This window comes from Paenibacillus albiflavus, assembly GCF_004344915.1.
GTDB lineage: Bacteria > Bacillota > Bacilli > Paenibacillales > NBRC-103111 > Paenibacillus_AM > Paenibacillus_AM albiflavus.
The window spans coordinates 1-56,817 of sequence record NZ_SKFG01000002.1; the positions used below are offsets into that span (position 1 = coordinate 1).

Consider the following 56,817-nt stretch of genomic DNA (forward strand, 5'->3'; position numbering starts at 1 on the left):
ATGAAACAGATTATTGCATTAGGCGGCGGAGGCTTCTCCATGGAGCCTGAGATTCCATTGCTAGACCAATATATTCTTAAGCAATCGAACTTGGTTAATCCCAAAGTATGCTTCATTCCCACAGCGAGCGGAGATGCGGAAGGATATATTCAGAGATTTTATCAAGCATTTGAAAAATTAGACTGTGTACCCTCTCATTTATCTCTTTCTAGACCGCAAACATTAGATTTAGAAGATTACATCATGGATAAAGATATTCTGTATGTAGGTGGAGGGAATACACAGCATTTGCTGACACTATGGAAAGATTGGAAGCTGGATCAATACATTCGTACAGCTTGGGATCGTGGAATTGTCCTGGCAGGAATAAGTGCGGGATCGATTTGCTGGTTTGAAGAGGGTGTCACAGACTCACTAGGGACGGAATTAACCAGTTTGCGAGCATTAGGTTTCTTACAAGGGAGTAATTGTCCGCATTATGATGGAGAGAGTGATAGAAGACCAAGTTATCACCAATTGATTGAATCGAATCAGATAGGTAACGGTTACGCTACAGATGATGGGGTTGCTCTGCATTATCGAGGCGATGAGTTGTTCCAAGTAGTCAGCTCTAGACCTGGTGCAATGGCGTATCGTGTTGAGCTTGTCAATCATCAAGCCGTTGAAACTCCAATCAAACCGATTTATTTAGGGAAAGTAGAGTAGTAGGATATTACTATATTAGATACATAGTAAATTGATTGGAGACAACGCCTTAATGAACAATAACAACCACCAGGTTTATGGGGAATCTTGCCCTTTATGTGGAGCTACTAATGAATGCAGAGTTCATAGTGGAGATTGCTGGTGCTTTCATACGAAGGTTCCGCAAGAGCTAAGAGATCAAATTCCAGTAGAGTTGAAGGGCAAAGTATGTATTTGCCTCAATTGTGTGGAGAAATACAACAGCGAACAACGTAAATACCCTTAAAGCCGAGGAGGTACATATGAAGAAGAACATGATCTGGTACGGATTAGCCGCATTTATCGTTCTTATTCTTGGATTCATTCTTTATATGATATATCCCACAACAGTTAATTTTGCAGTAGAAGGCGTTAAGTATCGATTAGGTGCTGAGAATCAAAATATACTTAAACCCGTGACCATCCAAGTCAAAGGCACTATGCAGAAAAGCTTGACGGGAGCAAAAACATTCAAGGGAACACTCTACATTGAAGGTGAAGAGATTCCTACAGCTGCCGAGCAAAAAGAACTAATCATCGAATTTGACCCAAAGGGTCAAGGTTACTTGGCATTTCCAAATCCACCAACTTATAAACCGCCTAATTTATCCTATGGAATGAGCTACATTAATAGTGATTTCACTCAAATTTCGATAACTGTCCATGAGAAGGATTTGCTGAATCCAGGTGCTGGTCATTGGAATAGTGGAGATGGATTGATGATAGCTGCACCTGCACAGAATAGAGCTGATGCCTTACATATATCCAACGAACTTATGAAGCCATTCTTACCCTCTCCATTAGAATAGATTATCTCACCGTGTTATAATTTACGGAAGGTAAAGTATGCTTATGACTTATTTACATAAATGGAGTGGACGAGATGAGAAGAGCAATTGCATTAGGTGGCGGAGGTTCACGGGGGTCGTATGAATTAGGCGTATGGACTGCTTTGCGGGAACTAGGTATCGAATACCATATCGTAACGGGCACCTCGATTGGTGCCTTGAATGGCGCCCTTATGGTTCAGCAGGATTATGAGCTGACTTACAAAATTTGGGATACAATTACAGTAGATGATGTCATGAAAGACGGGATTAATTTTGATTTCTCGCTCGATTCCTTATTTAGTCATAAAGATAAGATTAAGACTTTTTTGAAAAAGTATCTTCATTCCCAAGGTGCAGATATAACGCCACTGATTCAGCTCATCGATCGCGTGATTGATGAACAACGAATTCGTGAGTCTGCTATTGATTATGGAGTCGTAACCGTAGAACACCCTTCGCTTAAACCGCTAGAAATAACGAAGCAAGAGATGGAGCCTGAGCTACTAAAGCAATATCTCATTGCATCAGCCTCCTGTTATCCAGCGTTTCCAGTATGCAAAATTGGTAAACAAGGTTATATCGATGGTGGATATTTTGATAATCTACCTATTAATCTTGCACTCAAAATGAATGCCGATGAAGTCATAGCAGTCGATTTGAGCTATGAATTCGAGACGAAGTATCGCAACAAGCCATTCGTCACTTACATATCACCTTCTTGGCCGCTCGGATCAATTCTTTCTTTTAACAAACCGATATTAGATCGAAATCGACAGCTTGGGTATAATGATGCGATGAAAGTGCTAGGTAGATATACAGGCTTCCGTTATACCTTTACAACACAGAATGGCGAAGCATTATATGATGCGATAAGCCGCAGCTATGTCGCTTTGATCGCACGGTTTGAAGCGCAGATTCCATTGGCCGTGAATGAACGAGTTTATCACAATCAGGTGGATGCCAATATCGTAACATCTTGTATTATGCAGCATACGGGGAGTCGGCAGCTTTCGTACTTGGATTATCTTATCCGCGGCAGTGAGGTTTGTGCTGAGATTTTGCAGATTGATCCGATTGAGGTCTATGATTTTACAGCATTTAATGAAATGTTATTCAACCACTTTAGTGACCGAGAGAAATTCAAGCATGAGCAGATGCTCGCCAGATTCAGTCAAATTCAGAACCTCCCTATTTTGAAAAAAGTAATTAGTGAGATGGACAAACAATATTTAATTGGTTGTTTGTTCACCCGCTTGTTGGACAATCCTGATCTGCAGGATTGCCTCAAATGGCTAGTCCCGCTCATTCCTGATGAGCTGACAGCTGCTTTGTACTTAGTGGCAATTGAGCGTAATCAGATGAACGAATCTAATCTTCATGAGTGATTACTGAAAAATCAGCTGTAAGGGTCGTATGATCTAGGCTTAGTGCCTAGATCGATAACGATTCAGAGGTGGAGGCATATTCATGGATCGTTTTCTTATTGGACAATACGGGGGATTCGACTATCAGAAGTTTCATCGTGATTATCGCGACTCATTTTTTGGCATCGAAACTTGTTTGTTTGACAGTGAGGTAGATGTAGAGAATTTGATTCATGAGTCTCGTAAGCATAACTTTCAAGTGGGCATTCATTTTCCGTTTCGAGCAGGAAACTCGAATATAAGAGATGCACTAGTGTTGGCACAGGACGATAAGGTAAGGGAAGAAGCGTTTGCATGGATTCAGCAGGAGCTTGATTATTTAACTAGAATCAAACCTAATTATGTGTTATTCCATTATCCAAAGCCCGTTATTCTGGATGATCGAGTGGATTGGAACCACTGGAGATTTGCAGATGCGAGTGAGTATGTTTATGAAAGCAGTTATTCGTTCGAAGAGTTTGCGTTTAGAAGTGAGCAGTTATTCGAGTGGTTATCGATTCAAGCAGTGAAGTATGATTTTACACCAGTGCTTGAGTTTGATGCGCTTAATCGATATATTTATGACACGAATCTGGTAGAACAATTGCTAGATAAATATAGCAAAATTAAACTCTGTCTTGATACAGGCAGATTATTTTTACAGGAGAAGCTTGATCCCTTCTTTGATGCCAAGCAGATCATTCGAAAATATGCGCATTATGCCGAGGTTATTCACCTGTTTAACATGCAATTTACCGATCGATTGATCAATCATCGCCAGCCCGTGCTGCCTGAGCTTGATCCTGTTGACGGTTGGGCGCCGATAGAAGAATATTTAAAGATTATTCGCGAACAGAATCCGAATGTCAAAATTCAGTTTGAGCATCGATCAGATCTCGTTAGTGACGAGGATCTGCAAAGATGTTACGAATGGGTAGATCAGGTGATGAATAAAGTAAAAATTCGATGAATTAATGAACAGCCAAGGGAGAGATCGCATGAATTCCACTCTGCAAAGTTATCATAATTGGATCGATTATTTAGATCAACTTCGTGAAGTAGATCAAGCAATTTGGCTTAAACCGATTGCGGAAGGCAAATGGTCAGTAGCCGCAATCGTTGCGCATATCATGTGGTGGGATCGCTATTTTCTGGAAATTAGACTTGAAGGCATGATAAAAGGGGAGCAATTGCCCCGCAGCCAAGTTGATGCACAAGCGATGAATCAAGCAGCAGAGCAGTACGCACATTCAGGAATAGCCAAAGATACGCTGATCGATGAAGCAAAGCAGCAGCGCCTGGGTCTTATTCAGTATTTAACAGATGTTCAATTAAACACACAATTTCATATCGGGGAACGAACAATGACCATATGCGACTATATTATAGGTCAATGTGAGCACGATACACATCATATGGATCAGATTCAGCAATTTCTTGTACAAACGACGAATTCTCATTAATTGAGTTGGAGGCATAATGGTGCGTTATCATTTTATTGGAATCAAAGGTAGCGGTATGAGTGCTTTGGCTGGGATCCTAAGTGATTGTGGACATGAGGTGCAGGGAGAAGATATCGAGGAGTTTATTTTTACGCAGAAGTCCCTGGAACATCGGAATATCCCTCTGTATCTATTTGGCAGTGCACCGCTTGATCAGGGGATGATGGTCATTATATCGAATGCGTATCGGGATGATCATCCATCACTCGTTCGATGCCTAGAGCTGAACGTTCCGTATGTACGTTATCATCAATTTCTAGGTGAACTAATCAAGCAATATACGAGCATTGCCATTACGGGTGCTCATGGTAAAACGACGACAACAGGCATGTTGTCACATGCGCTTCGTGCTGTAAATCCAATCTGCAGTCTTGTCGGAGACGGGACAGGCATGGGAGATCAGAATGCGAATCTATTCGTATTTGAAAGCTGTGAATATAAAAGGCATTTCCTTGCCTATCAGCCGGATATCGCTGTCATTACGAACATAGATTATGATCACCCTGATTATTTTTCAAGTGTGGATGATGTTAGGCAAGCATTTGAACAAATGGCGGATCAAACACAAAAGCAGATTATCGCATGTGGCGATGATCAGCAGGTAAGACTGCTTAGGACAAGCACGAATATTCTCTATTACGGATTTGGAGAAGACAATGATCTTCGAGCTGTTAATCTTAATGTACATGAGCAAGGTGTAGATTTTGACGTGTATGATAAGAATCACTTCATTGATCGATTTTCAATATCCGCATTTGGCAATCATAATGTCTTGAATGCTTTGTCTATTATCGGTGTATCGATTCTACTTGACCTTAATTTACAAGTCATCAAATCGCAATTAGGCACTTTTAATGGTGTACAGCGGAGATTTACAGAGAAGAATTGGCATTCCAATGTCGTGATAGACGATTATGCACATCATCCTACTGAGGTGAAAGTGACAATAGAAGCTGCTAGAAGTAAATATCCGAATCGAAAGATCGTAGCGATATTTCAACCTCACACTTATAGCAGGCTGGAGAAACTGCTCGAAGAATTTGCTACTTCATTAGCAGATGCAGATGAAGTTTATTTGTGCCCGATATTCGGGTCGGCAAGAGAGAGTCAAGGCAGCGTCTCAATCGATCATCTTCAAGCCTTGATACCAAATGCACAGTTATTTCCAGAAACATTGGGTAAACTGGCATCTTATACGGATTCCGTTCTTGTATTCATGGGTGCTGGAGATATAGAGAAGTATCAGCAAATGTTGTTCCAGAATGATTCAATCCATCAAACATAAGGGGTACTAACATGAGAACACCAACTGAAATAATTCAATTAGCAGAGCTTTTTGTAAAAGAAGAATTAGGTAAAGATAGCAGCGGTCATGATTTCTGGCATATTCAGCGTGTTAGACAGATGGCCGTTCGTATTGCTGCTGAAGAGGGCGCTGATCTGTTTGTTTGCGAACTCGCAGCGCTCCTGCATGATATACCAGATGAGAAGCTGAATGATTCCAAAGAAGCAGGTTTAAACAAACTGAACTCCTGGTTAGATGAATATGTTGCAGATCATGGTGTGAAAGAGCAGATTCTATCGATCATTACGAACATGTCCTATAGCGGTGGACATAAACCTGCTATGGATTCCCTTGAAGGGCGTGTTGTGCAAGATGCAGATCGACTCGATGCGATTGGGGCAATTGGGATCGCACGTACCTTTGCTTATGGTGGTGCTAAAGGGCGTTTAATGTATGATCCTGAGCATCCGCCAGAGGAGTTCATGACAGAAGAACAATATCGCAAGAGTAACGGCAGCTCGATCAATCATTTTTATGAAAAACTGCTTAAGCTGAAGGATCTCATGAATACAAAATATGCCAAACAGATTGCCACTAGCAGGCACGAATATATGGAGGGCTTTCTAACGCAGTTCTATCAAGAATGGAACTCAGAGGATGGCAAATAAGAGGTAGACGATGAAGAACATTTACCTAATTAGACATTGCAAAGCGGAAGGACAAGAGCCTGAGGCGAGCTTGACTTGTGAGGGTGAACATCAAGCTAAAGAACTAGCAAAACTGCTAAGTTCTTATTCTATTTCGCTTGTTATCACCAGCCCTTATAAGCGCGCGGTTGACACGATCAGGTCATATTGTGATTTGAGTCATATCCCTTGTATTACAGATGCTAGATTACAAGAGAGAGTGTTAAGCAGCGTTCCGATGACAGATTGGATGGATAAACTTCGTGAGACTTATTTAGATCTTGATCTTGCCTATGAGGGTGGAGAATCCTCGAACGAAGCAATGAGACGTGGTATGCAGGTGATAGAAGAATTGCAGCATAGACCAGAGTGCAACGCAGCTCTTATCACACATGGCGCGTTAATGTCTTTAATACTTAAAGCTTACGATCCGGCTTTTGGATTTGAAGAGTGGTTGAATTTATCAAATCCTGATGTTTATCAGATTGCAATTGAAGAACACAAGACGACTGTTTCGCGAATTATCGCACATAAAAAGAATCAACTCGGACAAGGAGAATCTTAGATGGAAATTAGAGTAGCTGGCGTGGAAGATGCAGAACAAATTGCTTATGTACATGTAAATAGTTGGAGAACCTCCTACCGTAATTTGGTATCAGAAGAATATTTGGCAGGTTTGAAAGTGGATGATAGAACGAAGATGTGGCAAACTATTCTATCTACCTATCAGAACTCAAACATCACATATGTTGCAGTAGAGAAGGGCCAAATTGTCGGATTCATTAACGGAGGACAAGCCCGCAATAAGGAAATGCCATATGAAGCCGAAGTGTATGCGTTCTATTTGTTAGAGGAATATCAGAGACAAGGAATCGGATCTTTACTTTTCAATAAGATAACCAAAATATTCCATAATATGGGTTATAAATCCATGATGCTCTGGGTTCTGAAAGATAATCCTTCCTATGCCTTCTATCAGAAGCAAGGCGGAATAAGCTTTGATGAGGAACTCATTACAATAGGGAATGAGCAATTATGGGAAGTTGCAGTAGGTTGGGATGATTTCACACATTTATCATTATGATATACGGATTGGGATTTATTGACGAAGGGATGTCGACCACATGATCATTCGGACAGAGACAATCGATGACTATAAGCAGGTGTATCAGCTGAATTATTTGGCTTTTGGCAACCGTGATGACGAAGCGCAATTAGTGGAGAAGATTAGGCATACAGATGGATTTATCCCTGAACTATCGATTGTGGCTGAACAAGAAAATCAAATATTGGGTCATATCTTATTAAGTAAAGCAAGTGTTGTAGACGGTGATAAGGAGTGCGAAGTGATCGTTTTAGCACCAATTGCGGTTCATCCAGATGATCAGAAGCGGGGAATTGGAGGTAAGCTGATCCAGGAAGGCGTTAAACGTTGTAAGGCTGCAGGTTATCCCCTCATTCTGCTCATCGGACACCCTACATACTATCCAAAGTATGGCTTCAAGCCAGCAAGATCGTATGGTTTGAATTTACAACAGTTCGAAGTGCCTGATAATGTCTTCATGGTAAAAGAAGTGATAGAGGGTTCTCTAGGTACGATTAAGGGGGAACTGAAATATCCGGCCGTTTTTTTCTAAAAAAAATCGAGTGAAGCTAATTTTAAATGTATTTCCTACATTCAAAAGTCAGGATTGGGGCTAAGTTTAGTGTTTGCCTGCATTCTGTACAGGCTAATGCGTCCGAAATGATCAAATCGATAGATTGGGCAATTTTTGACTGTATAAAATGCAGGCAAACTCGTTGAAACGGGACTACCATTAAGAGGTAGCCCGTTTTCTTATTTTAAAAAGGTGTAATACATCTCGGTTTAGTATCAGCATGGAACAGCTTGTTTAATTGGCTTAGATAAGATTCGTCCGATAGCTTGACTAGCTTGTAGTTATATAAGCTAAGGAAGGAAACAGTTCCCATCATTAATGCGGTGAACTCAGATATATCGATTTGAAGTTCGACTTCATAATCAGATGAAGAGGAGATCGTTGGGTAGCCATCTGCAAAATGCACCACTATACTACATTCATTTTCGGTCAATAGGCTGTCATGGATCATCAGCTTCAGCTTGCACGTCTGTTGTCCGAATGAATGTGACGACAATTGAGAGAACAATCGATGCACATCGATGATTCGATACATCAGCCCAACGCCAGACACATTGCTGATATGCGCGACATGGGGTAATAAATCTGTGCTGTCATTGCCTGTTTCACTTAACAAATAGTGAAAATCCTCATCCTGCGTATTAATGACGATCTGACGAATTTGGTCGGCTTGACTATGCAAAAAGGCAAGGAGCTGTGATAAGGCATCAGGTGTCTCAAAAATCAATTCTTTCACGATGAGATCGTTAAGAAGGAAGTTGCTTTCACTCGCCCTTTTGAAATTAAAAATAAGGTAGCCGAGTATTTGGTTATCTTGTTTGTAGCCGACATATACATTGGATGGATCGTCGAACCATCTGCGACACTCGAACTCATGCTTTTCAATCATCCCATGCACGGATGCAGCGTAACGATTATAGCAATCGACCATTGCCTGCTTATCGTCTTTATTCAAATAGATTAGCTTGTCCTTCGGTCCTTTGGGCAGGTTGGCTGGACTTACGCGATACTGATGCATTTTCGGTCCGATTGCAAAGCCCATTTGTTTATAGAAGCTTACGCGAAAAGGATGTAGCAATGCCATACTTGCGCCAGCTTGTCGGTAATGACGAAGGAAGTAAGTTAGCATTTCTTTGGCAATGCGCTCTTTCTTATGCAGTAGATCCACGCATACAGAGCCGATCCCACCTGCAAATACTTTTGCTTCATACACATTGAGGTGAAAATCAAAGAACTTCATGCCACCAAGCATCTCTTCATCGCGAAAATAACCGTAGAAGCCGGTCTCCTGATCCTCATGGTATTGAATGGATGTTCGTGTAATCACATTATTGCGCGCCTGTTCGTTATGTAAGCCATTTGCAGGGTATGCTGCTCCCATTAGGGATACGAATGATGGAATTTCCTGCTCTGTTATTCTGCGAATCTCTCCCATAGCTGTCACTCCTTTTGATCAAAATTTGGACGTCATGTATATACCTTGCAATATAACATAGATCAGCCTTTTTCTAAACTTGCACTTCTCATCTGCATCGTTTATCGTAGAATTATTAACTACATAAGGAGGAATTTCATGCTTAATCCATCACTTGTTCATAATATTTTGACGGCTGCTCTGGAAACAGGGGGAGACTTTGCTGAAGTATTCGTAGAAGATAAAACAGTTGGCAACCTCGGGATGATAGGTGGCGTAGTTGAAACGGCTCTATCTGGTCGAGATTTTGGCGTAGGCGTTCGAATTTTAAATGGTAGTTTTGCCGTCTATGCTTATACGAATGATTTTAGCGAAGCGAATCTGATCAAGGTAGCCAAATCTGCTGCACAGGCTATTCGTGGCAATACCCGCAATCATACGATTGATCTTCGTAAATCAACGCTAGAGAATCAGCATTTAATTCGCATTATGCATAATGATGTTGCCAAAGCTCGCAAAGTTGATTGGCTCCGCCGTGCACATGATGTATCCAAAGGTTACAGTCCGTTAATTTCACAGACTTCCTCAACACTTATCGAGTGGAATCAGAATATTCTGATCGCCAATTCAGAAGGACTATTTGTAGAGGATAGTCGAACTTATACGCGTCTTGTTTTGCAAGCAATCGCAGAATCAGGTGCTGATAAGCAAACAGGAGCACATGGTCCTGGTGCCTATGCAGGGCTCGAATTCATGGAGAACATAGATCTCGACTGGTATGCCAAAGATGCAGCAAGGATAGCATCCACAATGGTAACTGCAAAGCATGCACCAAGCGGTAAACTGCCTGTCGTGATTGACAATGGCTTCGGTGGTGTTATATTCCACGAAGCATGTGGTCACGGACTTGAAGCTACTGCTGTAGCGAACAAGGCATCCGTATTCTCGGATAAGCTAGGTGAGCAAGTAGCGTCACCAATTGTTACAGCTATTGATGATGGAACACTTAAGAATGAATGGGGATCCTTGAACATCGATGATGAAGGAATGCCAACTCAGCGTAATGTTCTGATCGAGAATGGCATACTCAAGAGCTACTTGATCGACAACTTAGGTGGGCGCAAGATGGGAATGGCATCAACAGGCTCTGGACGTCGCCAATCTTATCAATTCGCTCCTACTTCTCGTATGAACAATACGTACATTGAGAATGGAGATTCCACACCTGAAGAGATTATTGCAGCTACTGAGCATGGTCTTTATGCCAAATATATGGGTGGTGGTTCCGTGAACCCGGCAACAGGCGAATTTAACTTTGCCGTTCTCGAAGGTTACATGGTTCGTAATGGAAAGATCGAAGAGCCAGTGAAGGGCGCAACATTGATTGGCAAAGGGATTGATACCTTGAATAAAATTGATATGGTCGGCAATAACCTAGCGCATGGTCAAGGCATGTGCGGTTCTTTAAGCGGAAGTATCCCTGTTAACGTAGGTCAGCCAATGATACGTGTTTCCAATATGACTGTTGGCGGCAGAAAGGGGGAATAGGCGTGGATATTCGTTCATTTCAAGAGAAGCTATTTGCTAGAGGTCAAGAGCTTGGCGTTCATAAATTAGAAATTTATTATCAGCAAGGCCGTTCCACTAGTGTTCGTGTAGTTAAGGGTGAGATCGACGCTTATACGATCAAGGAAAGTGGAGGCTTATCACTTCGTTTAGAACATAATGGCCAAATGGGATATGCCTATACGGAAAAGCTTGATGAGGATTCAATCGATTTCTTGATCGAAGAAGCTCGTCAGAATGCAGGTATCGTTGAAAGCAAAGAGCTCGAAGAGCTATTTGCTGGTTCAGAATCTTATGTAAGCCTTAGTACGTATTCAGAAGCATTAAGCAACGTGGCTCCTGAGAAATTGATAGAGGCTGCTTTAGCGATGGAAAAAGAAGCATTGCAGGCTGATCCTCGCATTACGATGGTCCATACGAGTAGTGTGAGCAATTCGGAGAGCGAAGTGTTTATTGCGAATAATTTAGGACTGGATTGCGCAGCTAAATATAATCAAGCTGTAGCGGGTATTTACGTCATCGCAGAAGAAGGCGGAGAGAAGACTACAGGCGGTTGGTATGAGTATACATTAGAGGATTTTGACCAAGTCGATTACTTAAAAGCAGCTCGTGAAGCGGTTAAGGAAGCAGTTTCCAAACTAGGCGCTGATACGATTGAATCGAGTAATTATCCGGTTATTTTCCGTCAAGATGCAGCAAGTACGATGCTTGAAATCTTCACAAATATTTTCTCTGCTGAAGCAGTTGATAAGGATTTTTCTCGTCTAAAAGGTAAAATCGGTGAACAAGTTGCAGCTAGCATCGTAACGATCGTCGATGATCCTCATATGGCTAATGTACCTGCAAGATGCACGTTCGATGCAGAAGGCAGCGCAACGAAACGTGTTGAAATCATTAAAGAAGGTCAACTCCTAACTTTCTTGCATAACCGCAAGACAGCACAGAAGTTCGGTGTGGAATCAACAGGTCATGCTACTAAAGGAAGCTATCGCGCCAAAATCGGCATTTCTCCGCAGAATTTATTCATTACTGCAGGCGCAACTTCGCTGGAAGATATGATTGGCAGTATGGATAAAGGTCTTATGATTACCGATCTTCAAGGTACACACGCAGGTGCTAATGCAGTTTCTGGCGAGTTCTCATTATCCTGTAATGGATTCTTGATTGAGAATGGAGCGATCGTACGTCCTGTGAATCAGATTACGGTTTCAGGCAACTTCTTTAATTTACTTCAAGACGTAGAAGTTGTAGGGAATGACTTGCGATTCTTGGATAGTTGTACTTCCCCTTCGCTTAAAGTGAAGTCCTTGACGATATCGGGAGCTTAGTAATAGATGAATGGCGAGTGATAATCCGCTAATGGAGAGGAGACAAGACACGATGTATGCGGCAGTTGTTACTCAATTTGGCGGACCAGAAGTGCTGGAGTATCTCGAAGTAGATAGACCGTCTCCTGGTCCGAATCAAGTACTAATCAAAGTTGCAGCAACGAGTGTAAACTATGCGGATATCAAAGGTAGGTACGGGAATAAAGGAGCTGTTCAGCCACCGTACATCCCTGGATTAGATGTTGCTGGGACAATAGTTGCAGTAGGTTCAGAAGTAAGCGAATTTCAGGTGGGACAACGAATCATCGCATTTCCTGCAGGCGGCTCCTATGCAGAATACGTCGTGGCGGATGCAATCCTTACTTACGTGTTGCCTGACTCTATTGATTTTAAAATAGCTGCTGCTTGTCCTATTGTTTCATTTACATCTTACAAGCTGTTAGCTGACGTTGCTCGTATAGTGGCAGGAGAAACTGTGCTTATACATGCTGCAGCAGGCGGGATCGGGACAACGGCAATCCAGTTAGCTAAGTTATTAGGGGCAAGTCAAGTCATTGGTGTTGTGAGCAGCGAATCCAAAATAGATACCCCGCTACGAGTTGGAGCCGATGTCGTCATTGACAGCTCGAAGGAAGATTTTGCTCAGCGTACCCTTGAATTAACTAATGGACGCGGTGTTGATGTCATTCTCGATTCGGTAGCTGGCAGGGTCACTGAGCAAAGCTTGCAATGTCTGGCATGGTATGGACGACTCGTTCAGTTCGGCAACTCAAGTGGTGAAGTAGGAACGGTTCAGTCCAAGGATCTCCATACAAGTTGTCGATCTGTGCTTGGTTTCAGCCTAGGTACAACGAGAGCGCAGCGTCCTCATCTTTTGCGTGATGTTGCAGATAAGGTGCTGGAATTCATAGCGGATGGATCGCTGCAAATGATGATCGGTGATACATTCCCGCTCCGTGACGCGAAACTGGCCCATGAATTAGTAGAGAACAGGCGCAGTCAGGGAAAGGTATTATTAATACCATAGTGATAAGAAAAATGGTGATACAGGAATAGCTCCCTGAATCACCATTTTTTCTTTTATTTAGAATGCTGCTCTGCAGCTGATTGCTCAGGTTGAGATTCCTTCTTTTTACTCGGGATAATCAGATTCAATATTAATGCAGCAAGTGCACCGATCGTAATGCTCGAAGAAAGCAGGTACGAGATGAATGAAGGTACATTATCTAGGCTGCTTGCAGGCAATACGATCACCGCCATCGTCATCAGGATGGGTACACCGATGATCATCATTGCACGTTCGTCGAGATTGATCAGCTGAACAATTTTTAGACCGTTAATGAAGATTGCTACACATACAACACCGAATATACCGTTAATTACGGGCTCTGGAATACAGGTAATTGCGGTTGAAAGTTTAGGGAACAGTCCCAACAGTATAAGCATTCCGCCTCCTGCCATAATCGCCATTCGACTGCCTACACCTGTAATCGCAACTAAGCCGGCGTTGGAAGAATAGCCTGTCATTGGCGTACCGCCAAACAAAGCCCCTACAAAACAGCCTAGTCCTTCACCAACAGCAGCCCGATTTAAACGATCATCCGTCAGTTCCTTGCCAGTCACGGAAGATACAACAAACCAGGTACCCGTTGTTTCAATCAAAATAATGAAATAGATAAACACCATTGTTAGGATAGCGCTCCAATTAAACACTGGTGCACCAAATGGGAAGAATGTCGGGAGTGAAAACCATGGTGCTGCCGATACTGGTGAGAAATCAACTGTGCCAAAGAAAGATGCAGCAATCGTTCCAACTAGGATGGCGACAAGTACAGATATTAAACGCGACAACGTTCCTAGACGCTTGCCTTTGCCACCAAGCAGCATGCATAGAATTAAGATGCCAGCAGATATTGCAGCGATGAGTACATTGGTCCATAGATTTCCTTCGGAAATGAAAATGTTATTCATACCGATAGGCATTAACGCAATTCCAACTATCATAATTACCGTACCGCCAACTAGCGGAGGAATAAATTTACGAACAGATTTGGCAAACCACTTGAGTGGATAACCGATCAGTGCGATGATCAAAGCCCCTGGGAGCAATGCACCTGACATAGCTCCAAGCCCGAGTTTACCGCCAATTGCACCTATAGCACCGATTGGAACGTAGGATGGTCCTTGTACGACTGGAAGCTTTAAGCCAAAGCCTGTTTGAATTAAGGTAGCTAAGCCAGTGCCGAGAAAACACATTTGAATGAAAAAGGCTGTGTCCTGCGTACTTAATGATAAAATACCTGCGATTATGATGGGTGCGATGTACAAATCCATTGCGAGGACATGCTGAAGTCCAAGCAATAAAGCCTTTCCCGGGCTGATTTTATCATCAACTCCGATTACAAGTCTGCCTGACTTAGGTGGTTGTTCCATTGGTGTGAATTTCCTCCTCGTGTATCTTCGACTGTGATTCTTCTCACACCGATTATAGTAGTCTGACATTTATTTGTATACCCTTTTATCGAAAAAACACGAATAATTCATATTTTATTCACTTTAATGTTCGTTTTTAGCTTGATTATTTCGCTGATTTTGCCTAAAATTAGTTTTGTAATCAATAAAGTGACGAAGATCAATGATATCTGAAACAAGGGATACACCTTTTGTTAACATTATACTCAAAGGAGATTATTACATCATGATCATCAACGATACTGTCCTTCGGCAAGAATGGATTGTCGCATGCTTGGCTACTGATCTCACGAATGAACCAAAGCAAGTTTTTATTATGGGAGAGCGAGTAGCTCTATTCCGTACGGAGGAAGGCGTTCATGCATTTAAAGATTTATGCATCCATCGTGGAGCAGCGCTTTCATTAGGTTGTGTCAAAAATGGTCAGCTTGTATGCCCATACCATGCTTGGGAGTACAATACTGAGGGTGAATGTACGAAAATACCACAGCTGCCAGCTAGCCAAGCGATTCCTGCTAAAGCACGTGCAACGGTATATGGCTGCAAAGAACAATATGGCTTTATTTGGGTCAATTTGAGTGGAGATATGGAAGGAGCACCTTTCTTCCCATTCCCGGAATTTGAAGATGATCAGTTTCATAAAGTGATGTGGGGACCTCAAGTAGTTGCAGCCAAGCCTCCACGTATTATTGAAAATTTCCTTGATGTTGGACATTTGGCTGTCGTTCACGAGAATTATTTAGGTGTTTCCGATCATACCGAAATTGGGGATTATCGTGTGATTCGTGATGAACGGGGGATTCATTCGGAGGAGATCGAAGTGTTCCAACCTGATCCGGACGGCTCAGGACAAGCGAAGAATGTATATTATACCTATGCGATCGATCGTCCGATGACTGTTCATTTTACTAAACGAGATAAAGAAACAGGAAACCTCATGTCGATTCTATTGACGGTACAGCCTCGCGATACCGAAACATCGGTAGCCTATGGCGTAATGTGCTTCAACTATGATACTGGCAACAGTGATGAAGAGTCTGTCGAATTCCAAGATATGATTTTTGCACAGGACAAGCCGATTGTAGAAAATCAGAAGCCTGAAGATCTCCCGCTTGATTTGCAAGTTGAATTATCGTTAAAATGCGACCGCGTTAGCATCGCATATCGCCAGTATCTGAAGGAACTCGGTGTGAATTGGGGAACGGCTTAATATCACACAATAATCGAAAGCCTCTTGCAAGCATTAGAGTTTGCAAGAGGCTTTTTTACATTTATCTCAATTGTGCCAAATCGAACTCGGGTACTAATCTTTCTTTCATCGCGCGTCCTAGCAATGCTTCAATAGCCTGGTAGCCTGCCTCGCCAAGATTAGCAGAGAATTCGTTTACGTATAAGTTAATGTGTGCTTTCGTCACTTCAGGCGACATTTCTTGCGCATGAGAGAGTACGTACTGCTCCGATGCCTCCGGGTTCGCCCATGCATATTCAACGGATTTGCGAATCCACCCTTCGATGGCTTTAAGATCGAGTGATCTACGAACGATAATCGCGCCTAGTGGAATCGGTAGCCCTGTATCTGCTTCCCACCAATTACCTAGGTCTGCAAGCAAGGTTAATCCATAATTTGGATATGTAAAGCGTGCTTCATGAATGACTAGACCCGCATCAATTAACCCATCACGTACGGCTGGCATAATCTCATGGAAAGGCATCACGATTATTTCGCCTACGCCTCCAGGAACATTCTGAGCTGCCCAAAGTCTAAAAAGAAGATACGCAGTTGACCGCTCGCTTGGAACAGCTACTTTCTTACCGCTTAGTGCTGCTGCACCTTGTTTACCGCCAACTTCATCTCTGGACAGTACAAGCGGTCCACAGCCTCTGCCTAGTGCACCTCCGCAAGGTAATAGTGCATATTTGTTAAGTACCCATGGAAGGGCGGCATAGGATATTTTCATAATATCTAGCCCGTCATCTGTCACTGCAAGATAGTTCGTAATATCGACATCGGCATAGGTAACGTCGAACTTAGGTGCATCAGGGATAAGTCCATGAACTAAAGCATGGAAGATGAATGTATCATTGGGACAAGGTGAAAAAGCAATTTGCATTTATAATACCTCCTTCAAAATGGAGCATGCCTGTTCGAGTGCTTGCAGAGCTTCCCCGATTCGCCATGCGGAACGATCCCTTGGACCAACAGCGTTCGATATCGCTCGGATTTCAATTGCAGGGATTCCTTGGATCTGTGCGGCAATGGCTACTCCGTAGCCTTCCATAGCTTCAGCGGTTGCTCCTGGCACACGTTTACTTAACTCTAAAGCAGTTTCCTGTGAGCCAGTAACTGTTGTTACGGTGAGTATAGGTCTAGCGATAGTAGGCAGATGAGCATCGCTCAATGCTGCAGTCACTTTGTTAATAATCTCAGGATCTACGGATATGCGTGAAGAACCGAATCCTAGCTCGTCTACGCTTAAGTAACCATCAGGTGTCTCCGCGCCAAGATCAGCGGCTATGATCTCGCTAGATATGACAATTGATCCAATGTCAGCTTGTCCGATAAATCCACCGCCAATTCCAGCGCTTATGACAAGTCCATAATGTTCATTTTGTAACGCAAATGCTGTATTGGCACCTGCAGCTGCAGGTCCAACGCCTGCTAATTTAACATCAAATCGGTTATCTGCCTGAAGTCCACGCAATACCGCTTCTCTCTCGGCCTCAACGGCAGTCATGATCAGTATACGTTTATCAGGTTTTGTAGAATTTTTCACATCATCTTGCATTAGAAAATCTCCTTATCATGAGCATTGCTTTAATCATAGCATCCCTGAACGCTAATTTGAAGATTTCGGGCGATATGTGCTCGTATACGAAACAACTGGATTAAATAGCTCATTTATGTAATGATTATAGAGATTATCGACAGAATTGGAGTCTTATACGAATGAAGAAGTTTAAGAAATTTTATGTTGAGATTACGAGCATTTGTAATCTTGCTTGCAGTTTTTGCCCACAAACACAGCGTAAAGCGAATTTTATAAGCATAGAAGATTTTACCCATAGATTGGATGAAATTAAGCCTTATACCGATTACATCTATTTGCATGTAAAAGGTGAGCCGCTTATGCATCCAAAGATCGATCAATTGCTGGATATTGCGCATGACAAAGGCTTTAAGGTAAATATTACTTCCAACGGTACTCTGCTTCATAAGGTAAAGGATAAGATTCTGCTCAAGCCAGCCATCAGACAAATGAATTTCTCTCTTCACAGCTTTGACGGGCATGAAGGCTCGGAGGACAAGGAAGGGTATGTACGTAAAGTGCTTGATTTTGTCAAAGAAGCAAATGAGCAGACGAATATGATTATCTCTTTGCGGTTGTGGAATCTAACGCAGGATAATATGACGAATACAGAGCGGAATCGAAACCGCGAAATACTATCCCTAATCGAAAATGATTTTAATCTCGATTATCGAATAGAAGAGAAGGTCGCTCCAGGAAGCGGACTTAAGCTTACAGATCGGGTATATTTGAATCAGGATCATGAATTCCAGTGGCCTGATTTGAAGGCGCCAGAGGATGATGGCAAAGGCTTCTGCTATGCACTTCGCACGCAAGCGGGGATACTCGTAGATGGAACGGTTGTACCTTGCTGTCTTGATGGTGAGGGTGTCATTAATCTGGGAAACGTGCATCGTCAGCCTTTCTCTGAAATTATTGAGGGTGAACGTGCTACTCAGATTGTTGATGGATTCTCCAGAAGAGAAGCAGTTGAGGAATTATGCAGAAAATGCGGCTATCGGCAACGATTCGGCAAATAACTATATAGAATGAAAAGAGAGAAACCATCCTTAAGTGACAATCGTGTTGAAATGCAATTTCGAGACACGTCCTAAGGGATGGTTTGCTTATTTTCATTTTCTTGATTTATATTCCGTTCCCCAATGGACTAGCGCATCGAGCACGGACTTTAAACTATACCCTGTTTCGGTAAGGGTATATTCTACTCTTGGCGGTACTTCAGCATATACTTTGCGGGTCACAAGACCATTCTCTTCCATTGCACGTAAGTTAGTTGTGAGCACCTTCTGCGAAATATCGCCCACGGATTTCTTTAACTCACCGAATCTTCTTGTACCATCCAATAAATCTCGTATGATGAGCACTTTCCATTTATCTCCTATTAGCTGCAGGGTTGTTTCGACGGGACATACCGGGAATTTTTCTGACATGAATAGACCTCCTTAACTCCTTGATCCTACACAATGGTATCCTTAAGGTAACTACGGCACTTTAAAGTGCTTACTTTACATAAGTTCCTTACTATATCATTATAGAATTATAAACAGCAGTTAATCAAATGTTAGACAATAGAGCAAAATACAGGAGGTATTTAGAATGAAAATCGCAGTTATTGGAGCAACAGGTAAATCAGGTAATTTAATCGTACAAGAGGCACTTTCAAGAGGGCATGAAGTAACAGCAATCGTACGTGATGCACGCAAATTAGGTGAAACGAAAGTGAACGTACTTGAAAAAGATTTGTTCGATCTTACATTTGATGATCTTCAAGATCAAGATGTCATTATCGACGCATTTGCAGCTTGGACGCCAGATACGTTAGTTCTGCATCAAACATCGCTTAAATATTTGGCTGATGTACTGAGCGGGAAACCAAACCGTTTACTAGTTGTTGGTGGAGCGGGCAGTTTATATGTAAATCCTGAGCACACCGTTCGTTTATTAGATACTCCTGATTTTCCAGATGCATACAAAGCGTTGGCCAGCAATATGGGAAAAGGTTTGGATGCACTTAAGCTTAGATCGGACGTAAACTGGACTTATGTAAGCCCAGCGGCTGCTTTCGTTGCAGACGGAGAACGTACGGGTTCATACAAAGCAGGCGGCGAAGAACTAATTGTGAATAGCCAAGGTGAAAGTGTCATTAGCTATGCAGATTATGCAATTGCTATGATCGATGAAGCTGAGAATGGCAACCATATCCGCGCTCGTTTTACAGTAGTATCGAAGTAATCTCTTTATGAAAATAGCAGATAAGAAAATGACCATTATAATCACAATGGTCATTTTTTATTATGTCATAAATATGAATTTTATAAAATGTTTACATAAATGATACACAACATATTAATTATGATATACAATATAAATAAATAAACATGTTTTATATAGAGATTATCACGATATTATTCTCATTTAAACTCGGAAGGAATGGATCGCATGTGCGCAATGATTATGCAGAATCGAGCCACTAAAGAAGTGCATCATAATCTATCTGTGTCTCAATTAGTAGAAAAGGCACTTGAACGAAATGAAGGTACTCTTGCTTCTACAGGAGCCTTGTGCGCACTGACAGGCAAGTATACGGGTAGATCTCCTAAGGATAAGTTCATTGTAGACGAACCTTCAGTGACAGAGCATATTGCATGGGGAAATGTGAATCAGCCGATATCGGAGGAAGTGTTCGATAAGCTGCATGCAAAAGTTCAACTCTATATGGTGGATAAAGAGCTGTTCGTTTTTGACGGCTATGCGGGGGCAGATCCGGCTTATCGCTTGCCAATCCGCGTCATTAATGAGTATGCTTGGCATAATTTATTTGTCCATCAGCTATTTGTTCGTCCAACGGAGTCGGAATTAGCTGCACATATTCCTGAATTTACGGTAATTTCAATGCCTGGATTCAAATCTAATCCAATACTGGATGGTACGAATTCAGAAGCGTTCATTTGTGTTTCTTTTGATAAGAAGATCGTTCTGATTGGTGGAACTGAGTATGCAGGCGAAATGAAAAAGTCAATTTTCAGTATTTTGAATTATCTTTTGCCGTTTAATCAGGTAATGCCTATGCACTGCTCTGCAAATGTGGGAACAAAGGGAGATACAGCGCTATTCTTCGGATTGTCAGGCACAGGCAAAACGACGCTTTCGGCTGATCCCAATAGACATCTGATCGGTGATGATGAGCATGGATGGTCGAATCAAGGGGTGTTTAATTTTGAAGGTGGATGTTATGCCAAGTGTATCGGTCTCTCAGAAGAGAAGGAACCGCAGATTTGGCAAGCGATCCGTCATGGGGCTGTCCTTGAGAATGTCGTACTCGATGCTGAAACAGGTGTAGCGGATTATAACAGCAATGCTTTAACTGAGAATACGCGTGCTGCGTATCCAATTGATTATATAGATGGTGCCATGATACCAGGTGTGGCAGGACATCCTAACGTTATTATTTTCCTAACTGCTGACGCATTCGGGGTATTACCGCCAATCTCTAGGCTTACGAAGGAACAGGCCATGTACCACTTCTTATCGGGATACACTTCGAAGCTTGCAGGGACCGAAAGAGGGGTAACTGAGCCTGAAGCAACGTTCTCAACATGCTTTGGTTCGCCATTCCTACCGTTGAATCCGAATGTTTATGCGAATATGCTTGGGGAAAAGATTGATCAGCATGGAGCAAGAGTCTATCTTGTGAACACAGGTTGGACGGGAGGGCCATATGGGATAGGTAAGCGAATGAGCTTAGCCTATACGCGTGCGATGGTATCTGCCGCTATTGATGGCAGTATTGAGAATTCGAGTTTTGTTCATGATCCGATCTTTAATTTATCTTGTCCAACCCAAATAACAGGAGTTCCAGCAGAAGTATTAATACCGCAAAATACTTGGGAGGATAAGCAGGCTTATTGTGATAAAGCAATGGATTTAGCTAAACGATTTGTGGATAATTTCAAGAAGTTCACGCATGTGAATGATGAGATTGTTGCTGCAGGACCGAATATCGTAGCTTAAGCACGATAATAAGCTGTTCCATAAGTAGTGAAAGCTGCTTGATGGACAGCTTTTTTTTGTTTCAAGCCACATGTTTTACAATGAATCCAATATGCGATACAATTTTATTATGGGCATAATTTCCAAATGTAGTATAGAAGATCATTTCATAAGTAGGGGTGATTGTTGTAGAAAAGGTCGGTGTTTTTATGGAACAAGGCGGTGTTTTTTTGCTGTTCTGGATTAGTCTTGCATTAATCAATGCAGCTATAGCTGAGAACAAGAATCGCAGCCGTTCGTTCTGGTGCTGTCTTTCCTTGCTAGTTGGTCCATTCGCTACTTTACTTCTAGTCGTATGGGAGAAAGAGCCCGAACCGCGAATCAAGCCGAAGAAAAAGAGACTATATTAGTTGATCAAATGTATAAAGGATAGGAGATATAAGGATGAATTTTAATTATTATAATACTTTTATTCAGGTAGCTGCAGACTGTCCAGTCTACCACGGCATTACGCCACAGACGAAGAAAGCTGGCAAGACCGTACCCATGATTCAATATGAATTGCTCATGGAAAATCCTTATACCTATACACAAGAAGAGCTGTACTATCAAGTACATATTAGACATAAAGAGATTCCGCTAGAAGAAGCTCAAGCAAGAAGAGATGAGATTTGGAATGAACTGTATTCCAAGCATCATGCTTGTCTAAGGGCTTGTATGCTTCCTAAGAAATATGGCTGGGGATTGCATTTTGATACGGAGGGTAGAATTGCACTCTATGGGATGGAATCTAAGGAATATGATCAATATGCACAATCAAGTGACGTTAAGCAGCTAGCCGCTATGCGAAGTAGTCGAAAATAATCCATAATAGTGTATTGATATGGTTATTAAGCCATCCTTCACTCCACAGTAATTTCTATTATATTAGTTTTATATTCAGTCAATTTATAATCCTTGTCTATTATCTCATATATCTCTGCTACTGCCCATATGTTGTAAATACCTTGCTTTGTAAAGCTATAGTTGTATACTTCTTTCAATGAATTCTTCTTACCTAATGTCTTAAATTTCATTAAGTCATTCGAAGTGATTGGCAGAATTTTTTGTATGATTTCAGTCTCCTTATTTTCTAAATAGACCTTAAAAACTTTATCACCTGTTCCAATTTTATACTCTATCTCAGAGTTATTGTTAAGGGTTATTTCTAATTTTACTTCCTGATTAATCCTAATTTTATTTTTATTTATAGTTAGATTCGTATCAAATGCCAATCGGTCATTTCTATTAATTTCACTAACAGCACTTTGAATTGATTCCTCGTTATTCACAACAACACCCCCCACTTCTTTATCATAACAACCATTTAGAACAAAAAAACAAAAACATACAACTATTAATGATTTAATTAATTTTTCTTTCATAATAGAATTACCTCGTTCCCATTTATTACAATAAACGGATGTAATTCAATTAATGTTTCAAATATCAGCCATATGCACAATCAAGTGACGTTAAGCAGCTTGTAGCAATGCGAAGTAGTCGGAAATAATCCATGATGGTGACTCAGGATGGCTATATAGCCATCCTTTTTTGTCTTTGTATTCGTTGATTCAGCAGGGCTGGGATCACAAGAAATAAGGCATAGGCACATGACATCCAAGCCGAAAAAGCGATAATTTGTGATTCTTCTAATAAGGGGAAAATGGTTCTGTGAAAAGAGAGCGAGAACGTATCCAGAAATAATCCAAGAATGGACCCGATGATTCCGAATCTTAATGCGGCGTGATTTGTTTTATCGAATAATACATAGATATGCGTTATTCCCCACAGCAAAACCGCTGTGCCAGCTAACAATAAGATGATACTGATTGTAAAAGAGCTTGTGCCAGGAGTATACAGAACGAATTTACCCAAAAAGATAAAAAATAGTGTTGCACATAGCCATACGCCTAATCCCCAAAGCAGCGTAAATAAATGTTTTTTCATAAATTTCCCTCCTTTGTCATCATAGAGCTTAAACCTCTGAAGAGTGTTTCGACTTCTCCGTATATGGTGTCGACAGGAAAATCCTTATGAATCAATGCCTGTACAGCTAACCCATCAACGATTGCATTGAGGAGCACTCCCCAAGTTTCAAGTGTAACTCCTTCTACAGGCGATGCTGGCCATAATCTTGCTAATTGTGCGGATAAAGTTTTATTTTCAGATTGAATGATTTGTTCCAATTGATTACGAATGTTGGTGTTGTTTAAGCTTGAAACAAATAGCGTGAAGAATAATTTATGATAAAAGGAGTCATGTGTGCAGCGACTCTTGGCAGATTGAATAGCATCGGAAATACAAAATTCATGGTTTTCTGATAGCTTCTCCCAAGAGGTTGCGCATGAATCTTGAACAAGTTCAAGGAGCAACTGTTCCTTTGTGCGAAAATGGTAGTAAACCGTTCCTTAAAAACTAGATGTTCGCGGAATATGTTTAGTAAATACTAAACAAATACTTCATATATCTAGTTTGTAGTATTGCATTTTTATAGATGCTGCATTATTATGTCTATATATAAGATAGATATAACGGGGGTATGTTTGGAATGGGAGAAATTTCAGAACTATTCTGGAATGCATCTATAGAGGAAATGAAACAAGGTTATGTATACGATAAGGCGAACGAAGTTTATGTTTGTCTAGCGTGCGGCGAACGGTTTGAGCAAGGAAGGATTTATCAGATAGAAGATGCATGGTACGAGGCAGAGAAATATACACGCATTCACATTGTAGATAAGCATATTTCCATGTTCAATTATCTGATCAATTTGAATAAGAAGCTTACCGGACTAACGGATTTACAGCGCAGCTTGATTACTTTGTTTCAGAATGGCTTAAGCGATAACGAAATCGTTAAAGAGCTTGGCAGCGGCAGTGCATCGACGATTCGAAACCATCGATTTACGCTGCGGGAAAAAATGAAGCAGGCTAAAGTATTTCTATCGATCATGGAACTGGCTGAGGAGCGCCCGAAGAATCCAGCATCCAATTTTATTTCGATCCATAGGAGGGCTACTATGATTGACGAACGTTATAACGTTACGGAAGAAGAAAACGATAAAGTATTACGACTTTATTTTAAGGAAGGCCCAGATGGCCCATTATCCGAATTTCCTCGAAAAGAGAAACGGAAAATCGTAATCCTGCGTCATCTCATTAAGAACTTTGATGCGACAAAGCGTTATACAGAGAAGGAAGTCAATGAAATTATTAAAGCGGTGTATGCAGACTTTGTCACAATCAGAAGATATTTTATCGAGTATGGGTTTATGGATCGGTTAGACGATTGCAGTGCATATTGGGTCAAATTATAGTATATGGAAATTGAGAAGGAAGGGATTAGAAATGGAACAAAACAAACGTAAAGAAATGGTCGCAGCCTACATGGAGAAGAAGAAGCCCATGGGAATTATGCAAATACAGAATAAAAGCAATGGCAAGCGATTTATCGTCAGCAGCGTCAATTTAGAAGGATTAATGAATCGTGAACGATTCATGCTTGATATGGGGAATCATGCTAATAAGGAATTGCAAAAGGATTGGAAGGAGCTTGGGCCAGATCAATTTACATTTGAGATTCTGGATCAAATAAAGCCCAAAGAGGATCAAGCCATGGATCGTCAAGGGCTTAAGAATGTGAAGGATGAATTAACATTGTTAGAGCAAATGTGGTTGGATAAGTTGCAGCCATACGGTGATCAAGGTTATCATATAAAATAATTCACAACAACTAATCCGAATGGATGATGGAAACCCATCAACTATTCGGATTATGTATATTTCTATAGGCTTCTGCTTTCACTGGACTTGATACGAACGGATGATAGTGAATCGGATCGATGTGATGAAACTTCCTTGCGTTTGAAGGTATAGTAGAAATAGGCTATCGAAATGCTCATTGCTATTGCCGAAAGCATAAAGATGAGCATATATCCATAACGATCTCCAAGGGAAACAACAAGATACATATGTAATGAACTAGCTAACCCTGTACTAATCGTACTCATCATGAAGCCAATGCTGTTCGTCAGCCCTCGAATTTGTATATGAACCTTATCCATCATAAATTTTGACTGAATCGGCAGCATTGAATAGTACATCGAACGAAAGAGAAAGAAGCAAGCTGCGGTAAACCAAAGATTGGTGAATATCCCTAGGATGAATAGGCACGGAATGCCGATAGCTTGGTAAATCACGAGTGATTTCAGATCACCAAACTTGGTCGTCATTCTAGGATTGAGAAACATCATGATCATAGTGCCGAATGTTCCTGCTGCTAGTACTGAGCTTATCATGGATGGCTCCAATAGATAGCGATTGGTCAAGAACAGACTCATAAAGGGAATCACAAGCCCGATGGCAATTCCATCAACAAATTTAATAATTCCGAATCGGGTGATAACACCATAAGATTGCTTCGGGATGCTTCTTTTTTCACTGGCTGCCTTTGTTTGTTTGAACCCTGAGACGAACCAGAGCGGAATACAGCTCAGCATAATGAATAAGATGGACAGCAACAGAGCGATTCGGAGACTATCTTCTGTGAGCAACGTAAAATGTGTTTTTAGCTGATCAGAAATGATGCCAGAGCTGGCTGTCCCGATAAATAAAGCAAACGTACCGCTTCCGAATGCCAGACTGAACAGCCTTGTTCGTTGTTCGCTTTTGGAATATTCGGTTAATAGAGGAACAAAGATAACAACTGTAAACGCTTGCCCAATCCCCATGAACACCGACCAAACGAATAAAGCAATTGTCGTATGGACCACTACACTGCCAAGCAATCCAATGACGAGAATAATTAAACCGATTAAGACGGTTTTCTTCGTACCCATCCGATCAGCCATCGTGCCAGCAACTATAGAGAATATCGCGTAGCAGACATATGTCGTCGTGACGATCGCACCTAAATCATAATCGCTAGTGATTACATTCAGGTATAAATTATAAAGTGCTAAATATATTCCTTGACCTAAACAGAAGAGCAAATTCCATAGTAAAATAAGCTTGATCGATGGATGACTTTGTTTGAAGAATGGCAGCCAGTTTGATGTTTGATTCATAAAATACTCCCCCAAGAATGCAATTGTGTGAATTTACTTGTATCGTAGTTGAAGAGTTAATTCTCCTGCAAGTAGGCACTTTTTGGTAACGTACATAAGTATTCTGTTGCATATTTATTAAACTGTAGGAAAGCAGGGATGTTTTTGAATAATAAACAATATTACTGTCCGGTTGAGGCGACGGTCGATGCGATTGGCGGCAAGTGGAAGGCACGCATCATGTGGCATTTGAGTAATCGGAAGCACCGCTATGGGGAATTAAACAAATTGATTCCGGAAATTTCTCGGAAAATGCTGGCGCAAGCGCTTCGCGAATTAGAAAGCGATGGACTGATCAGTAGATCCGAGTATAGTGAGAAGATACTAAAAGTGGAGTACGAGCTTACAGACTATGGAAGAAGTCTCACGCCAATCTTGACGCTTATGAGTGCATGGGGGAAGGAGCATATATTGAAACAGCGTGAGCTGATAACAGAACAGAAGGAAGAACCGAGCTAATTCGGCAAAATATATTACTATGAATCCGCACAGGGCAACCTACTGTACGGATTTTTTAGTAGGGTGTAATATTTTCTTATTGTATAATGAACATAATTGGTGAAAATATCCATAGAAGCAGGAGCAGCATAAGATGAGCATCGTAATTGTATTATCTGCAGGTAAGCAGGATGAAGATTGGAAAAGGATCAGCAGGATTTTGTCCATCTAACCCTTCAAACTAAGCAAGTGATGGTCGAAGATAGTTGGCATTCGATCCAGATCCATCGTCCTGAAGTTGTAATTGAAGCTATTCAACAATTATTGAATAAGGAGATTTGATGCATAATGACTATTCCGATTGAACAATGGATGATAGAAGTGGATATAGCTAGTTTGCAGCGTGCGATGGAGCGTGGAGAGCTAACCTCGGAGCAGCTAGTTCAAGCTTATATCGATCGAATTAATAGGATTAATCCTATCATTAATGCCGTGCTAGAAATAAATCCAGAAGCATTGGAGATGGCTAGAAAACTGGATAAGGAGCGCAGCGTATCAGGTGTACGAAGTCCTCTACATGGGATTCCTATTCTGCTGAAGGATAATATTGATACGGCAGATCAAATGCACACTAGTGCAGGCTCGATTGCATTAGCGAATTCATATGCAGCAAAGGACTCCTTCGTTGCATCCCAATTGCGTAATGCGGGTGCGGTGCTCTTAGGCAAAACGAATATGACAGAATGGGCGAATTTCATGACGATGGGCATGCCATCAGGCTACAGCTCAAGAGGTGGACAGGTTCTTAATCCATACGGACTAGGCACGATAGATGTCGGGGGATCAAGTTCAGGTTCGGGAGCATCGATTGCAGCGAATCTGGCTGCGGCAGCGATTGGTACGGAAACTTCTGGTTCAATCGTTAATCCTGCCATCCAGAATTCGCTTGTCGGTTTAAAGCCAACTGTTGGTTTAGTTAGTCGTACGGGCATTATTCCGATTAGCTCAAGTCAAGATTCCGCTGGTCCGATGACAAGGACGGTTGCGGATACAGCATTATTATTAGGTTTATTAGTGGGTATAGACGAGAATGATGAGGCGACATTGGCAAGTGAGGGTAAACTGCACCGGGATTATACGCAATTCCTCGATTCTAGCTTTATTTCACAAGCTAGAATTGGCATTCCGAGATTTTATTATGATTTAATAGATGAAGAAGGTTTAGTCCTCATTGAAGCTGCGATAGATGTACTTCGGCAAAAAGGGGCTACGATTATTGATCCGATCTCCATTCCGCATGAGAGTGATGAATTGGGTGGAGAGGTCATGCGTTATGAGTTCAAGGTTGGACTGAATGCTTATTTGTCACAGTTGCCTTCTGATGCTCAAATTCATTCTTTGCAGGATTTAATTGCCTTTAATAAGGACAATGAGCAATCCGCATTACGATATGGCCAGACAACGCTGGAATGGTCTGAAGAAACAAGTGGTTCGTTGACGGACCCTGCTTATTTGCAAGCAAAGCAAAGGGATATTCAGTTTACGCAATCGGAAGGACTGGATTATGTACTTGATCATTATGAGCTTGATGCTCTATTCTTGCCTAGCGATGAAGGTACAGACCTTGCAGCAAGAGCGGGCTATCCAGTGTTGACGGTTCCCGTTGGTTATACTTCGAAGGGTCCGATGGGCGTAACCTTCACAGGAAGAGCTTATAGTGAGCCAACATTAATTAAGCTCGCATATGCTCTGGAACAAGCTACACTGCATCGTGTGCCACCTGAGTTGTAAACCAAGGAGTCCTTATAAACTTTTTAAGATTGTTATAAATACAAAAGTAAATAGGAGGGGAACCAGATGGATGCTGTAATCGAGATCGATAATGTTTCTTGGAAAAGAGAGAACAAAGAAATTCTAAGTGGAGTGAACTGGCGGGTTGATCAGGGTCAGCATTGGGCGATTCTTGGATTGAATGGTTCTGGCAAAACAACTTTGTTGAATATCCTGAATGGGTACATTTGGCCAACCAAAGGTACTGTGAGTGTGCTCGGAGAGCGCTATGGCAATGTAGATTTACGTGAACTTCGGAAGAAAATCGGCTGGGTCAGCTCTTCCTTGCAGGAAAAGCTATATGTTCGCGATTTGACGCAGGATGTTGTAATAAGTGGAAAATATGCTTCGATTGGATTATACGATAAGCCGACTGAGGAGGATCGGGAGCGGGCGATAGAGCTTATGATTCAATTAGGTTGTGAGCATTTGGTCGGTCGTCCTTACAATACTTGCTCCCAAGGAGAGAAGCAGAAGACCTTGATTGCGAGAGCATTGATGGCTATGCCTGAGCTATTGATATTGGATGAGGCGAGCAATGGCCTGGATTTTCTATCTAGAGAAAATTTGCTCACAAGCATTAATCAATTGGCAAAGCAGCCGAATGCGCCAACAATATTGTATGTGACCCATCATATCGAGGAGATCCTGCCTGTTTTTAGTCATACGTTATTTATTCGCAGGGGAGAAGTGATGATGCAAGGCAAGACATCCGAACTCTTGCAATCGAATCCGTTATCTGATTTTTTTGAGACGCCAGTCCATGTAGATTGGCATCAGGAACGAGCATGGTTATCTGTACGTTAAAGGGAGGATGAAATAAATGAGAGCACCTAAATTGCAAGCTGGTGATGAAATACGCGTGATTTCTCCATCGAGAAGTATGTCTATTACAGCACCTTACCAAAGAGTTTTAGCACAAGAGAGATTGGAAGCGTTAGGCTTTAAAGTTACATTTGGTAAGCATGTACTTGAAACGGATGATTTTGCATCTTCTTCGATTGCTTCGCGTATTGAGGATTTGCACGATGCTTTTCTTGATCCGAATGTCAAAGGAATACTGACGACAATTGGCGGATTCAATTGCAATCAATTGCTTAATTACATCGATTATGACATGATAGCTAACAACCCTAAGCGGTTATGCGGATATTCCGATATCACGGCGCTGAATAATGCAATTTTGGCTAAAACAGGATTAATTAGTTATTCAGGCCCGCATTTCTCCACATTAGGTATGCTTCACGGTAACGAATATACGATCGAATATTTCGAGAAATTGATGATGCAGGAAGGCGAACTGAATATTGCACCGCCTTCTCACTGGAGTGACGATCAGTGGTATAGAGATCAGGAAAATCGGATATTCGTTCCTAATGAAGGGCCATATGTGATTAATGAAGGGGAAGCTAGCGGTACGATTATTGGCGGTAACCAGTGTACATTCAATTTATTGCATGGCACAGCCTATATGCCTAGTCTAGCAGGTACGATTCTATTTGTAGAAGATGATAGCATCGTATCTCCAGTTGACTTTGATCGGGATTTGCAATCCATCTTACATCAACCCGGTTTTGATCAAGTAAAAGGACTCGTTATTGGCAGATTTCAGCGGGATTCCGAAATGACGAGAAGCTTATTAACGCAAATCATTCATTCCAAACGTGAACTAGCAGGGATACCTGTAGTTGCTGACGTTGAATTTGGACATACGACACCTCGAATTACCATCCCAATAGGTGGACAGGCGTCGATAAAAGCTTTTGATGGCCAAGTAAAGCTAACGATTAGTGAATAGTAGAAGGAGTTCTAAACAATGAGAAGAATTGACGTAGCCTACGTACTGATTCAGGATGAAGATACCTCCAAGGTGTTGATCGTATATAATGGTGATTCAGGCATATGGACTTTACCTGGTGGTGGAGTAGAACCGAATGAAACGCTGGAAGAAGCAGCGATCAGAGAAGCGAAGGAAGAAACGGGTTATGATATTGAGCCACTTGGTGTCGTTTCTGTTAATGAATACAAGTCAGAAGAAAATAATGAGCATCTCGTATTTATCACATTCAAAGCAAAAATTATTGGTGGCAGCAGGCAAATTACACGTCCTGATGAAATCGCTTCTGTTGAGTGGGTTGATCTGCAAGTTGCTGATCAGCGTATACCCTATTATTTACATGGAATCAGTGGACTTGTAGAGAGCCCAACCATTGTTTATTTAGATGAAAATAAGCTACCAGCTAGATAGGAGTGTCACAATTGGCGAAGAAAGAATGGTTAGATGTATTTAGTCCTGAGATGGTGCATATCGGGATAAAGTCTCGCGATGAGATTCATCGTGATGGATTGTGGCATCACACATTCCAATGCTGGTTGTTGTTTAAGGAGGAAGGCAAGGATTATATTCTTTTCCAAAGAAGGCATCCAGACAAGAAGGATTATCCGAATTTACTCGATATTACGGCTGCCGGACATCTGGATGCAGGTGAAGGACCAGCTGATGGTGTGCGGGAATTGAAGGAAGAGCTAGGCATTGATGTTTCGATCGATAAGTTAATTTCAATCGGGATGGTTCCGAATGTGATTATGACGGATCAAATCAAGGATAGAGAATTTAGCCACGTATATGTGTATCCCTATCAGGGTCAGATCTCAGAATTGCAGCTGCAAGACGATGAGGTAGCTTCTATTATCCGAATTGAAGTGAATGCGTTTCGTTCATTCGTACAAGGGCAGCTGCATGTAATCACGGGATACGAGTATGAAACCGATCAGATGACGATTAAACAGATTCTGTTGAAACATGATGACTTTGTACCGCATCCAGAAGAGTATATACTATTTCTTATGAAAGAGATTGATCAAATAATAGATACACGATAGAGAGTCAGAAATAAGTCTCAGGGGGAATGGGTTTGGCAAACACGATTCGAATTGGAATAGATGCTGGAGGCACTTTGGTCAAAATCGCTTACATACTGAACGATAAGCTTGAACTCTTGAAGCTGCCTAGTAAGGAGCTTCTACAAGCCGTGAATTGGGTGAAGGAAACGCTTGATACACCAGAGATTTGTGTGACGGGTGGCAAGGCAGAGCAATTAGCTAAATTATTGCCATTCGAGATGAAGCGGATCGTTGAATTCGAGGCGACTTGCAAGGGAGTCCAATATTTAATGAGCCATTCTAAGCAGGAGGAAGGGCCATTCGTACTGGTAAATGTTGGGACAGGGACTTCCATTCATTATGTCAATGGAGAAGAGCATGTCCGTATCGGGGGTACTGGAGTAGGCGGAGGTACGATGATCGGTCTGTCTCGATTATTAACAGGAATTGAGAACTACCAGGAGTTTATCCTGTCGGAGGTTGGCGGTCAAAGAGACGAGCTTGATCTGAAAGTGAAGCATATTTATGAAGGCTCTGAGCCACCGATACCAGGAGAGCTTACTGCGAGTAATTTTGGCAATTTAAATAGTGTGCCTGCGAACGTGCCTATCTCAGACTACTTATCATCTGTCATTGGATTAGTAGGTGAAACAGTTGCTACAGCGAGTGTTTTAGCAGCTGCACAACGCGGAATCTCCAGGATTGTTTACATCGGATCTTCATTTAGTGGAAATCAGTCGCTCAAGAAGGTTGTGGCCGAATATACCGTTCTACGCGAAGGACAACCAATCATTCTGGATAATGGTGAATACAGTGGTGCAATAGGCGCACTTCTAAGTTTATAGGAGACACATGATGCAACTAGATAAGCTTGATCCTAGAATTCGGCAAATTATAATGGAATATTTCACGTTAATCAATCTGTATAAGCCCGACTTAATTGAGGGCTTTTATATTTATGGTTCGATCGCTTTGGGTGATTATTCTCTAGTATTAAGTGACATTGATTTTATCGCTGTATCATCTGATCGCTTAACGAACGAAGATGTTGCTATGCTGCGTGAAATTCATGACAAGATCCGTAAGACATATCCTGCACCAGCTTTAGAAGGAATCTATGTGACATGGGATGACTTAGGCAAATTAAGCGAAATGGAGCCATACCCTTATTATCATGAGGGACAAATGAATGCATCTGGTCTATTTGAATGCAACCCCGTCACCTGGCATGAACTTAAGACCTGCGGGATCAACGTCCTTGGTCCAGCTGCAAACGAGCTGCATTATGAACTTGATTGGAATCAATTAATAGCACTCATGCATCAGAATTTGAATACGTATTGGCTAGGATGGATCACACAGTCCAGCAAACTTGTCTCATCTAAATCGCTTGCGCTGTTATTCTCTATAGATGCTGTCGAGTGGGGAGTACTCGGCATTACTCGCTTGTACTATACCCTCCGTATGCACCAGATTGCGTCTAAAGCGCAAGCAGGAGAATATGCTATCGGCATCGTTCCCGAGAGATGGCATCTTGTGCTTCAAGAAAGCATTAATCATCGCAGAGGTATAAAGAAGTCTTTGTATCGATCTGTGTGGAGAAGAAGATCAGACGCTTTGGGCTATATGAACTATATTCTGAATGAGTGTCGTAAGCTTGAAGATAATCGAGCATAAATTTGAGTTTCACACTGGGAATTTACGTGCTAGAATGGAATATTATAGAAACGATATGGCGCATATGACGTTTTATGAATAGAGCAATACAGTTGTATATGAATTGGATTAAGGAGGAATAAGAAGTGAGTAATTTACAGTATCCGATCGGAAAGTTTCAACATGAAGGTGCAGTAACACAGGCTGAGCTTGAGTCATGGATACAAGTGCTTGACCAGCTTCCGCAGAGGCTAAGTAGAGCAGTAGAGGGATTAAATGATGAACAGTTGGAACTGCCTTATCACGATGGTGGGTGGACAATTAGACAGGTCGTGCATCATCTAGCAGATAGTCATATGAATTGTTATATCCGATTTAAGTTGGCATTGACTGAAGACCATCCAACGATTAAGCCTTATATGGAGAAAAGCTGGGCAGAGCTTTCTGATTCCAAAGCGCCTGTAAGTGTATCCATTTCATTATTCGAAGCTATTCATACTAGATGGGTGTTTCTCTTGCAATCTATGAGCAGTGAGGGTTTTGACCGTACTTTCTATCACCCAGTTTATGACCAAACATACAGTCTAGGAATTGCGCTTGGCATGTATGCATGGCATGGTCAACATCATGTTGCTCATATTACTTCACTAAGGGAACGATTAGGGATTTAAATAGAAGGAAGGTGTACACCATGGATATGAAAGTGATCAAACTGCCCTCCGTATTCGGCAGAGAAGTTACTCATAAATATGTCATCAATCAATCATCCTCACTCGTTGTCATGTTTCCAGGTAAGTACTACCCATGCGATCTGCCCGTGCTGTACTATGCCAACAAGGTAGCTGTTGCGAACAAGCACGATGTGCTTAGGCTAGAATATGGGTATCAGAGTGCAAGAACTGAAATTACCTTCGATGAGATAAATGAAGCGAATATCGTTAAGGAATGCCTTGAAGCAATCAATCAAGTTGCTCATTCGTATGATAGATTAATATTTGTAAGCAAGAGCATCGGCACGATCGTAGCTGGCAAAGTGGCGGAATTAATGGACAATCGTGCAATTGAACATCTATTCCTGACACCACTTGATAGTTCAATTCCTTATATTCAAAAAAATAGCGGAATGGTCATATACGGAACCAAAGACTGGGTGTTTAGTGCTGAAAGTGCTGAGATCGTCAAAAATATGAAACATATTAAAACCGTTGCGATTTCGAATGCGGATCACGTCTTTGAATTGGAACAAATACAAGATTCTTACGAAGCATTAGGCGTGCTCATACAAGCTTATCAGGAATTCTTGTCTAGTGAATAAAAGTAACTAATATCGACAAACCAGGAGATGAGCCAGATGCCAGAACCATTTATTGCGCAAGAATTAGAAACAGGACGGATGATTATTCGTAAAATAAATCAAGGCGATCTGCACGACATGTTCGATTATTGCTCTGATTCACGAATGACGCAGTATGTAACTTGGCAGACGCATACGAACTTGGAGGAAACGCTCAGTTTTATCCAGTTAGTCGAGAACCTGTACCTGAATGGGGAAGTTGCACCGCTTGGGATCGAGGATAAACAGACAGGTAAGTTGATTGGAACGTGCGGCTTTGTAAATTGGAATATGAATCATGCTCGAGCAGAAGTCGGTTATGCGATAGCGAGTCCATATTGGGGAAGGGGCTATATGACTGAAGCTGTTCAGGCGTTGATCCAGTTTGGATTTGATCGCCAGCTCGTCCGAATTGAAGCGAGATGCCATCCTGATAATATCGGATCTTCTCGGGTCATGGAGAAATGTGGGATGACCTATGAGGGTATTCTACATAAGCATCTTTTTGCCAAAGGGAAGTATGAGGATGTTAAAATGTACGCGGTAATTAATGAAGAATTACTTAAATAAATGGAGAACGAATCATGATCTATCATATTATTGAACGAGATACTTGGAAAGTAGTGAGAACTAGCAGCAGTTATTCACCGAGCAGCATCGAACAAGAGGGCTTCATACATTGCTCTACACGAGAGCAAGTGATTCCTGTTGCGAATTCTTTGTACCTAGGCAAGCACAATTTGCTGCTATTGGGTATTATGGAGGAGCTTGTACAATCTAAAGTTGTATATGAAGACTTATATAATCTTAATCAGTTATATCCTCATATCTATGGTGCTTTGAATTTGGATGCTGTATCGAACATCTATCAGTTGCAGATTGATGCAGATGGCAGGTTTATGGATAATTTCTCTGAATGGGATGGGAACTAAATGACGCAGCAATGGATCGATTATTGTTTGACGAAGCGAGGGACGAGTTTAACTACACCTTTTGGACCTGAAGTCATTGTGATGAAAGTGGGGACGAAGATGTATGCTTTGTTCCCAAGCGATGGTACTCCGACTGTTAGCCTAAAATGTGATCCCTTACGCGCAGATTTACTGCGTGAACAGTATCCGGAAATTACGCCAGGTTATCATTTAAACAAACAGCATTGGAATACAGTCGCTCTGGACGGTAATTTAGCAAAAGCTGACATTCAAGGTCTAATTGATCATTCCTATGAACTCGTTGTGAAAAAAATGACCAAAGCCGAGCGCGAAAGTCTTATGCTAGCTTAGTACAAAGGCAGGTATTGAGTTAATTGAAACGGACAATTGTAATGACTGGCGGCGGATCCGCAGGGCATGTGACAGTCAACCTTGCGTTAATTCCGCATTTTTCAAAAGATGGTTGGGATATTCACTATATCGGTTCCTATGAAGGAATCGAGCGGCAGCTCATATCTCGTCTTGATAAGGTTCACTATCATGCGATTTCCACAGGCAAGTTGAGAAGATATTTAGATTGGAACCATTTGAAGGATCCATTCAAAGTGATCAAAGGTTGTTACCAAGCGTATCGATTGATTAGAAAGATTAAGCCTGATGTTATTTTTTCCAAAGGTGGATTTGTCGCAGTTCCTGTTGTCGTTGCGGGCTGGTTAAATAAAATCCCTGTGATTATGCACGAATCTGACTTAACGCCAGGACTTGCCAATCGGATTTCATTTCCGCTAGCGGAGAAGCTATGCGTGACTTTTCCAGAGACGGTGGAGCAGCTTGCTAGCCCCAAGGCCGTGTATGTAGGCGCGATTGTTCGCGAGGAGATCATGCATGGCGATAGGGAACAAGGAATGCGCTTTAGCCAAATGCAAAGAGTGAAGCCGATTATTATGGTGATGGGCGGGAGTCTCGGAGCCAGCAGCATTAATCAAGCGGTTAGGACCCATTTACATACGTTATTGCAGCGATATCAAATCATTCACATTTGTGGAAAAGGAAATTTAGACCCTTCTCATGATGCAGCATGCTATAAACAGTATGAATATGTCAATGAAGAGCTAGCAGATCTGCTGGCGATAACCGATATTATGATTTCTCGCGCTGGCTCGAATTCCATATTCGAATTTGTATCACTTCATAAACCAATGCTCTTAATACCTTTGCCTAAAGAATCAAGCCGAGGGGATCAAATTCTGAATGCGGAGTCGTTCGCTAAGGCAGGATATTGTGAAGTGCTTGCCGATAATCAATTAAGCGGTGATTTATTTGTCAAAACCATTGATAAGCTTTATGATAATCGGTTTACTTACATCCAGGAAATGAAGAAATATAATGCCGACAACAATTTGAATAAACTGATTTCGATCATTAAGAATCACGCAAAAAGAAAATAAATAACACGATTTTTTGTTGGGGGATCTGAGTGCGTACAAGTTATGATGTAATCGTTGTAGGTTCAGGAGCGATGGGGATGAGTGCGGGGGCACAGCTTGCGGCTCAAGGTATGCGCACACTGTTGATTGATGCGTATGATCCCCCGCATACGAATGGAAGTCATCATGGAGACACAAGGCTTATCCGACATGCTTATAGCGAAGGATTAACCTATGTACCTTTGGCACTACGTGCACATGAATTGTGGCATGATCTGGAGGCAAGTACAGGCATCAAGCTTTTTAATAAGACGGGTGTACTGAGCATCGGGAATGCAGGAACTGATGCTATCCAGCGTAAGTTAGCGAGTGCTGAAGCGTTCTCGCTGCCCGTTGAGAAGCTAAGTAGCGAGGAAATGCAATACAGGTGGAAGGGGCTAAAGGTACCAGAATCTGCATGGGGTTGCTTAGAGACTGACGCCGGTGTACTGTACAGTGAAGCTTGTGTCCACGCCTATCGGCAGCAAGCTGCTGCATATGGCGCAGAGTTTCTCATGAATTGCAGAGTTATTGGCATCGATCCATCAGAAGCGGGAGTGAAGGTTACAACAGCTCATGAGACCTTCTATGCGCATAAATGCATCTTAACCACGGGAGCTTCCATCTATAAACACTGTTCATCTTTACAGCTTCCTGTAAGAGCGATTCGCAAAACGGTTGCTTGGTTCGACGCAGCAGAGCAGTTATTTGCTTCAGATCGATTTCCTGGCTTTGTTGTGCATGAGTCGGATGGAAGTGAGTATTATGGATTCCCAAGCATCGATGGTCAGGGGATTAAGGTAGGTAGGCATGACACAGGCGTTACGATTGATCCGGATGAGCCTTTAGTACCATTTGGTTCTTATGAGGAAGATGAGGCGGTAATTCACAATTTCATGCTTCGGTACATGCCTTCTGCAGCAGCCTTCTTGAAGCGAGGAAGTGTATGCAAATATGAAGTTACACCTGATGAAGATTTTATTATTCAGCAGCATCCCGTGTTTCCCTCATTAATTCTTGCTGGTGGATTCTCAGGACATGGGTTTAAATTTGCCAGTGTTGTAGGCGAAATTATAAATCAGCTAGCGTCTTCTGGACGGACTGACCATGACATAGCGAAGTTCTCATTAGCGCGATTCCAATAGGAAATGGCTTATTAAAAAAAAATTGACTAGAACATATGTTCTTGCTATACTATTATCAGATTAATCAAATTTTTGGTAGGTGGGATTGATATGGTAAATAAGCAGGAATTGATTGGATCAATGAGCGAGCTAATCTCCTCAGTTGAAAGTCTCCGCCAGCTTGATGAGCAGAAGTGGGACAGTCCAATTGCTGAAGGGAAATGGGCAATACGAGATATCATTAGCCATATCGCATTATGGGATGAGTATTTTTATAATCAAGCCATTCATCGTATAGTCACAGGCGAGTCAATCGATATACCGCATTTGGATTTTGAAATATTTAATCAGAATGCTATTACATATGCAGCTACCCAGACCCAAGATCAATTAATTGATCAAGTGATCACACATCGTAATGAGATTCTGGAAGCTTTGCAGCAAGTTCCCGCAGAAGCCTTTAATACCTCGTATCCAACTTTACAAGGTACTTTATTCTTGATAACGGAGTATGTAGAAGATTTTGTGGGGCATGATCACCATCATCTTCGACAGATTAATTCATTCTTGCAACAGAGTGAATAGAATGAATGGAAAAAGACCGTCCACAGCTCGTGATGAGCCTGACGGTCTTATTTGTTTGCCTTTGTTATTTGGTATATTTAAAAGAGAAATCCTCTAACCAAGTGGCTTGTTTTTTGATATTATCAGACGCCGCGCGATTGATATAGAGCCCTAAATTGGATCCTGTAATGTTGTAGTTAGTATTTTTATAAATTTCTTTATTGTTGATATACAAATACAATGCTTTCCCTATAATGACAACCCTTATTTTGTTGTCTGCTTTAAGCTTGTAGTCAATGCTTTTGAAATCAATACTTTTGATTAAGCTTGTGGATGATTTGGTGGCTTTGGTCATATGGCGCAATTCAACTGAATCTTGTGTGACAAAAACGACATCTGCTCCGTTATTATCCCCATTGAAGTACAATCCGCCATACCCATTGGTGCCATCTGGCTTGACGTTAATCTCGAAATCATATAGCTTGGCGTTCAGAAATTTATCCCATTTCAAAGGCAATAGATAGTGGTTAAGATCTTTGTCGTTCGAGCTTGCTGTCATCGAGCCGTCATCACGCTTCCAAGTACCAGTCGCATTATTCAAATCCCAGTTCGTAAGCTTACTATCCTTAAAATTATCAGTTATCGTATATGTCTTAGGTTCAGGTGGCGTCGTTGTATCTGGTGGGAAGACGATTTTGACTTCATCATCGAACTTCGTGCGATAGATTAAGGAGGCAGCCTCTGCACGGGTGAGCGTAGCTTGTGGGCGGAAGGTTTGATCGTTATACCCACTTATTAAATTGTTTTTGACTGCAGTGGCGATGAATGGACGCAGGTTTGGAGAAATATCATCCCGATCCTTAAAATTGTTTAACAAGCTGAGATCGGCAGTTTTGGTTGTATCGTATTTAAGCAAGCGAACAAGGGCAACTGCGATATCTTCTCGTACTGCATTGTCATTCGGCTTATACGTGTAAATATTTCCGTTTTGGTAACCGGTTAGATAAGGCTTCGCAAGCTCAACATAAGGGAATGCCCAGTGGTTGCGATTAACATCCTCGAACGTTTGCTTCAGATTATCTGGATTCGTTAGCTTTACCCCCGCTGCTGCAATCATAATTTTGGCAAATTCAGCACGTGTCACAGGATCATTCGGTCTAAAAGAGCCATCACTATACCCCGATATAATACCTCTTTGTGCCATGTCATTAATCGCATCATAAGCCCAATGATTCTCATTCACATCCCAGAATGTGAGTGTGCGGGCCATAGCGGCAGGCATCATACTTACAAATAAAAGTAAAGCAAGCAAAATCATACTAAATTTCTTCTTCATATGAACCTCCTTGTGGTAATTGAATCAAAAATACTTACGATTCCTTTGACGTAAAATAATCCAATAAGTTTCTTCATTTACATAAAATGGTTCATAAGTCATAAGAGATAGGATGTTTGCCTGATATCCTGCCATGAGTTTACAAAAAATCCGTTAGGATCTATTTATAAAGGTAAAAATGTCGTATCTGTATGTTTGGTGGTGATATGAGACGAAATGTACGCTTGCAGGGGGGACAAGCTGTTGTGTAGAATATAGGGGGTATTGTTTATTGAAGTAATTCAAATAAAATATACGAACATTAATCGTTCTAGGGAGAGATTGTATTGGAAAGAGTAGTTGGAACAGTTGTTAGAGGTCTTCGTTGTCCAATCATCAATCAAGGGGACCATATTGAAGAGATCGTTGTCGATAGTGTGCTAAAAGCTTCAGCTATAGAAGGGATTCAAATTCAAGACAAAGATATTGTGACCGTAACAGAGTCAATCGTTGCTCGTGCTCAAGGGAACTATGCGACGATCGATCATATTGCGCAAGATGTTCGTTCCAAATTCGGAGAGGATACAATTGGCGTTATTTTTCCAATTTTAAGTCGGAATCGTTTTGCGATCTGTCTGCGTGGGATTGCCAAGGGTGCCAAGAAGAAAATTGTTTTAATGCTCAGCTATCCATCTGATGAAGTTGGGAATCACTTAGTGAATGTAGATGAGCTTGATGACAAGGGAGTTAACCCTTGGACAGATGTGCTATCGGAGCAGCAATTCCGGGATTGCTTTGGATATAAGAAGCATACTTTCACAGGTGTTGATTATATCGATTACTATAAATCGTTAATTGAAGAATACGGTGTTGAATGCGAGGTTATTTTCTCTAATAATCCGAAGACAATTCTAGAATACACACCAAATGTGCTTACATGTGATATTCATACCAGATTCAGAACGAAGAAAATTTTAAAAGCAAACGGTGGAAATAAAATCTACAGTCTGGACAATATTTTATCAGAGTCCGTTGATGGCAGTGGTTTTAATGAAGCATATGGTCTACTAGGATCAAATAAATCAACAGAAACCAGCGTAAAGCTCTTTCCACGCAATTGCCAGCCAATCGTGGATAATATTCAACAGATGCTTAAGGATAAGACGGGTAAAAATGTTGAGGTTATGATCTACGGAGACGGAGCATTCAAAGATCCTGTCGGCAAAATATGGGAGCTAGCAGATCCAGTTGTATCGCCAGCATTTACATCAGGTCTTGTAGGGACTCCAAATGAAGTGAAGCTAAAATATCTTGCGGATAATAACTTCGCGGATTTAAGAGGCGAGGAGCTTCAACAGGCGATTGCTCAATATATTAACAACAAGGAATCCGATCTTGTAGGCGCAATGGAAGCCCAAGGTACTACACCTCGTAAACTTACTGACCTAATCGGTTCTCTTTCCGATTTAACTTCAGGCAGCGGCGACAAGGGTACTCCGATTGTTTTCATTCAAGGTTATTTTGATAACTATACAAAATAAATCAAACCATGCTTCGTATTGAACAGTAGAGGCTGCCCTGTAAAGTCACTAAAACGGACTAAGGGGCAGCCTTTTGCTGTCTAAAAATGACTTATATAACTCCTTACTATCGAATAAATGATGGCAGGGAATTTTGTTATTGCTTACTATTTTTGTATCAAAGATTTTTGATAAAGATTATCATCTATAAATATTAATCGCATTTTTAAAGGATAATATATGGATTTTAATGAATCTATTTTATAATAGAACACATACTCTTGGCGTAAATGATTATTAATTGTGGTTTCATATGTTAAATAACCAATTTTACCTAGAATTTTTTCAGTTTCAGTTAACGTCATATTTGACTCAAGTTTATTATATTGCTCCAAAGTTATACGAGGGTATTTAGAGTCCCCGAGAATTACAATAGAGGTAATTAAAACTGTTCCAACTAATAATATGATAACTATAAAAACAAAACTTTTCATCAAAAATGCTCCTTAGTATTGGGATATGTTGTAATAATATACGTAGAATTATTCGAAGAGTTGCGATAATCTTTATAGAGTTTTGTGATCATATAATATCTTTTTTGCGTTCGTTCTATGTCCGCTTTATGACCGGCAATGAAGAGCAAGGGAATCGAGAAGAGCGGCGCCATGGTAGTAGATAGACAAGCAGCCTGAGAAGTGTCAAGGCTGTTTCTAGGGAGAGTGGCTAGGAAAATTTCAATTTTGTTCTAAGCTAGAAGGTATGTACGTGAGGGAAAACACTTCCAGATGTCGAAGTATGGCATAGAGAGGGTGGTCAAATGTCAGAGGAAAAACGCACTATTGTTATGACCTTTGTTTTTATTAATGGAATGAAAAAACAAGTGCAGTTCCATAACACTACCAAACTATCCGTAATGGAAGAGTATATACGACGGAGCGGTAGTCAAGAGTATGCACATATCGATCTTGGAATAGTATATTTAGATAAAGTTCTATATGTTGATTTTGAAGAGTATTAAGCACCCAAGTGGTGCTTTTTCTTTTTGCATAAACCTAAACGACTGAATAACCCTGTACTTTCATCCAATCAAAACACTATCTTGGACATATTATAACTTAAATTGGAGAATAGGAGGGATTTCATATGAGTGGATTTCGTGAAGAAAGACGTGAAGAAAGACGTGAAGAAAGACATGAAAGACATCATGGTATGTTTACATCTACAGGCGCAATTTTGGTTCTTTTTATCCTTTTAGTTATTATTACTAGATCATTTTTGTACTAAGAGTGAATTAATGAGAAGGTAAGATGTAATACGACTACATTTATAACCTTCAACGGCATTCTCCCTAATGGATCATCGAATGAAAGTTTTAGCGTGCAAAGAAACATCTAATCATCCTTATAAGTCACTCTTAACCGAGTGGCTTTTATATTTCCTAGCGGTGGCTCTGGTGGTCAAATAACCCCCTCTAGACGTAATGAATTATTTTGCTAGGGGTGGTCATTTAGCCCCCACTACTGGTGGTCATTTGACCCCCCAAGAAAGAAAAAAGAAATATATATATACTATCTATGTTGAACATTCTGTTCTACATGATGATATAAAAATAGATTCAAAGTCACTCTTAAACTGAGTGGCTTATTTTATTTTAGAAAGGATTGATGAACATGAAACAAGCAATCGAAAATAACTTCAGTTATCATCCACCAAAGAACGATCAAGCAGATAGATATGAGCAAATTAGGAATGCTACTAAGCAATTGGCATACTTACTGGATAGTCAATGTCCAGATAGCAGAGAGAAGTCATTAGCTATGACTAACTTAGAACAAGCAGTGTTTTGGGCTAACGCTTCTATCGCTAGAAATGAATAGAGGTGAAGCTTCCCGATAAGTAAGGTCATTCGGAGCCATTGTTGAAGTCAGTCCACTCTACATTCATACAAGCTTCTCACAGACTTATAGAATGTTTGTTCTGTTAAAATGATAGATTGGTCGTCAAAGATAGTTTAAACACTAATTTGGGGCATCTACGCAGCTCAACGGGTCCTTCTGAGCAAAAGTTTTAGTGCGGGTGCTTGCGAGCCCGAAATAGCTCTAGATTTTTTTGAAAAAAATTACTTCCGCTTCCGTTTGCTAGGATGGCAAATATAGTTGTTTTTATTTTTTACTTCGAATTAAGTCTATAAATTTCGTTGAGCAAATTTGAATAATCAAAGAGGAAGTAGGATAACATCCCTGCAGCCATCCCCAACTTTTCTGAAATTTAAAGTATATGACTTTTTCTTCTTCACTGACATTACCTCGAATCTAAAATCCTTTGAATACCAATACTTCAGCATTTTCGTCATATTAGTTAGTAGGTATACATTATAGTGATGAGGTGGCTAAGTTCAACTTAGGCGGCTTAAATGGTGAAACAAACATCGTTAATGAACATGGCTTGCAAAATACCAAAAATTTTGTTATACGTTGTGCACTATACGAGTCCATCGAGCATATTTGTTCACTCTTTCCACTACCTTAGTGTGATCTGGAACTGCTGGTAATACAGTGGTAATGGCGTTTACTTTCATTTCAAGTTGATTCTGTCTTTGTTCCATTTGAATTAGCAATTGGGCTAAGGTTATCAAAGGATAAATCCATCTCTTCTTTCATTCGAAAGTAATCATTTACTAGCATCTCGTAAGCTTGCTATGCCTGATCGGTATTAAGTGATTTGGCATGCATCCAAGCACCTTTCTCAGTCCAGAGATAAAGTACAGAGGTGTTTTTGTAACCGTCATGAAATTCATGATGGTTGATGAAATCTCGTTCGCTCTCACCTTCAAGCTTGAAATAGTGTTTCCCCGCCTCGACGTACTTGTTAATAGATTACATCACAAGTTAATTAAAGGGATGAAATGACCACCACTAGGATACATTTTGACCTACACTATGAATGAAAAAAGCCACTCAATCGAGTGGCCAAAAATATCATGTATTGGATTAATTAAAATATGTATCGATAGCTTTCCAAGCCATAGTTGCATAATTTACTAACTTCTCGATTGATTCGGCATTGTCTTTTAGGTCTGTAATCTTCCTCATTACTTTAGCAAATCTACTTTCTGCTTCATCTTTATTCTTAGCTTTGCTAATCGCTAATATTTCAACCATAATTTCAAACATTTCGTCCTGTTTGTCATTAGCTTCTTTTAGAATTAACATCATATCTGGAAGAACAGCAGTATTTCTAGCAGTTTGTTCAGCTGCTTTCAATAACCTAATTTCTCGTTCTTCTTTGATTCGATTTCTTTCTGCAATATGTTTAAATGCCAGCTGCAGACCGGAAAAGGATACTTCCGGTTCGTTTTGTTTTTACGCTGGTTATCGATAATTTGGTTGGCAATTGGTGGGCAACGAGAGAAAATACAAATTAATCGTACAAGATCGAGACACCTAAAAACCGCTATCAAGGTTTATAGACAAATAAAATCGGACGCCGCTCGCGCGACGCCCTTCATGGGAGAGGAGAAACCGGACGAAGAGCTTATGGGGAAACGTAAGTCTTCTCCGCGGTTGTCTACGACATTATTGATGTCGATAATCTAAGGATTAACCTGAACAGAGGGAAATATACACCATTTTGCAAAAAAAATGCTTAGTGTGGTACGATGTACTGGAGATTTCGATGAAATAGGTGACATGAGCTATAATGAGAGTAATATCAGGCAAAGCCAAAGGCAGATCGCTTAAAGCGGTCCCAGGCATGAGTACAAGACCAACGACGGATAAAGTAAAAGAAGCAATATTTTCTATGATCGGTCCTTATTATGATGGAGGTACAGCGCTAGATTTATTTGCGGGTACTGGTGGACTTGGGATTGAAGCACTGAGTCGAGGGATGGATAAATGTATTTTTATCGATATAGAAAAGAAGAGCTTAGATACGGTCATACATAATCTGGAAACCACAGGATTGCGTGAGCAGGCGGAGGTCTACCGCAATGATGCTGCTCGTGCACTGAAGGTGCTCAGCAAACGTGATATTCAGTTTCAGCTTGTTTTTCTGGATCCGCCTTATCGGATGAAATTCATTGGGGAATTGGTGGATAAACTGCAAGCTTATGCGTTATTAGCACCGATGGCAGCGATTCTCGTTGAGCATGATGCCGAATACCAGTTGGATGACGTGTTTGGTAACTGCATATGTGAAAGACGTGTCGCATACGGCGATACAGCAGTGACAATCTATACCTACAAGGGGAATATTGAGGAGTGAACTGTATGACACAAGTCGAACACAACATAAGAACAGCAGTATATCCTGGAAGTTTTGATCCTGTGACTAATGGTCACATCGATATTATTCGTCGTGCAGCGAAGGTATTTGATAAGGTAATTGTCGTCGTGCTTAATAACACGAGCAAGAATCCATTATTTACATTAGAAGAACGAATGGAATTATTAAGACTTGCTACAAAGGATATTCCGAATGTGGAAGTGGATTGGTTCCGAGACTTGCTCGTGAATTATATGAAAAAAAGACAAGTGAACCTAGTCATTCGCGGTCTGCGAGCCGTATCCGACTTTGAATACGAGATGCAAATGGCTTCGACGAATCGTAAGCTACGAGATGAGGTAGAAACTTTCTTCATGACGTCTACTCCAATGTATTCCTATCTTAGCTCCTCGATTGTAAGAGATATAGCGAAATTCCATGGACCTGTTACGGACCTGGTTCCAGTAGAGGTTGAACAAGCGCTGGCTGCGAAATTTCCGAAGGAGTGAGCAGTTGTCAAGAGCAGGAGCTATCAAATTGGCTCCTGCTCTTTAACGATTCCGCGCGGCGTGGAACACGCGGATCACAAGTGCCATGCAGCCGAAGGTAGCGAGCAGGATGGCGAGCCATCCTAGCATGGGCTGCATGAGCGGCCACAGCCCGTAGGCTGTGGCGTTTTGCTGCGCGGCGCTTGTCGCCGCCGCGTCAAGGAAGCTGGGCTGGCTGCTGCCATAGCCCAGCGATGTATACGGTCGCCACAGCGCGACCGTCAGAACTGCCGCCAGCATGCTGTGCAGCAGGCGGGCAAGCGCGAACGGACCATAACGTAGGTCCGTTCGCTCTGTCAACGCACGTACTTGCGCGTGCGTGGACAGGCCGCCCCAGCCGAGCAGGGCGGCGATGCCTGCAGCCTGCCACATAGCTGGCAGGCCCTGTGCTTGGCTCCACGCGTATGCGCCGATGTGCGGCTCAAGCAAGCCGATCAGCAGAGGACGCATAGCGTCACCCGCACCTGAACCCGCGATTGATTCCGCAATCGCGCTTAGGCTATCCGTGATTCCTGTCATGGTAATGACATTCATCAGAACAGAGAACATGATAATATAGCCACCGATGACCATCAGTCCCGTGACGGATGAGCTTACGGCATCGCCGAGCAATTTGCCGAAGCTGCGTCCATCCTGCATTTGTGCTCGTTTCATGATCGATAAGGGCGACAGGGATGATTCTGTACTTCGAATGAGTTCACTATATTTTGGCTTCGGCTGTGTCCATATGAATCCGATAGCTAGACCTGATGCATAATGCAGGATCGCAAGATAGATGCCTAAGCTTGGTTCGCCTAAGAACGCAGTAGCGATAACCGTAATGATGAAGGCGGGAGAAGCAAGCTGTGAAATGGCAAGCAGACATTCCCCTTGATGCTGCGTAACTAATCCTTTTAGACGTAGTTCAGCGGTAATTTTGGCACCCGTTGGGAAGCCGCCAATGCTTCCTGCTGCAAGTGCCCAGCCACTAATACCGGGAAGCTTGAAGCCTAAACGCAGCAAAGGATCAAGGATCGCTCCAATCGCATGAACGATACCTAGACCCATGGCAATTTCAGTGATAATAAAAAATGGAAGCAGTGCAGGAAATACAAATTTCCACCATACGGTCAAACCTTGAAGTGAGGATCGGAACGACTGGTCTGGGAATAAGACAATGGTGATCACAACCACGATTGCCGTAATAGCAAGAATAAGCGTTGCATGGCTTTTGTAGGACGAGCGTCCTATATTATCGGTAAATTGCGTCAATTCAGACCACCTCTTGTGGACAAGATCGTATGTTTATGTGTACGCGTCAAACCGCTGGTTTAGTCATAAAAAATTTATCCGTTTTTAAAGCAGTAAAACTTTTTCTTTTTGTAGACTAACATTTCCATTGAACAGGAATTTGGTGGTATTATGATCATGGATTATGTTATATAACTAATAGGAGTTTTCAAGTCTGATGCCATGTAGAAGGGAGCAACTATGGTGAAACAAGGTTTCAACGGCACGGAGGATCAAGATCGCATGTCCTCGGTACGACTTCGTGATCAGCGCAAAAAACGAGTCGTTACCTCAGTATTGATCGGATTGATCTTGGCCTGTATATTATTTTTAATTCCGCTTCCTTACTATATTTATAAACCAGGCTCAGCGGAAGAAATTAAGCCGATGGTCGTGCTGCATGATAAGAGCCAAACAACAGAAGAAAAGGGTACGTTCATGCTGACGACGGTACGTGCAGAAACAGCACGACTCGCAACTTACTTAGTTGCTTTAGTTCATCCGTATCAGGAGCTTGGCCTTAAAGAATCCGCTTATCAGCCTGGCGAATCTCAGAGTGAATATACGCAGCGGCAAGTATATGTCATGCGTTCATCCCAGAGTGATGCGATTCAGGCGGCTTATAAGCACGCACAAATCCCTTATCATATTTCGGGTGATGGCGTAATGGTACTTCGATTTGTCGAAGGAACTTTAGCTGCATCGGTGCTTCAAACAGGGGATATCATTACGAAGCTTGATGATACAAGCATTTCAAGTACAGATGAGCTGAGACAACACCTGAGCACGAAGAAGCCTGGGGATTCCGTCAACATTACGTATAAAAGAGGCAATGAGACGCTTACATCGGAGCTTAAGTTATCTGCGCTTAAAGACACGAATGGCAAAGAAACAGGTCAAGTTGGACTTGGTATCATGAATCCTGCTGATCTACAGTCGATTCGACCTGAGGACGAGAGCAAAGAGATTGAAGTGAATGTAGGTGATATTGGGGGGCCGTCTGCTGGACTTATGTTCTCACTTGAAATTTATAATCAGCTTGTGCCAGAAGATATTACAAAAGGCTACCGAATTGCTGGAACAGGCACCATCAACCCTGAAGGTGCTGTAGGAGCAATCGGTGGAATTCAGCATAAGATCATTGCCGCAGATCGCGAGCATGCCGAAATCTTCTTCGCTCCCGCCGATTATACGACTGAACAAGGCTATAAGTACACGAATTATTCCGATGCTGCAGCTAGAGCCAAACAAATCGGAACCAAAATGAAAATTGTTCCTGTGCATTCGATGGATGAAGCACTTCAATATTTAGCCTCACTTCCTGCCAAATAGTGAGTTTAATTGCTTTTTAATAGGCTAGCATGTTGACAAAAGGATCAAACTATCGATATAATTATTTTTGTTTGTTTGGAGTGATTAATCATGGAAATCAATCTCAAGGAATTAATCGCAGGAGGCCAACCAATCCATATGGTGGATTCGTTCGAGCTTTCAGCGGATGTTCGCCGTACTTATGAACATGATGTCCATGCATTCAGCCCTGTAGCTGTCGACCTGCATGCTCGTTACGCAGCGGGAGTAACCGAGGTTACTGGAGAACTTAAGGTACAGTTATCGCATAGCTGTTCCAGATGTCTGAAGCCGATTGCAGAGACACTTACAATTCCATTTCGGGAATTGTTTACTGCACAGCCTGAAGCGATTCGTGAGGACGAAGATGAAATGTATCATCTTATTACCACGGATAAAATCGATCTAAGGCCTTACTTAGAGGAGATCGTGGTAGTAGAAATCCCGCTTGCTCCGCTTTGTGATCCAGATTGCAAAGGTATTTGTCCTGTTTGTGGCGTGAACCGCAATGAGGAGGATTGCAATTGCAATACAGAATCAATTGATCCAAGGCTTGCAGGATTAGCGGATTTTTTTAAGAAATAATCTTCCTCAGTAATATCGATATTGACGATATGGGCATTAAGAATTAAAGTGAATACTAGAAAATAGTATTGTGAAACTATAATTTCTTAGTATTCTAGAATTTGTAACTTTCATGTCATAAATTCTAAGTGATACCAAATGAGTAGTGTGAATTATGGTAAGGAGGTGGGAACATGGCAGTACCACAAAGAAGAACATCCAAAACTCGTCGCGATATGCGTCGTACTCACTTTAAACTAGCAGTACCTGGCATGGTTAAATGTGAACAATGCGGAGAATTGAAAATTTCTCATCGCGTATGTAAAACTTGCGGTTCATACAAAGGCAGAGAAATCATCAAGGCCTAATAATGGAAGAATAGTACTTCATCAATCTGGTGAAGTGCTATTTTTTTTCTGTATTATAGAATTTATAACATTCGTGTCATAAATTCTGTAATTAGGATAAGAAGCTTTCTTTTTCAGGGAAAATTCAATATACTATACAACATAGTACCTGGTAATAGAAGTTCATAGTGAACTGTGAATGTTGTAGGAGGAAGGTGTTACAATGAATAAGCGCCTGCCCAAACGTGAACGTCAACAAGAGCTGCAACTTGCAATTTCGAATAATCCATTCATGACGGATGATGAGCTTATGCAGAAGTTTAATGTAAGCATTCAAACTATTCGGCTGGATCGGATGGAGCTTGGCATACCTGAGCTTCGGGAGCGTATTAAACAGATGGCGGAACAATCATATGATCAGGTCCGTACATTACCTATAGACGAAGTAATTGGAGAAGTTATTGATTTACAGCTGGATACGAGCGGAATTTCGATTTTTGAATTGAAAGATGAGCATGTGTTCTCCAGAACGAAAATTGCAAGGGGACATCATATTTTCTCTCAAGCCAATTCGCTGGCAGTAGCTGTTATTGATGATGCGATTGCCCTTACGGCTTCAGCTAATATTCGCTTTGTAAGACCCGTTAAGCTTGGAGAAAGATGCGTAGCTAAAGCTTATGTGCGCTCCATCTCAAGAGGTCAAGCAAAGATTGAAGTGTTTACATATATCGGCGAAGAGGTTGTTTTTGAAGGGAAATTTATTATTTTCCATTCTAAGAAGTCGATGCAGAATACATAAAATCAGGTTAACCAATATCTGAAGCAGAGAACTGCTAAGCGGTATAACTGAATCAGAAGTGGAGTGTGGCGTGAGATGAGTAAGGATAGCATATTGCTTGATCAGTTGAAGCGTCCGCTGCGTGATTTGCGAATTTCGGTTACGGATAAATGTAATTTTCGCTGCTCCTATTGCATGCCGCCAGAGTTAATTGGACCCGATTATCAGTTTCTGAGGGAAGCTGAATTGCTCACCTTTGATGAGATCGAGCGACTAGCTAAGCTGTTTGTTGTTTGTGGGGTACGTAAAATTCGACTTACTGGTGGTGAGCCGCTGCTAAGAAGTCAGTTATCCATACTAGTCAAACGACTGGCTTTGTTAGATAATGGACCTGAGCTATCGCTTACGACTAATGGTTCCTTACTTGGCGAGCAGGCTAACGCTTTGTACGAAGCAGGGATGAGACGAATCAATGTGTCTCTTGATGCATTAGAGGATGAGATTATTGAGCGAATTACGAATCGCAAAGTTAAGGCGATTGATATCATTCATAATATAGAGATAGCTCAGCAAGCTGGGCTTAAAGTTAAAGTAAATGCAGTGATCCGCAAAGGTGTAAATGATGATCAAGTGCTGCCACTAGCTCGATTGTTTCGAGAACGTGGTATTACACTTCGTTTCATTGAATTTATGGATGTAGGTATGGTGAATGGCTGGAATATGCAGCATGTAGTACCTAGCTCAACGATCCATGACATCATCCATCATGAAATGCCGATAGAAGCTGTGGAACAGCATGAGTATGGGGAAGTCGCGAGGCGTTATCGATATCAGGGCACGGATACGGAAGTTGGCTTTATTTCATCCGTCAACGCACCGTTCTGTTCAGACTGTACGAGAGCAAGACTGTCTTCTGATGGCAAAATGTACTTATGCTTGTTTGCAGGGCATGGCTATGATCTGCGCGAATGGGTCAGAAACGGCTCTGCGGATGAAGTGATTCTGGAACGGATTCAATCCATTTGGCATCAACGGGATGATCGGTACTCTGAGCTTAGATCAGACTATATGCATAAGGGCAAGTTGAAGGATAAAATCGAAATGTCGTATATTGGTGGTTGATGCAGAACATTGTTGATAGGGAGCAGAAAGTGAATAATTTCAACTTATTTCGAGTAACGACTGAACCGTTGTCGATGGAACAGATTACGAAACAAGTGATTCATGCTAACAATGGAGCTGTTCTTACTTTTTTAGGGACGGTCCGCGAGCTAACACATGGCAGAAGAACGCATTATTTGGAATATGAAGCGTATGTTGCAATGGCAGAGAACTCACTAAGACAAATCGGGGAAGAGATTGCTGACAGATGGCCGAATACAATTACGGCAATCCATCATCGTATCGGAAGGTTGGAAATTTCCGATATTGCGGTAGTCATAGCGGTTTCCACGCCGCACAGGGCAGATGCTTATGAAGCGAACCGCTATGCGATTGAACGAATTAAGCAGATTGTCCCGATTTGGAAAAAAGAGCATTGGGATGATGGTAGCTCCTGGATAGGGGATCAGCTCGGACAAATTGCATATCCTACAGGCAAGCCTGAACAGGGGGATTGCAAATGATTAAAGTGCTATTTTTTGCACATGTCAAAGAAAAAGCTGGGGTATATGAAGCTAGTATTGATCAGAATCTAATGACGGTTGCACAGATTCGAGCTTATCTTAAGACCACTTATGAAATTGGCGAGTCTGACAGAGTGATGATTGCGGTGAATGAAATGTACGCAGATGATCGTCGTGAGGTCAGAAGCGGTGATGTTGTGGCAGTAATTCCTCCTGTGAGTGGTGGTTAGTCTAATTAGATTTGCAAACAGAAAGGACGAAAATAAGATGCGAATAGCAATCGATGCAATGGGCGGAGATCATGCACCAGAGGCTACAGTAGAAGGTGCAATTGCCGCTGCCAAAGAATGGCCTGATACAGAAATAATTCTGGTTGGTGATCAAGCGAGAATTGAAGCGCTAGCTGGCAGCTTGCCTTCTAACGTGAGAATTCATCATGCATCTGAAGTTATTGGGGCGGAAGATGAGCCTGTTAAAGCGGTTCGTCGCAAGAAAGATTCATCAATGGTCGTTGCAGGCAAACTCGTTCGTGAGGGTGAAGCGCAAGCGATGATCTCCGCGGGAAATAGTGGAGCGCTGCTAGCTACAGGACTTCTTGTTGTTGGTCGTATTCCCGGCATTGATCGCCCTGCATTAGCGCCGATGATTCCAACGATGGATGGCCGCGGTGTACTTGCGCTCGATTTAGGTGCGAATATGGATGCTTCACCTGAGCATTTAGTGCAATATGCCATTATGGGAAGCATTTATCGAAATAAAGTACATGGTATCGCTAAACCGAAGATTGGTTTGCTTAATGTCGGAACAGAGGCTGCCAAAGGGAATGAACTTACGAAACACGCATATCCTTTATTAGAAGAGGCACCTGTACATTTTTTAGGCAATGTCGAATCTAGAGATATTCTTCAAACCGAATGCGATGTTATCGTATGCGACGGTTTTGCAGGGAATATTTTGCTGAAAACACTAGAAGGTGCGGCAGGTACCATTATGGGGATACTGAAGAAACAATTTAAACGTTCCTTTATGACGAAAATGGCTGCGCTTATCATGAAACCAGGACTTGCGGAATTCAAGAAATTTGATTACAAAGAGCATGGTGCCGCACCACTACTAGGAACAAATGGTCTTGTGCTTAAAAGTCATGGATCATCTGATGCAAAAGCGATTAAGAATGGTGTTCGTCAAGCACGAATTGCCTTGCAGAATAATTTGATCGAATCGATCTCAAAGGAATTTAATCGTGGGAGTGATAATAAATAATGAACGGAATACCAGTTGGCATCATTGGGATAGGCAAATATGTGCCTGAACGTATTTTAACAAACCAAGAGCTTGAGACGATGGTGGAGACGAATGATGAATGGATTGTCAGTCGCACAGGTATTCGTGAGCGCCGGATAGCAGCTTCAGATCAAGCAACTTCTGATCTTGCTTATTATGCTGCCCAGGAAGCGCTTAAGAACGCAGGATTAACTGCCGATGATCTTGATTTGATCATTGTCGCCACAGTTACGCCTGACATGGCGTTCCCATCTACTGCATGCATTTTGCAGGACAAGCTTGGAGCTTCTCGTGCGGCAGCATTTGACTTGTCGGCTGCTTGCTCAGGATTTCTATATGGTGTGAATATTGCCTCGAACTTTATTTCGAACGGTGCCTACAAGCATGTGCTTGTGATCGGTGCAGATAGCTTGTCCAAAATTACGGATTACACAGATCGGAACACTTGTATTCTATTCGGGGATGGAGCAGGTGCTGCTGTACTTGGCCCTGTTAAAGAAGGACATGGCTTCAGATCCTTTGTATTAGGTGCTGATGGCGCAGGTGGTCCGCTTCTCAAAATTGCTGGCGGGGGCTCTCGTTGCCCTGCATCACAAGAAACCGTTGAAGGTCGTATGCACTATATTTACATGGAGGGCAGCGAAGTATTCAAATTTGCTGTTCGCATTATGGGCAATGCTGCTGAGGAGGCGCTGGAGAAGGCAGGAATGTCGAAGGATGAGATCGATTTGCTTATTCCTCATCAAGCGAACCTCCGTATTATTCAATCTTCTTTAAATCGTCTTAATTTAACTGCTGATAAATGCATGATCAATCTGGATCGTTATGGCAATATGTCAGCTGCATCTGTTCCTGTTGCGCTTGCAGAAGCAGTTGAACAAGGTCGTGTTCAAGAAGGCGATCGACTGGTTCTAGTTGGCTTTGGCGGCGGTCTTACATGGGCGGCGGCAACTTTAATCTGGTAATTTAGCAGGATTATTATACCCTTGCGGTGAATTATGGTGTCGCGAGGAAGGAGAATGTACAGAAATGGGTAAAATTGCATTTGTATTTCCAGGACAAGGCTCACAAAAAGTAGGGATGGGGCAAGATTTGTATCAAGCACCTGAACAATCTTCTGCTAAGCAATTATTCGATCAAGCGAACGAAGCATTGGGTTTCTCATTGACAAATCTTATGTTTAATGGTCCTGAAGAAGAATTGAAAATAACTTATCATACACAACCTGCACTGCTAACCATGAGCGCTGCATGTTTAGAAGCCTTCAAGGTGCGTGGAATCAAGCCTGATTACGTTGCTGGACACAGCTTGGGCGAATACAGCGCTTTAGTTGCTGCTGGTGTTATTCGATTCGAGGATGCAGTTCGTACGGTTCGTGCTCGTGGCGAGTTTATGGAAGCGGCTGTTTCAGGTGGACAAGGTGCAATGGCAGCAGTTCTTGGCGCAGAGCGTAATGATCTTGCAAAACTATGTGCTGAAATAACAGCGAGCACAGGGCTGGTTGAACTAGCGAATGTGAACTGCCCAGGTCAAATTGTCGTGTCCGGATCAAAGGAAGGCGTAGCGGAAGTTGCTGCGCGCGGCAAGGAGATTGGCGCTAAGCGTGTAATTCCTCTTGAAGTAAGCGGGCCTTTTCATTCATCTTTAATGCGTTCAGCAGCGGACAAGCTAGCTGATGTGCTAGCTACCGTATCCATGCAGGAAGCGACAGTTCCAGTAATCGCTAATGTAACTGCACGTCCTGTAACTGCTCCGACTGAAATTAGAAGCTTGCTAGTAGAACAGGTATATTCCCCCGTTTTGTGGGAGGATACTGTGAATTATCTTGTTAGTCAAGGTGTTGACACTTTCATCGAGCTTGGTTCTGGTTCCGTGCTTGCAGGGCTCATTAAGAAGGTAGATCGTTCACTTAAGGTTTATTCCTTGAACTCACTCGAAGCGATAGCTAGCTTTGAGCTTGCTGAGTAATCATAGAATTGTCAATCTGCTTTGAGGAGGTGATATAATATGCTTAAGGGTCAAGTTGCATTAGTTACAGGTGCTTCTCGAGGTATTGGTCGTGCGATTGCGCTATCTCTTGCTGAGGCAGGCGCTGATGTCGTTGTAAACTTTGCAGGCAATGAAGCCGCAGCTGATGAAGTCGTTGCAGCTATTGAAGGCATGGGACGCAAGGCAATGAAGATTCGCGCGAATGTCGCAGTAATGGCAGAAGCAGAAGAAATGATCAAGCAGTCTTTGGAATCGTTCGGCAAAATTGATATACTAGTGAATAATGCGGGTATTACGCGTGATAATCTAATTATGCGAATGAAAGAAGAAGAATTCGATGAGGTTATCCAAACGAATCTCAAGGGCGTGTTTAATTGCGTTAAAGCAATCACCCGTCCGATGATGAAGCAGCGTTATGGACGAATTATTAATATTTCTTCCGTAGTTGGTGTGCTGGGTAATCCAGGTCAGGTCAATTATGTTGCTGCTAAAGCAGGTGTTATCGGCTTAACGAAGGCTGCTGCAAGAGAACTTGCGGCACGCAATATTACAGTTAATGCTGTCGCTCCTGGCTTTATCGAGACAGATATGACAGACAAGCTCCCAGAAGATATCAAAGCCCAAATGCTAGGTCAAATTCCGCTTGCTAAGCTAGGCAAACCGGAGGAAGTTGCGAAGGTTGTTCGCTTCTTAGCATCGGAAGATTCATCATACATGACAGGTCAAACGATCCATGTTGATGGTGGCATGTACATGTAATCCATGTCCTGCTATGGCATTTTGCTGTAAAGTTGATTATAATACCAAAGAGGAGGTGAACCGGATGTCCGACGCACTAGATCGTGTTAAACGTATAATTATCGATCGCCTTGGGGTTGACGAAGCAGAAGTTACCCTAGAAGCATCGTTTAAAGATGACTTAGGCG

71 protein-coding genes (1 of these 71 only partly in view) are annotated in these 56,817 nt (G+C 41.8%); 57 read left to right on the plus strand and 14 right to left on the minus strand.

Features of this window, described 5'->3' with window-relative positions; genetic code table 11:
- The 11 genes from E0485_RS03050 to E0485_RS03100 form a co-directional block, all read left to right on the plus strand.
- Positions 1–705: Type 1 glutamine amidotransferase-like domain-containing protein (locus tag E0485_RS03050; RefSeq protein WP_132416491.1), on the plus strand; the 705-nt coding region annotated here is incomplete at its 5' end.
- Between the two features lie 52 nt (positions 706–757).
- The gene (locus E0485_RS25835; RefSeq protein WP_132416493.1) at positions 758–970 is read left to right on the plus strand and encodes a cysteine-rich CWC family protein; all 213 of its coding nucleotides are present in this window, start codon (positions 758–760) and stop codon (positions 968–970) included.
- 16 nt (positions 971–986) lie between these two features.
- The gene (locus tag E0485_RS03060; protein ID WP_132416495.1) at positions 987–1,532 is read left to right on the plus strand and encodes a hypothetical protein; all 546 of its coding nucleotides are present in this window, start codon (positions 987–989) and stop codon (positions 1,530–1,532) included.
- A 74-nt stretch (positions 1,533–1,606) separates the two neighbouring features.
- Positions 1,607–2,938, plus strand: coding sequence for a patatin-like phospholipase family protein (locus E0485_RS03065; RefSeq protein WP_132416497.1), 1,332 nt, complete (start codon positions 1,607–1,609; stop codon positions 2,936–2,938).
- Positions 2,939–3,020: 82 nt separating this feature from the next.
- Positions 3,021–3,926, plus strand: coding sequence for a sugar phosphate isomerase/epimerase (locus tag E0485_RS03070; RefSeq protein ID WP_132416499.1), 906 nt, complete (start codon positions 3,021–3,023; stop codon positions 3,924–3,926).
- 28 nt (positions 3,927–3,954) lie between these two features.
- Positions 3,955–4,419 carry a DinB family protein gene (locus E0485_RS03075; RefSeq protein ID WP_165921064.1) on the plus strand — a complete coding sequence of 155 codons (465 nt, stop codon included), beginning with the start codon at positions 3,955–3,957 and terminating at the stop codon, positions 4,417–4,419.
- Between the two features lie 16 nt (positions 4,420–4,435).
- The gene (gene murC / locus E0485_RS03080) at positions 4,436–5,743 is read left to right on the plus strand and encodes a UDP-N-acetylmuramate--L-alanine ligase (protein ID WP_132416503.1); all 1,308 of its coding nucleotides are present in this window, start codon (positions 4,436–4,438) and stop codon (positions 5,741–5,743) included.
- Between the two features lie 11 nt (positions 5,744–5,754).
- On the plus strand, positions 5,755–6,411 hold the full coding sequence (locus E0485_RS03085; RefSeq protein WP_132416505.1) for an HD domain-containing protein: 657 nt from the start codon (positions 5,755–5,757) through the stop codon (positions 6,409–6,411).
- Positions 6,412–6,421: 10 nt separating this feature from the next.
- Positions 6,422–6,994, plus strand: coding sequence for a histidine phosphatase family protein (locus E0485_RS03090; RefSeq protein ID WP_132416507.1), 573 nt, complete (start codon positions 6,422–6,424; stop codon positions 6,992–6,994).
- Positions 6,995–7,513, plus strand: a complete 519-nt coding sequence (locus E0485_RS03095) for a GNAT family N-acetyltransferase (RefSeq protein WP_132416509.1) — start codon at positions 6,995–6,997, stop codon at positions 7,511–7,513.
- Between the two features lie 40 nt (positions 7,514–7,553).
- The gene (locus E0485_RS03100) at positions 7,554–8,066 is read left to right on the plus strand and encodes a GNAT family N-acetyltransferase (protein ID WP_132416511.1); all 513 of its coding nucleotides are present in this window, start codon (positions 7,554–7,556) and stop codon (positions 8,064–8,066) included.
- Positions 8,067–8,271: 205 nt separating this feature from the next.
- On the opposite strand, the gene E0485_RS03105 is transcribed toward E0485_RS03100, so the two are convergent.
- Entirely contained in the window at positions 8,272–9,522 is a 1,251-nt protein-coding gene (locus E0485_RS03105; protein WP_132416513.1) for a GNAT family N-acetyltransferase, read from the minus strand.
- Positions 9,523–9,660: 138 nt separating this feature from the next.
- On the opposite strand from E0485_RS03105, the gene E0485_RS03110 reads away from it, so the two are divergent.
- Genes E0485_RS03110 through E0485_RS03120 form a run of 3 tightly spaced genes read left to right on the plus strand, consistent with a single transcriptional unit; the run spans position 9,661 to position 13,422 of the window.
- On the plus strand, positions 9,661–11,049 hold the full coding sequence (locus tag E0485_RS03110; RefSeq protein ID WP_132416515.1) for a TldD/PmbA family protein: 1,389 nt from the start codon (positions 9,661–9,663) through the stop codon (positions 11,047–11,049).
- Positions 11,050–11,051: 2 nt separating this feature from the next.
- Positions 11,052–12,395 carry a TldD/PmbA family protein gene (locus E0485_RS03115; RefSeq protein WP_132416517.1) on the plus strand — a complete coding sequence of 448 codons (1,344 nt, stop codon included), beginning with the start codon at positions 11,052–11,054 and terminating at the stop codon, positions 12,393–12,395.
- A 52-nt stretch (positions 12,396–12,447) separates the two neighbouring features.
- Entirely contained in the window at positions 12,448–13,422 is a 975-nt protein-coding gene (locus E0485_RS03120) for a quinone oxidoreductase family protein (RefSeq protein ID WP_132416864.1), read from the plus strand.
- A 53-nt stretch (positions 13,423–13,475) separates the two neighbouring features.
- Here the strand turns inward: E0485_RS03120 and E0485_RS03125 are convergent, their stop codons facing one another.
- Entirely contained in the window at positions 13,476–14,828 is a 1,353-nt protein-coding gene (locus E0485_RS03125) for a uracil-xanthine permease family protein (protein WP_132416519.1), read from the minus strand.
- Positions 14,829–15,093: 265 nt separating this feature from the next.
- Here E0485_RS03125 and E0485_RS03130 point away from each other — a divergent pair, with 265 nt between their 5' ends.
- Positions 15,094–16,077: an aromatic ring-hydroxylating oxygenase subunit alpha gene (locus E0485_RS03130; RefSeq protein WP_132416521.1), complete on the plus strand. Its 984-nt coding sequence runs from the start codon at positions 15,094–15,096 to the stop codon at positions 16,075–16,077.
- 61 nt (positions 16,078–16,138) lie between these two features.
- Here the strand turns inward: E0485_RS03130 and E0485_RS03135 are convergent, their stop codons facing one another.
- Both E0485_RS03135 and E0485_RS03140 read right to left on the minus strand, forming a co-directional pair.
- The gene (locus E0485_RS03135) at positions 16,139–16,978 is read right to left on the minus strand and encodes a 1,4-dihydroxy-6-naphthoate synthase (RefSeq protein WP_132416523.1); all 840 of its coding nucleotides are present in this window, start codon (positions 16,976–16,978) and stop codon (positions 16,139–16,141) included.
- Entirely contained in the window at positions 16,979–17,653 is a 675-nt protein-coding gene (locus E0485_RS03140; protein WP_132416524.1) for a futalosine hydrolase, read from the minus strand.
- Between the two features lie 161 nt (positions 17,654–17,814).
- On the opposite strand from E0485_RS03140, the gene E0485_RS03145 reads away from it, so the two are divergent.
- Positions 17,815–18,693, plus strand: a complete 879-nt coding sequence (locus tag E0485_RS03145; protein WP_132416525.1) for a radical SAM/SPASM domain-containing protein — start codon at positions 17,815–17,817, stop codon at positions 18,691–18,693.
- A 93-nt stretch (positions 18,694–18,786) separates the two neighbouring features.
- Here E0485_RS03145 and E0485_RS03150 read toward each other — a convergent pair whose 3' ends face one another.
- Entirely contained in the window at positions 18,787–19,104 is a 318-nt protein-coding gene (locus E0485_RS03150) for a winged helix-turn-helix transcriptional regulator (protein ID WP_132416526.1), read from the minus strand.
- A 166-nt stretch (positions 19,105–19,270) separates the two neighbouring features.
- Here E0485_RS03150 and E0485_RS03155 point away from each other — a divergent pair, with 166 nt between their 5' ends.
- The 4 genes from E0485_RS03155 to E0485_RS03170 all read left to right on the plus strand — a co-directional run bounded on the left by E0485_RS03155 (position 19,271) and on the right by E0485_RS03170 (position 22,528).
- Entirely contained in the window at positions 19,271–19,906 is a 636-nt protein-coding gene (locus E0485_RS03155) for an NAD(P)-dependent oxidoreductase (protein WP_132416527.1), read from the plus strand.
- A gap of 216 nt (positions 19,907–20,122) precedes the next feature.
- Positions 20,123–21,685 carry a phosphoenolpyruvate carboxykinase (ATP) gene (gene pckA / locus E0485_RS03160; protein WP_407944825.1) on the plus strand — a complete coding sequence of 521 codons (1,563 nt, stop codon included), beginning with the start codon at positions 20,123–20,125 and terminating at the stop codon, positions 21,683–21,685.
- 188 nt (positions 21,686–21,873) lie between these two features.
- Positions 21,874–22,074, plus strand: a complete 201-nt coding sequence (locus E0485_RS03165) for an antitermination protein NusB (RefSeq protein ID WP_132416529.1) — start codon at positions 21,874–21,876, stop codon at positions 22,072–22,074.
- Between the two features lie 34 nt (positions 22,075–22,108).
- Positions 22,109–22,528, plus strand: coding sequence for a DUF6157 family protein (locus E0485_RS03170; RefSeq protein ID WP_132416530.1), 420 nt, complete (start codon positions 22,109–22,111; stop codon positions 22,526–22,528).
- Between the two features lie 38 nt (positions 22,529–22,566).
- Here the strand turns inward: E0485_RS03170 and E0485_RS03175 are convergent, their stop codons facing one another.
- The 3 genes from E0485_RS03175 to E0485_RS03185 form a co-directional block, all read right to left on the minus strand.
- Positions 22,567–23,088: a hypothetical protein gene (locus tag E0485_RS03175; RefSeq protein ID WP_132416531.1), complete on the minus strand. Its 522-nt coding sequence runs from the start codon at positions 23,086–23,088 to the stop codon at positions 22,567–22,569.
- 151 nt (positions 23,089–23,239) lie between these two features.
- A complete protein-coding gene (locus E0485_RS03180; RefSeq protein ID WP_132416532.1) occupies positions 23,240–23,653 on the minus strand; it encodes a DUF5367 family protein in 414 nt (137 codons plus the stop codon).
- A complete protein-coding gene (locus E0485_RS03185) occupies positions 23,650–24,078 on the minus strand; it encodes a TetR/AcrR family transcriptional regulator (RefSeq protein WP_132416533.1) in 429 nt (142 codons plus the stop codon). Before E0485_RS03185 ends, E0485_RS03180 begins: the two co-directional genes overlap by 4 nt.
- Positions 24,079–24,254: 176 nt before the next feature.
- Here E0485_RS03185 and E0485_RS03190 point away from each other — a divergent pair, with 176 nt between their 5' ends.
- Together E0485_RS03190 and E0485_RS03195 are read left to right on the plus strand one after the other, a co-directional pair.
- Positions 24,255–25,022: a DUF2087 domain-containing protein gene (locus tag E0485_RS03190; RefSeq protein WP_132416534.1), complete on the plus strand. Its 768-nt coding sequence runs from the start codon at positions 24,255–24,257 to the stop codon at positions 25,020–25,022.
- A gap of 31 nt (positions 25,023–25,053) precedes the next feature.
- On the plus strand, positions 25,054–25,428 hold the full coding sequence (locus E0485_RS03195; RefSeq protein ID WP_132416535.1) for a GIY-YIG nuclease family protein: 375 nt from the start codon (positions 25,054–25,056) through the stop codon (positions 25,426–25,428).
- Between the two features lie 62 nt (positions 25,429–25,490).
- Here the strand turns inward: E0485_RS03195 and E0485_RS03200 are convergent, their stop codons facing one another.
- Positions 25,491–26,771 carry an MFS transporter gene (locus E0485_RS03200; RefSeq protein WP_132416536.1) on the minus strand — a complete coding sequence of 427 codons (1,281 nt, stop codon included), beginning with the start codon at positions 26,769–26,771 and terminating at the stop codon, positions 25,491–25,493.
- 144 nt (positions 26,772–26,915) lie between these two features.
- Between E0485_RS03200 and E0485_RS03205 the strand changes: the two genes are divergently transcribed.
- From E0485_RS03205 to E0485_RS03285, 17 genes are all read left to right on the plus strand, one after another.
- Positions 26,916–27,269 (plus strand): winged helix-turn-helix transcriptional regulator, encoded by a 354-nt coding sequence (locus tag E0485_RS03205; protein WP_235857385.1) that lies wholly within the window; start codon positions 26,916–26,918, stop codon positions 27,267–27,269.
- Positions 27,270–27,446: 177 nt separating this feature from the next.
- Positions 27,447–27,590, plus strand: a complete 144-nt coding sequence (locus tag E0485_RS24995; RefSeq protein WP_165921065.1) for a hypothetical protein — start codon at positions 27,447–27,449, stop codon at positions 27,588–27,590.
- Between the two features lie 6 nt (positions 27,591–27,596).
- A complete protein-coding gene (locus tag E0485_RS03210) occupies positions 27,597–29,039 on the plus strand; it encodes an amidase family protein (protein WP_132416538.1) in 1,443 nt (480 codons plus the stop codon).
- 66 nt (positions 29,040–29,105) lie between these two features.
- Positions 29,106–29,885: an ABC transporter ATP-binding protein gene (locus E0485_RS03215; protein WP_132416539.1), complete on the plus strand. Its 780-nt coding sequence runs from the start codon at positions 29,106–29,108 to the stop codon at positions 29,883–29,885.
- A gap of 16 nt (positions 29,886–29,901) precedes the next feature.
- Positions 29,902–30,876 carry a S66 family peptidase gene (locus E0485_RS03220; protein WP_132416540.1) on the plus strand — a complete coding sequence of 325 codons (975 nt, stop codon included), beginning with the start codon at positions 29,902–29,904 and terminating at the stop codon, positions 30,874–30,876.
- A gap of 18 nt (positions 30,877–30,894) precedes the next feature.
- Positions 30,895–31,326 carry an NUDIX hydrolase gene (locus E0485_RS03225; RefSeq protein ID WP_132416541.1) on the plus strand — a complete coding sequence of 144 codons (432 nt, stop codon included), beginning with the start codon at positions 30,895–30,897 and terminating at the stop codon, positions 31,324–31,326.
- 11 nt (positions 31,327–31,337) lie between these two features.
- Complete coding sequence (locus tag E0485_RS03230) at positions 31,338–31,961, plus strand: NUDIX hydrolase (protein ID WP_132416542.1); 624 nt, start codon at positions 31,338–31,340, stop codon at positions 31,959–31,961.
- Between the two features lie 26 nt (positions 31,962–31,987).
- The gene (gene coaW, locus E0485_RS03235) at positions 31,988–32,806 is read left to right on the plus strand and encodes a type II pantothenate kinase (protein WP_407944823.1); all 819 of its coding nucleotides are present in this window, start codon (positions 31,988–31,990) and stop codon (positions 32,804–32,806) included.
- Between the two features lie 7 nt (positions 32,807–32,813).
- A complete protein-coding gene (locus E0485_RS03240) occupies positions 32,814–33,638 on the plus strand; it encodes a nucleotidyltransferase domain-containing protein (protein WP_235857388.1) in 825 nt (274 codons plus the stop codon).
- Between the two features lie 125 nt (positions 33,639–33,763).
- Positions 33,764–34,288, plus strand: coding sequence for a YfiT family bacillithiol transferase (locus tag E0485_RS03250; protein WP_132416543.1), 525 nt, complete (start codon positions 33,764–33,766; stop codon positions 34,286–34,288).
- A 20-nt stretch (positions 34,289–34,308) separates the two neighbouring features.
- Positions 34,309–34,932: an alpha/beta hydrolase gene (locus E0485_RS03255; RefSeq protein ID WP_132416544.1), complete on the plus strand. Its 624-nt coding sequence runs from the start codon at positions 34,309–34,311 to the stop codon at positions 34,930–34,932.
- Between the two features lie 36 nt (positions 34,933–34,968).
- Positions 34,969–35,520, plus strand: a complete 552-nt coding sequence (locus E0485_RS03260) for a GNAT family N-acetyltransferase (RefSeq protein WP_328591246.1) — start codon at positions 34,969–34,971, stop codon at positions 35,518–35,520.
- A 14-nt stretch (positions 35,521–35,534) separates the two neighbouring features.
- Positions 35,535–35,882 carry a DUF952 domain-containing protein gene (locus E0485_RS03265; RefSeq protein ID WP_132416546.1) on the plus strand — a complete coding sequence of 116 codons (348 nt, stop codon included), beginning with the start codon at positions 35,535–35,537 and terminating at the stop codon, positions 35,880–35,882.
- A complete protein-coding gene (locus tag E0485_RS03270) occupies positions 35,883–36,233 on the plus strand; it encodes an MmcQ/YjbR family DNA-binding protein (protein WP_132416547.1) in 351 nt (116 codons plus the stop codon).
- Positions 36,234–36,256: 23 nt separating this feature from the next.
- Complete coding sequence (locus tag E0485_RS03275; protein WP_132416548.1) at positions 36,257–37,330, plus strand: undecaprenyldiphospho-muramoylpentapeptide beta-N-acetylglucosaminyltransferase; 1,074 nt, start codon at positions 36,257–36,259, stop codon at positions 37,328–37,330.
- 29 nt (positions 37,331–37,359) lie between these two features.
- Positions 37,360–38,493, plus strand: a complete 1,134-nt coding sequence (gene solA, locus E0485_RS03280) for an N-methyl-L-tryptophan oxidase (RefSeq protein ID WP_132416549.1) — start codon at positions 37,360–37,362, stop codon at positions 38,491–38,493.
- 90 nt (positions 38,494–38,583) lie between these two features.
- Positions 38,584–39,057 (plus strand): DinB family protein, encoded by a 474-nt coding sequence (locus E0485_RS03285; protein ID WP_132416550.1) that lies wholly within the window; start codon positions 38,584–38,586, stop codon positions 39,055–39,057.
- Positions 39,058–39,121: 64 nt separating this feature from the next.
- Here the strand turns inward: E0485_RS03285 and E0485_RS03290 are convergent, their stop codons facing one another.
- Positions 39,122–40,372, minus strand: a complete 1,251-nt coding sequence (locus E0485_RS03290) for an S-layer homology domain-containing protein (RefSeq protein WP_132416551.1) — start codon at positions 40,370–40,372, stop codon at positions 39,122–39,124.
- Positions 40,373–40,698: 326 nt separating this feature from the next.
- On the opposite strand from E0485_RS03290, the gene E0485_RS03295 reads away from it, so the two are divergent.
- The gene (locus tag E0485_RS03295; protein ID WP_132416552.1) at positions 40,699–41,892 is read left to right on the plus strand and encodes a coenzyme F420-0:L-glutamate ligase; all 1,194 of its coding nucleotides are present in this window, start codon (positions 40,699–40,701) and stop codon (positions 41,890–41,892) included.
- A gap of 146 nt (positions 41,893–42,038) precedes the next feature.
- On the opposite strand, the gene E0485_RS03300 is transcribed toward E0485_RS03295, so the two are convergent.
- The gene (locus E0485_RS03300; RefSeq protein WP_132416553.1) at positions 42,039–42,365 is read right to left on the minus strand and encodes a hypothetical protein; all 327 of its coding nucleotides are present in this window, start codon (positions 42,363–42,365) and stop codon (positions 42,039–42,041) included.
- A 323-nt stretch (positions 42,366–42,688) separates the two neighbouring features.
- On the opposite strand from E0485_RS03300, the gene E0485_RS03305 reads away from it, so the two are divergent.
- The 3 genes from E0485_RS03305 to E0485_RS03315 all read left to right on the plus strand — a co-directional run bounded on the left by E0485_RS03305 (position 42,689) and on the right by E0485_RS03315 (position 43,748).
- Positions 42,689–42,889: a hypothetical protein gene (locus E0485_RS03305; protein ID WP_132416554.1), complete on the plus strand. Its 201-nt coding sequence runs from the start codon at positions 42,689–42,691 to the stop codon at positions 42,887–42,889.
- A 191-nt stretch (positions 42,890–43,080) separates the two neighbouring features.
- On the plus strand, positions 43,081–43,155 hold the full coding sequence (locus tag E0485_RS03310) for a sporulation protein YjcZ (RefSeq protein ID WP_132416867.1): 75 nt from the start codon (positions 43,081–43,083) through the stop codon (positions 43,153–43,155).
- Positions 43,156–43,541: 386 nt separating this feature from the next.
- A complete protein-coding gene (locus E0485_RS03315; RefSeq protein ID WP_132416555.1) occupies positions 43,542–43,748 on the plus strand; it encodes an Acb2/Tad1 domain-containing protein in 207 nt (68 codons plus the stop codon).
- Between the two features lie 819 nt (positions 43,749–44,567).
- Here E0485_RS03315 and E0485_RS25840 read toward each other — a convergent pair.
- Positions 44,568–44,744, minus strand: a complete 177-nt coding sequence (locus tag E0485_RS25840; RefSeq protein WP_407944826.1) for an ORF6N domain-containing protein — start codon at positions 44,742–44,744, stop codon at positions 44,568–44,570.
- Positions 44,745–44,861: 117 nt separating this feature from the next.
- A complete protein-coding gene (locus tag E0485_RS03320) occupies positions 44,862–45,134 on the minus strand; it encodes a hypothetical protein (protein WP_132416556.1) in 273 nt (90 codons plus the stop codon).
- A gap of 436 nt (positions 45,135–45,570) precedes the next feature.
- Here E0485_RS03320 and rsmD point away from each other — a divergent pair, with 436 nt between their 5' ends.
- Positions 45,571–46,137, plus strand: a complete 567-nt coding sequence (gene rsmD / locus E0485_RS03325) for a 16S rRNA (guanine(966)-N(2))-methyltransferase RsmD (protein WP_132416557.1) — start codon at positions 45,571–45,573, stop codon at positions 46,135–46,137.
- 5 nt (positions 46,138–46,142) lie between these two features.
- Positions 46,143–46,646, plus strand: a complete 504-nt coding sequence (gene coaD, locus E0485_RS03330) for a pantetheine-phosphate adenylyltransferase (protein ID WP_132416558.1) — start codon at positions 46,143–46,145, stop codon at positions 46,644–46,646.
- A gap of 42 nt (positions 46,647–46,688) precedes the next feature.
- Here coaD and E0485_RS03335 read toward each other — a convergent pair whose 3' ends face one another.
- A complete protein-coding gene (locus tag E0485_RS03335; protein ID WP_132416559.1) occupies positions 46,689–47,936 on the minus strand; it encodes a sporulation protein in 1,248 nt (415 codons plus the stop codon).
- A gap of 219 nt (positions 47,937–48,155) precedes the next feature.
- Here E0485_RS03335 and E0485_RS03340 point away from each other — a divergent pair, with 219 nt between their 5' ends.
- The 12 genes from E0485_RS03340 to E0485_RS03395 form a co-directional block, all read left to right on the plus strand.
- The gene (locus E0485_RS03340; protein WP_235857389.1) at positions 48,156–49,286 is read left to right on the plus strand and encodes a SepM family pheromone-processing serine protease; all 1,131 of its coding nucleotides are present in this window, start codon (positions 48,156–48,158) and stop codon (positions 49,284–49,286) included.
- A 90-nt stretch (positions 49,287–49,376) separates the two neighbouring features.
- Entirely contained in the window at positions 49,377–49,889 is a 513-nt protein-coding gene (locus tag E0485_RS03345; RefSeq protein WP_132416560.1) for a YceD family protein, read from the plus strand.
- 173 nt (positions 49,890–50,062) lie between these two features.
- A complete protein-coding gene (rpmF, locus tag E0485_RS03350; protein ID WP_132416561.1) occupies positions 50,063–50,236 on the plus strand; it encodes a 50S ribosomal protein L32 in 174 nt (57 codons plus the stop codon).
- Between the two features lie 202 nt (positions 50,237–50,438).
- On the plus strand, positions 50,439–51,014 hold the full coding sequence (gene fapR / locus E0485_RS03355) for a transcription factor FapR (protein WP_132416562.1): 576 nt from the start codon (positions 50,439–50,441) through the stop codon (positions 51,012–51,014).
- A gap of 75 nt (positions 51,015–51,089) precedes the next feature.
- A complete protein-coding gene (gene moaA / locus E0485_RS03360) occupies positions 51,090–52,115 on the plus strand; it encodes a GTP 3',8-cyclase MoaA (RefSeq protein WP_132416563.1) in 1,026 nt (341 codons plus the stop codon).
- Complete coding sequence (locus E0485_RS03365) at positions 52,115–52,618, plus strand: molybdenum cofactor biosynthesis protein MoaE (protein ID WP_132416564.1); 504 nt, start codon at positions 52,115–52,117, stop codon at positions 52,616–52,618. The genes moaA and E0485_RS03365 overlap by 1 nt, the downstream gene beginning before the upstream one ends.
- The gene (gene moaD / locus E0485_RS03370) at positions 52,615–52,848 is read left to right on the plus strand and encodes a molybdopterin converting factor subunit 1 (RefSeq protein WP_132416565.1); all 234 of its coding nucleotides are present in this window, start codon (positions 52,615–52,617) and stop codon (positions 52,846–52,848) included. Before E0485_RS03365 ends, moaD begins: the two co-directional genes overlap by 4 nt.
- Positions 52,849–52,885: 37 nt before the next feature.
- The gene (gene plsX / locus E0485_RS03375) at positions 52,886–53,881 is read left to right on the plus strand and encodes a phosphate acyltransferase PlsX (protein ID WP_132416566.1); all 996 of its coding nucleotides are present in this window, start codon (positions 52,886–52,888) and stop codon (positions 53,879–53,881) included.
- Positions 53,881–54,867, plus strand: a complete 987-nt coding sequence (locus tag E0485_RS03380) for a beta-ketoacyl-ACP synthase III (RefSeq protein ID WP_132416567.1) — start codon at positions 53,881–53,883, stop codon at positions 54,865–54,867. The genes plsX and E0485_RS03380 overlap by 1 nt, the downstream gene beginning before the upstream one ends.
- A gap of 64 nt (positions 54,868–54,931) precedes the next feature.
- The gene (gene fabD / locus E0485_RS03385; protein WP_132416568.1) at positions 54,932–55,870 is read left to right on the plus strand and encodes an ACP S-malonyltransferase; all 939 of its coding nucleotides are present in this window, start codon (positions 54,932–54,934) and stop codon (positions 55,868–55,870) included.
- Between the two features lie 39 nt (positions 55,871–55,909).
- Positions 55,910–56,650: a 3-oxoacyl-[acyl-carrier-protein] reductase gene (fabG, locus tag E0485_RS03390; RefSeq protein WP_132416569.1), complete on the plus strand. Its 741-nt coding sequence runs from the start codon at positions 55,910–55,912 to the stop codon at positions 56,648–56,650.
- Positions 56,651–56,714: 64 nt separating this feature from the next.
- Positions 56,715–56,817, plus strand: partial view of an acyl carrier protein gene (locus E0485_RS03395; protein ID WP_132416570.1) — the start only. 131 nt of this gene lie beyond the right edge of the window; only the first 103 of its 234 coding nucleotides appear in the window; it begins with the start codon at positions 56,715–56,717; its stop codon lies off the right edge, out of view.

Coding starts and splice junctions, on each gene's coding strand:
- E0485_RS25835 (WP_132416493.1), top strand. CDS start 758: ATGAACAATAACAACCACCAGGTTTATGGGGAATCTTGCCCTTTATGT.
- E0485_RS03060 (WP_132416495.1), top strand. CDS start 987: ATGAAGAAGAACATGATCTGGTACGGATTAGCCGCATTTATCGTTCTT.
- E0485_RS03065 (WP_132416497.1), top strand. CDS start 1,607: ATGAGAAGAGCAATTGCATTAGGTGGCGGAGGTTCACGGGGGTCGTAT.
- E0485_RS03070 (WP_132416499.1), top strand. CDS start 3,021: ATGGATCGTTTTCTTATTGGACAATACGGGGGATTCGACTATCAGAAG.
- E0485_RS03075 (WP_165921064.1), top strand. CDS start 3,955: ATGAATTCCACTCTGCAAAGTTATCATAATTGGATCGATTATTTAGAT.
- murC (WP_132416503.1), top strand. CDS start 4,436: ATGGTGCGTTATCATTTTATTGGAATCAAAGGTAGCGGTATGAGTGCT.
- E0485_RS03085 (WP_132416505.1), top strand. CDS start 5,755: ATGAGAACACCAACTGAAATAATTCAATTAGCAGAGCTTTTTGTAAAA.
- E0485_RS03090 (WP_132416507.1), top strand. CDS start 6,422: ATGAAGAACATTTACCTAATTAGACATTGCAAAGCGGAAGGACAAGAG.
- E0485_RS03095 (WP_132416509.1), top strand. CDS start 6,995: ATGGAAATTAGAGTAGCTGGCGTGGAAGATGCAGAACAAATTGCTTAT.
- E0485_RS03100 (WP_132416511.1), top strand. CDS start 7,554: ATGATCATTCGGACAGAGACAATCGATGACTATAAGCAGGTGTATCAG.
- E0485_RS03105 (WP_132416513.1), bottom strand. CDS start 9,522: ATGGGAGAGATTCGCAGAATAACAGAGCAGGAAATTCCATCATTCGTA.
- E0485_RS03110 (WP_132416515.1), top strand. CDS start 9,661: ATGCTTAATCCATCACTTGTTCATAATATTTTGACGGCTGCTCTGGAA.
- E0485_RS03120 (WP_132416864.1), top strand. CDS start 12,448: ATGTATGCGGCAGTTGTTACTCAATTTGGCGGACCAGAAGTGCTGGAG.
- E0485_RS03125 (WP_132416519.1), bottom strand. CDS start 14,828: ATGGAACAACCACCTAAGTCAGGCAGACTTGTAATCGGAGTTGATGAT.
- E0485_RS03130 (WP_132416521.1), top strand. CDS start 15,094: ATGATCATCAACGATACTGTCCTTCGGCAAGAATGGATTGTCGCATGC.
- E0485_RS03135 (WP_132416523.1), bottom strand. CDS start 16,978: ATGCAAATTGCTTTTTCACCTTGTCCCAATGATACATTCATCTTCCAT.
- E0485_RS03140 (WP_132416524.1), bottom strand. CDS start 17,653: ATGCAAGATGATGTGAAAAATTCTACAAAACCTGATAAACGTATACTG.
- E0485_RS03145 (WP_132416525.1), top strand. CDS start 17,815: ATGAAGAAGTTTAAGAAATTTTATGTTGAGATTACGAGCATTTGTAAT.
- E0485_RS03150 (WP_132416526.1), bottom strand. CDS start 19,104: ATGTCAGAAAAATTCCCGGTATGTCCCGTCGAAACAACCCTGCAGCTA.
- E0485_RS03155 (WP_132416527.1), top strand. CDS start 19,271: ATGAAAATCGCAGTTATTGGAGCAACAGGTAAATCAGGTAATTTAATC.
- pckA (WP_407944825.1), top strand. CDS start 20,123: ATGATTATGCAGAATCGAGCCACTAAAGAAGTGCATCATAATCTATCT.
- E0485_RS03165 (WP_132416529.1), top strand. CDS start 21,874: ATGGAACAAGGCGGTGTTTTTTTGCTGTTCTGGATTAGTCTTGCATTA.
- E0485_RS03170 (WP_132416530.1), top strand. CDS start 22,109: ATGAATTTTAATTATTATAATACTTTTATTCAGGTAGCTGCAGACTGT.
- E0485_RS03175 (WP_132416531.1), bottom strand. CDS start 23,088: ATGAAAGAAAAATTAATTAAATCATTAATAGTTGTATGTTTTTGTTTT.
- E0485_RS03180 (WP_132416532.1), bottom strand. CDS start 23,653: ATGAAAAAACATTTATTTACGCTGCTTTGGGGATTAGGCGTATGGCTA.
- E0485_RS03190 (WP_132416534.1), top strand. CDS start 24,255: ATGGGAGAAATTTCAGAACTATTCTGGAATGCATCTATAGAGGAAATG.
- E0485_RS03195 (WP_132416535.1), top strand. CDS start 25,054: ATGGAACAAAACAAACGTAAAGAAATGGTCGCAGCCTACATGGAGAAG.
- E0485_RS03200 (WP_132416536.1), bottom strand. CDS start 26,771: ATGAATCAAACATCAAACTGGCTGCCATTCTTCAAACAAAGTCATCCA.
- E0485_RS03210 (WP_132416538.1), top strand. CDS start 27,597: ATGACTATTCCGATTGAACAATGGATGATAGAAGTGGATATAGCTAGT.
- E0485_RS03215 (WP_132416539.1), top strand. CDS start 29,106: ATGGATGCTGTAATCGAGATCGATAATGTTTCTTGGAAAAGAGAGAAC.
- E0485_RS03220 (WP_132416540.1), top strand. CDS start 29,902: ATGAGAGCACCTAAATTGCAAGCTGGTGATGAAATACGCGTGATTTCT.
- E0485_RS03225 (WP_132416541.1), top strand. CDS start 30,895: ATGAGAAGAATTGACGTAGCCTACGTACTGATTCAGGATGAAGATACC.
- coaW (WP_407944823.1), top strand. CDS start 31,988: ATGGGTTTGGCAAACACGATTCGAATTGGAATAGATGCTGGAGGCACT.
- E0485_RS03240 (WP_235857388.1), top strand. CDS start 32,814: ATGATGCAACTAGATAAGCTTGATCCTAGAATTCGGCAAATTATAATG.
- E0485_RS03255 (WP_132416544.1), top strand. CDS start 34,309: ATGGATATGAAAGTGATCAAACTGCCCTCCGTATTCGGCAGAGAAGTT.
- E0485_RS03260 (WP_328591246.1), top strand. CDS start 34,969: ATGCCAGAACCATTTATTGCGCAAGAATTAGAAACAGGACGGATGATT.
- E0485_RS03265 (WP_132416546.1), top strand. CDS start 35,535: ATGATCTATCATATTATTGAACGAGATACTTGGAAAGTAGTGAGAACT.
- E0485_RS03270 (WP_132416547.1), top strand. CDS start 35,883: ATGACGCAGCAATGGATCGATTATTGTTTGACGAAGCGAGGGACGAGT.
- E0485_RS03285 (WP_132416550.1), top strand. CDS start 38,584: ATGGTAAATAAGCAGGAATTGATTGGATCAATGAGCGAGCTAATCTCC.
- E0485_RS03290 (WP_132416551.1), bottom strand. CDS start 40,372: ATGAAGAAGAAATTTAGTATGATTTTGCTTGCTTTACTTTTATTTGTA.
- E0485_RS03300 (WP_132416553.1), bottom strand. CDS start 42,365: ATGAAAAGTTTTGTTTTTATAGTTATCATATTATTAGTTGGAACAGTT.
- E0485_RS03305 (WP_132416554.1), top strand. CDS start 42,689: ATGTCAGAGGAAAAACGCACTATTGTTATGACCTTTGTTTTTATTAAT.
- E0485_RS03315 (WP_132416555.1), top strand. CDS start 43,542: ATGAAACAAGCAATCGAAAATAACTTCAGTTATCATCCACCAAAGAAC.
- rsmD (WP_132416557.1), top strand. CDS start 45,571: ATGAGAGTAATATCAGGCAAAGCCAAAGGCAGATCGCTTAAAGCGGTC.
- coaD (WP_132416558.1), top strand. CDS start 46,143: ATGACACAAGTCGAACACAACATAAGAACAGCAGTATATCCTGGAAGT.
- E0485_RS03340 (WP_235857389.1), top strand. CDS start 48,156: ATGGTGAAACAAGGTTTCAACGGCACGGAGGATCAAGATCGCATGTCC.
- E0485_RS03345 (WP_132416560.1), top strand. CDS start 49,377: ATGGAAATCAATCTCAAGGAATTAATCGCAGGAGGCCAACCAATCCAT.
- rpmF (WP_132416561.1), top strand. CDS start 50,063: ATGGCAGTACCACAAAGAAGAACATCCAAAACTCGTCGCGATATGCGT.
- fapR (WP_132416562.1), top strand. CDS start 50,439: ATGAATAAGCGCCTGCCCAAACGTGAACGTCAACAAGAGCTGCAACTT.
- moaA (WP_132416563.1), top strand. CDS start 51,090: ATGAGTAAGGATAGCATATTGCTTGATCAGTTGAAGCGTCCGCTGCGT.
- E0485_RS03365 (WP_132416564.1), top strand. CDS start 52,115: ATGCAGAACATTGTTGATAGGGAGCAGAAAGTGAATAATTTCAACTTA.
- moaD (WP_132416565.1), top strand. CDS start 52,615: ATGATTAAAGTGCTATTTTTTGCACATGTCAAAGAAAAAGCTGGGGTA.
- plsX (WP_132416566.1), top strand. CDS start 52,886: ATGCGAATAGCAATCGATGCAATGGGCGGAGATCATGCACCAGAGGCT.
- E0485_RS03380 (WP_132416567.1), top strand. CDS start 53,881: ATGAACGGAATACCAGTTGGCATCATTGGGATAGGCAAATATGTGCCT.
- fabD (WP_132416568.1), top strand. CDS start 54,932: ATGGGTAAAATTGCATTTGTATTTCCAGGACAAGGCTCACAAAAAGTA.
- fabG (WP_132416569.1), top strand. CDS start 55,910: ATGCTTAAGGGTCAAGTTGCATTAGTTACAGGTGCTTCTCGAGGTATT.